63 protein-coding genes (1 of these 63 cut by a window edge) are annotated in these 53953 nt (G+C 60.1%); 47 read left to right on the forward strand and 16 right to left on the reverse strand.

What is annotated here, in order from left to right; all coding sequences use genetic code 11:
• The 33 genes from PY649_RS05485 to PY649_RS05645 all read left to right on the forward strand — a co-directional run.
• The coding region (locus PY649_RS05485) for an EF-Tu C-terminal domain-related protein (RefSeq protein WP_018099700.1) at nt 1-99 on the forward strand (99 nt) is incomplete at its 5' end.
• A 310-nt stretch (nt 100-409) separates the two neighbouring features.
• Complete coding sequence (rpsJ, locus tag PY649_RS05490) at nt 410-718, forward strand: 30S ribosomal protein S10 (RefSeq protein ID WP_003547547.1); 309 nt, start codon at nt 410-412, stop codon at nt 716-718.
• 39 nt (nt 719-757) lie between these two features.
• The gene (gene rplC / locus PY649_RS05495) at nt 758-1399 is read left to right on the forward strand and encodes a 50S ribosomal protein L3 (protein WP_285867205.1); all 642 of its coding nucleotides are present in this window, start codon (nt 758-760) and stop codon (nt 1397-1399) included.
• Nucleotides 1400-1412: 13 nt separating this feature from the next.
• Nucleotides 1413-2033, forward strand: coding sequence for a 50S ribosomal protein L4 (gene rplD / locus PY649_RS05500; RefSeq protein ID WP_285867206.1), 621 nt, complete (start codon nt 1413-1415; stop codon nt 2031-2033).
• Complete coding sequence (locus PY649_RS05505) at nt 2030-2323, forward strand: 50S ribosomal protein L23 (RefSeq protein WP_285867207.1); 294 nt, start codon at nt 2030-2032, stop codon at nt 2321-2323. Before rplD ends, PY649_RS05505 begins: the two co-directional genes overlap by 4 nt.
• An 11-nt stretch (nt 2324-2334) precedes the next feature.
• Nucleotides 2335-3171, forward strand: a complete 837-nt coding sequence (gene rplB, locus PY649_RS05510; RefSeq protein WP_120703920.1) for a 50S ribosomal protein L2 — start codon at nt 2335-2337, stop codon at nt 3169-3171.
• Between the two features lie 15 nt (nt 3172-3186).
• On the forward strand, nt 3187-3465 hold the full coding sequence (gene rpsS / locus PY649_RS05515; protein WP_004118389.1) for a 30S ribosomal protein S19: 279 nt from the start codon (nt 3187-3189) through the stop codon (nt 3463-3465).
• 2 nt (nt 3466-3467) lie between these two features.
• The gene (rplV, locus tag PY649_RS05520) at nt 3468-3857 is read left to right on the forward strand and encodes a 50S ribosomal protein L22 (protein ID WP_004118391.1); all 390 of its coding nucleotides are present in this window, start codon (nt 3468-3470) and stop codon (nt 3855-3857) included.
• Nucleotides 3857-4582, forward strand: a complete 726-nt coding sequence (gene rpsC / locus PY649_RS05525; RefSeq protein WP_104822786.1) for a 30S ribosomal protein S3 — start codon at nt 3857-3859, stop codon at nt 4580-4582. Before rplV ends, rpsC begins: the two co-directional genes overlap by 1 nt.
• A 36-nt stretch (nt 4583-4618) precedes the next feature.
• Nucleotides 4619-5032 (forward strand): 50S ribosomal protein L16, encoded by a 414-nt coding sequence (gene rplP, locus PY649_RS05530; protein ID WP_004118395.1) that lies wholly within the window; start codon nt 4619-4621, stop codon nt 5030-5032.
• Between the two features lie 11 nt (nt 5033-5043).
• Nucleotides 5044-5244 carry a 50S ribosomal protein L29 gene (gene rpmC, locus PY649_RS05535; RefSeq protein ID WP_007690763.1) on the forward strand — a complete coding sequence of 67 codons (201 nt, stop codon included), beginning with the start codon at nt 5044-5046 and terminating at the stop codon, nt 5242-5244.
• 12 nt (nt 5245-5256) lie between these two features.
• Nucleotides 5257-5496: a 30S ribosomal protein S17 gene (gene rpsQ / locus PY649_RS05540; protein ID WP_120703921.1), complete on the forward strand. Its 240-nt coding sequence runs from the start codon at nt 5257-5259 to the stop codon at nt 5494-5496.
• Nucleotides 5497-5721: 225 nt separating this feature from the next.
• The gene (gene rplN, locus PY649_RS05545) at nt 5722-6090 is read left to right on the forward strand and encodes a 50S ribosomal protein L14 (protein ID WP_003573790.1); all 369 of its coding nucleotides are present in this window, start codon (nt 5722-5724) and stop codon (nt 6088-6090) included.
• Between the two features lie 11 nt (nt 6091-6101).
• Nucleotides 6102-6410 carry a 50S ribosomal protein L24 gene (rplX, locus tag PY649_RS05550; RefSeq protein WP_104822787.1) on the forward strand — a complete coding sequence of 103 codons (309 nt, stop codon included), beginning with the start codon at nt 6102-6104 and terminating at the stop codon, nt 6408-6410.
• Nucleotides 6403-6960 (forward strand): 50S ribosomal protein L5, encoded by a 558-nt coding sequence (rplE, locus tag PY649_RS05555; RefSeq protein ID WP_285867208.1) that lies wholly within the window; start codon nt 6403-6405, stop codon nt 6958-6960. Before rplX ends, rplE begins: the two co-directional genes overlap by 8 nt.
• 33 nt (nt 6961-6993) lie before the next feature.
• Complete coding sequence (gene rpsN / locus PY649_RS05560; RefSeq protein WP_285867209.1) at nt 6994-7299, forward strand: 30S ribosomal protein S14; 306 nt, start codon at nt 6994-6996, stop codon at nt 7297-7299.
• A 12-nt stretch (nt 7300-7311) separates the two neighbouring features.
• A complete protein-coding gene (gene rpsH / locus PY649_RS05565; protein ID WP_112572299.1) occupies nt 7312-7710 on the forward strand; it encodes a 30S ribosomal protein S8 in 399 nt (132 codons plus the stop codon).
• A 41-nt stretch (nt 7711-7751) separates the two neighbouring features.
• Complete coding sequence (gene rplF / locus PY649_RS05570) at nt 7752-8285, forward strand: 50S ribosomal protein L6 (RefSeq protein ID WP_285867210.1); 534 nt, start codon at nt 7752-7754, stop codon at nt 8283-8285.
• A gap of 12 nt (nt 8286-8297) precedes the next feature.
• Complete coding sequence (gene rplR / locus PY649_RS05575) at nt 8298-8660, forward strand: 50S ribosomal protein L18 (RefSeq protein WP_028753963.1); 363 nt, start codon at nt 8298-8300, stop codon at nt 8658-8660.
• A gap of 128 nt (nt 8661-8788) precedes the next feature.
• Nucleotides 8789-9358, forward strand: coding sequence for a 30S ribosomal protein S5 (gene rpsE / locus PY649_RS05580; RefSeq protein WP_028753962.1), 570 nt, complete (start codon nt 8789-8791; stop codon nt 9356-9358).
• Between the two features lie 13 nt (nt 9359-9371).
• The gene (rpmD, locus tag PY649_RS05585; protein ID WP_007690786.1) at nt 9372-9584 is read left to right on the forward strand and encodes a 50S ribosomal protein L30; all 213 of its coding nucleotides are present in this window, start codon (nt 9372-9374) and stop codon (nt 9582-9584) included.
• Nucleotides 9585-9600: 16 nt separating this feature from the next.
• Nucleotides 9601-10071: a 50S ribosomal protein L15 gene (gene rplO / locus PY649_RS05590; protein WP_285867212.1), complete on the forward strand. Its 471-nt coding sequence runs from the start codon at nt 9601-9603 to the stop codon at nt 10069-10071.
• Between the two features lie 224 nt (nt 10072-10295).
• Entirely contained in the window at nt 10296-11636 is a 1341-nt protein-coding gene (gene secY / locus PY649_RS05595; RefSeq protein ID WP_285867213.1) for a preprotein translocase subunit SecY, read from the forward strand.
• Nucleotides 11633-12283: an adenylate kinase gene (locus PY649_RS05600; protein ID WP_285867214.1), complete on the forward strand. Its 651-nt coding sequence runs from the start codon at nt 11633-11635 to the stop codon at nt 12281-12283. Before secY ends, PY649_RS05600 begins: the two co-directional genes overlap by 4 nt.
• A 218-nt stretch (nt 12284-12501) precedes the next feature.
• Nucleotides 12502-12870 (forward strand): 30S ribosomal protein S13, encoded by a 369-nt coding sequence (rpsM, locus tag PY649_RS05605; RefSeq protein ID WP_004118424.1) that lies wholly within the window; start codon nt 12502-12504, stop codon nt 12868-12870.
• A gap of 133 nt (nt 12871-13003) precedes the next feature.
• Nucleotides 13004-13393 (forward strand): 30S ribosomal protein S11, encoded by a 390-nt coding sequence (gene rpsK, locus PY649_RS05610; protein ID WP_004118426.1) that lies wholly within the window; start codon nt 13004-13006, stop codon nt 13391-13393.
• Between the two features lie 103 nt (nt 13394-13496).
• Entirely contained in the window at nt 13497-14507 is a 1011-nt protein-coding gene (locus tag PY649_RS05615; protein ID WP_028753958.1) for a DNA-directed RNA polymerase subunit alpha, read from the forward strand.
• Between the two features lie 45 nt (nt 14508-14552).
• A complete protein-coding gene (rplQ, locus tag PY649_RS05620; RefSeq protein ID WP_120703928.1) occupies nt 14553-14975 on the forward strand; it encodes a 50S ribosomal protein L17 in 423 nt (140 codons plus the stop codon).
• 174 nt (nt 14976-15149) lie between these two features.
• The gene (locus PY649_RS05625; protein WP_285867216.1) at nt 15150-15560 is read left to right on the forward strand and encodes a ribosomal maturation YjgA family protein; all 411 of its coding nucleotides are present in this window, start codon (nt 15150-15152) and stop codon (nt 15558-15560) included.
• A gap of 214 nt (nt 15561-15774) precedes the next feature.
• A complete protein-coding gene (locus tag PY649_RS05630; protein WP_285867217.1) occupies nt 15775-16251 on the forward strand; it encodes a MarR family winged helix-turn-helix transcriptional regulator in 477 nt (158 codons plus the stop codon).
• Entirely contained in the window at nt 16248-18320 is a 2073-nt protein-coding gene (locus PY649_RS05635; RefSeq protein ID WP_285867218.1) for an FUSC family protein, read from the forward strand. The genes PY649_RS05630 and PY649_RS05635 overlap by 4 nt, the downstream gene beginning before the upstream one ends.
• 4 nt (nt 18321-18324) lie before the next feature.
• Complete coding sequence (locus PY649_RS05640) at nt 18325-18534, forward strand: DUF1656 domain-containing protein (RefSeq protein ID WP_285867219.1); 210 nt, start codon at nt 18325-18327, stop codon at nt 18532-18534.
• Entirely contained in the window at nt 18531-19421 is an 891-nt protein-coding gene (locus PY649_RS05645; RefSeq protein WP_285867220.1) for an efflux RND transporter periplasmic adaptor subunit, read from the forward strand. The genes PY649_RS05640 and PY649_RS05645 overlap by 4 nt, the downstream gene beginning before the upstream one ends.
• Nucleotides 19422-19452: 31 nt before the next feature.
• Here the strand turns inward: PY649_RS05645 and msrQ are convergent, their stop codons facing one another.
• Entirely contained in the window at nt 19453-20106 is a 654-nt protein-coding gene (msrQ, locus tag PY649_RS05650; protein WP_432761329.1) for a protein-methionine-sulfoxide reductase heme-binding subunit MsrQ, read from the reverse strand.
• On the reverse strand, nt 20106-21053 hold the full coding sequence (msrP, locus tag PY649_RS05655) for a protein-methionine-sulfoxide reductase catalytic subunit MsrP (RefSeq protein WP_285867221.1): 948 nt from the start codon (nt 21051-21053) through the stop codon (nt 20106-20108). Before msrP ends, msrQ begins: the two co-directional genes overlap by 1 nt.
• A gap of 344 nt (nt 21054-21397) precedes the next feature.
• On the opposite strand from msrP, the gene ilvD reads away from it, so the two are divergent.
• Nucleotides 21398-23236: a dihydroxy-acid dehydratase gene (gene ilvD / locus PY649_RS05660; protein ID WP_285867222.1), complete on the forward strand. Its 1839-nt coding sequence runs from the start codon at nt 21398-21400 to the stop codon at nt 23234-23236.
• A 213-nt stretch (nt 23237-23449) separates the two neighbouring features.
• Here the strand turns inward: ilvD and PY649_RS05665 are convergent, their stop codons facing one another.
• On the reverse strand, nt 23450-23812 hold the full coding sequence (locus PY649_RS05665) for a lysozyme inhibitor LprI family protein (protein ID WP_285867223.1): 363 nt from the start codon (nt 23810-23812) through the stop codon (nt 23450-23452).
• A gap of 175 nt (nt 23813-23987) precedes the next feature.
• On the opposite strand from PY649_RS05665, the gene PY649_RS05670 reads away from it, so the two are divergent.
• Both PY649_RS05670 and PY649_RS05675 read left to right on the forward strand, forming a co-directional pair.
• Complete coding sequence (locus PY649_RS05670) at nt 23988-25391, forward strand: DegQ family serine endoprotease (protein WP_285867224.1); 1404 nt, start codon at nt 23988-23990, stop codon at nt 25389-25391.
• Entirely contained in the window at nt 25388-26704 is a 1317-nt protein-coding gene (locus PY649_RS05675) for a replication-associated recombination protein A (RefSeq protein ID WP_285867225.1), read from the forward strand. The genes PY649_RS05670 and PY649_RS05675 overlap by 4 nt, the downstream gene beginning before the upstream one ends.
• Nucleotides 26705-26729: 25 nt before the next feature.
• Here the strand turns inward: PY649_RS05675 and PY649_RS05680 are convergent, their stop codons facing one another.
• From PY649_RS05680 to PY649_RS05705, 6 genes are all read right to left on the reverse strand, one after another.
• Complete coding sequence (locus PY649_RS05680; RefSeq protein WP_285867226.1) at nt 26730-27044, reverse strand: DUF1883 domain-containing protein; 315 nt, start codon at nt 27042-27044, stop codon at nt 26730-26732.
• 109 nt (nt 27045-27153) lie between these two features.
• The gene (locus PY649_RS05685; protein ID WP_285867227.1) at nt 27154-27423 is read right to left on the reverse strand and encodes a hypothetical protein; all 270 of its coding nucleotides are present in this window, start codon (nt 27421-27423) and stop codon (nt 27154-27156) included.
• A gap of 30 nt (nt 27424-27453) precedes the next feature.
• A complete protein-coding gene (locus tag PY649_RS05690; protein ID WP_285867228.1) occupies nt 27454-27651 on the reverse strand; it encodes a hypothetical protein in 198 nt (65 codons plus the stop codon).
• Nucleotides 27652-27790: 139 nt separating this feature from the next.
• Nucleotides 27791-28732, reverse strand: coding sequence for a 4-hydroxy-tetrahydrodipicolinate synthase (dapA, locus tag PY649_RS05695; RefSeq protein ID WP_432761330.1), 942 nt, complete (start codon nt 28730-28732; stop codon nt 27791-27793).
• A gap of 14 nt (nt 28733-28746) precedes the next feature.
• Complete coding sequence (locus PY649_RS05700; protein WP_285867230.1) at nt 28747-28965, reverse strand: hypothetical protein; 219 nt, start codon at nt 28963-28965, stop codon at nt 28747-28749.
• A gap of 239 nt (nt 28966-29204) precedes the next feature.
• The gene (locus tag PY649_RS05705; RefSeq protein WP_285867231.1) at nt 29205-30215 is read right to left on the reverse strand and encodes a ketopantoate reductase family protein; all 1011 of its coding nucleotides are present in this window, start codon (nt 30213-30215) and stop codon (nt 29205-29207) included.
• A gap of 365 nt (nt 30216-30580) precedes the next feature.
• Between PY649_RS05705 and PY649_RS05710 the strand changes: the two genes are divergently transcribed.
• From PY649_RS05710 to PY649_RS05735, 6 genes are all read left to right on the forward strand, one after another.
• Nucleotides 30581-32497, forward strand: a complete 1917-nt coding sequence (locus PY649_RS05710) for a hypothetical protein (RefSeq protein WP_285867232.1) — start codon at nt 30581-30583, stop codon at nt 32495-32497.
• Nucleotides 32498-32539: 42 nt separating this feature from the next.
• A complete protein-coding gene (locus PY649_RS05715; RefSeq protein WP_285867233.1) occupies nt 32540-32758 on the forward strand; it encodes a hypothetical protein in 219 nt (72 codons plus the stop codon).
• 206 nt (nt 32759-32964) lie between these two features.
• Nucleotides 32965-34413, forward strand: coding sequence for a hypothetical protein (locus tag PY649_RS05720; protein ID WP_285867234.1), 1449 nt, complete (start codon nt 32965-32967; stop codon nt 34411-34413).
• Entirely contained in the window at nt 34391-35209 is an 819-nt protein-coding gene (locus PY649_RS05725; RefSeq protein ID WP_285867235.1) for a hypothetical protein, read from the forward strand. The genes PY649_RS05720 and PY649_RS05725 overlap by 23 nt, the downstream gene beginning before the upstream one ends.
• Nucleotides 35209-36246: a hypothetical protein gene (locus PY649_RS05730; protein ID WP_285867236.1), complete on the forward strand. Its 1038-nt coding sequence runs from the start codon at nt 35209-35211 to the stop codon at nt 36244-36246. Before PY649_RS05725 ends, PY649_RS05730 begins: the two co-directional genes overlap by 1 nt.
• Entirely contained in the window at nt 36240-37232 is a 993-nt protein-coding gene (locus PY649_RS05735) for an OmpA family protein (RefSeq protein WP_285867237.1), read from the forward strand. The genes PY649_RS05730 and PY649_RS05735 overlap by 7 nt, the downstream gene beginning before the upstream one ends.
• A 28-nt stretch (nt 37233-37260) precedes the next feature.
• Here PY649_RS05735 and PY649_RS05740 read toward each other — a convergent pair whose 3' ends face one another.
• Entirely contained in the window at nt 37261-38883 is a 1623-nt protein-coding gene (locus tag PY649_RS05740) for an ABC-F family ATP-binding cassette domain-containing protein (RefSeq protein WP_285867238.1), read from the reverse strand.
• 204 nt (nt 38884-39087) lie between these two features.
• Nucleotides 39088-39717, reverse strand: coding sequence for a TetR/AcrR family transcriptional regulator (locus tag PY649_RS05745; protein ID WP_285867239.1), 630 nt, complete (start codon nt 39715-39717; stop codon nt 39088-39090).
• Nucleotides 39718-39803: 86 nt separating this feature from the next.
• On the opposite strand from PY649_RS05745, the gene PY649_RS05750 reads away from it, so the two are divergent.
• Complete coding sequence (locus tag PY649_RS05750; protein WP_285867240.1) at nt 39804-40577, forward strand: SDR family NAD(P)-dependent oxidoreductase; 774 nt, start codon at nt 39804-39806, stop codon at nt 40575-40577.
• A gap of 109 nt (nt 40578-40686) precedes the next feature.
• Here PY649_RS05750 and PY649_RS05755 read toward each other — a convergent pair whose 3' ends face one another.
• Nucleotides 40687-42954 (reverse strand): heavy metal translocating P-type ATPase, encoded by a 2268-nt coding sequence (locus PY649_RS05755; RefSeq protein WP_285867241.1) that lies wholly within the window; start codon nt 42952-42954, stop codon nt 40687-40689.
• A 71-nt stretch (nt 42955-43025) separates the two neighbouring features.
• On the opposite strand from PY649_RS05755, the gene PY649_RS05760 reads away from it, so the two are divergent.
• Complete coding sequence (locus tag PY649_RS05760; RefSeq protein ID WP_285867242.1) at nt 43026-43448, forward strand: MerR family transcriptional regulator; 423 nt, start codon at nt 43026-43028, stop codon at nt 43446-43448.
• Nucleotides 43449-43510: 62 nt separating this feature from the next.
• Here the strand turns inward: PY649_RS05760 and chrA are convergent, their stop codons facing one another.
• Nucleotides 43511-44737, reverse strand: coding sequence for a chromate efflux transporter (gene chrA / locus PY649_RS05765; RefSeq protein WP_285867243.1), 1227 nt, complete (start codon nt 44735-44737; stop codon nt 43511-43513).
• 276 nt (nt 44738-45013) lie between these two features.
• Between chrA and PY649_RS05770 the strand changes: the two genes are divergently transcribed.
• The 3 genes from PY649_RS05770 (at nt 45014) to PY649_RS05780 (ending at nt 48169) form a co-directional block, all read left to right on the forward strand.
• Nucleotides 45014-45385: a hypothetical protein gene (locus tag PY649_RS05770; RefSeq protein ID WP_285867244.1), complete on the forward strand. Its 372-nt coding sequence runs from the start codon at nt 45014-45016 to the stop codon at nt 45383-45385.
• A gap of 272 nt (nt 45386-45657) precedes the next feature.
• Complete coding sequence (locus PY649_RS05775) at nt 45658-46572, forward strand: CheR family methyltransferase (protein ID WP_285867245.1); 915 nt, start codon at nt 45658-45660, stop codon at nt 46570-46572.
• A gap of 82 nt (nt 46573-46654) precedes the next feature.
• The gene (locus PY649_RS05780) at nt 46655-48169 is read left to right on the forward strand and encodes an oligosaccharide flippase family protein (RefSeq protein ID WP_285867247.1); all 1515 of its coding nucleotides are present in this window, start codon (nt 46655-46657) and stop codon (nt 48167-48169) included.
• 163 nt (nt 48170-48332) lie between these two features.
• Here the strand turns inward: PY649_RS05780 and PY649_RS05785 are convergent, their stop codons facing one another.
• The 3 genes from PY649_RS05785 to PY649_RS05795 all read right to left on the reverse strand — a co-directional run.
• Nucleotides 48333-52142, reverse strand: a complete 3810-nt coding sequence (locus PY649_RS05785) for a vitamin B12-dependent ribonucleotide reductase (RefSeq protein WP_285867248.1) — start codon at nt 52140-52142, stop codon at nt 48333-48335.
• Nucleotides 52143-52914: 772 nt separating this feature from the next.
• Nucleotides 52915-53412, reverse strand: coding sequence for a xanthine phosphoribosyltransferase (gpt, locus tag PY649_RS05790; RefSeq protein ID WP_285867249.1), 498 nt, complete (start codon nt 53410-53412; stop codon nt 52915-52917).
• A 293-nt stretch (nt 53413-53705) separates the two neighbouring features.
• Nucleotides 53706-53953 carry the final stretch of a universal stress protein gene (locus tag PY649_RS05795; RefSeq protein WP_285867250.1) on the reverse strand. Its footprint extends 595 nt past the window's final position, so 248 of the gene's 843 nt are visible here — the last part of the coding sequence; its start codon lies beyond the right edge, outside the window; its stop codon occupies nt 53706-53708.

The raw sequence follows: 53953 nt of genomic DNA on the forward strand, positions 1-53953 counted from the left end.
CTGATCGTTCCGATCGCGATGGAAGAAAAGCTGCGCTTCGCTATCCGCGAAGGCGGCCGCACCGTCGGCGCCGGCATCGTCGCCAGCATCGTCGAGTAAGTCGAAACCGGCCACTCCATCCGGGTGGCCGATTCGATGACAATAATATGATGCAAGCGGCGGTAGCCGCTTGCTTATGACGTGGAAATGTTGCAAATGGCGCGCGAGCGCGATTTGCGCCCTGCTTCGGATAGCGAAGCGGCCGATGAGATTAACAATAAGGTGGGCCGAAAGGTCTAAAGAAGTGGATGGGGATGCTGTAGCGGCGTCCCTCTCGATCTTTGAAACCGGTGGTCCGCCTTAGGAAAAAGAACAATCCGTGCCCTTTTTGAGCGGCGCGCGAGATAACAAAACACAAGGATAACGTCGAATGAACGGCCAAAATATCCGCATTCGCCTGAAGGCGTTCGATCACCGGATTCTCGATGCTTCCACGCGCGAGATCGTGTCGACGGCGAAGCGCACCGGTGCAAGCGTCCGGGGCCCCGTTCCGCTTCCGACTCGTATCGAGAAGTTCACGGTAAACCGGTCCCCGCACATCGACAAGAAGAGCCGCGAGCAGTTCGAGATGCGCACGCATAAGCGCCTTCTCGACATCGTAGACCCGACCCCGCAGACGGTAGACGCGCTGATGAAGCTCGATCTCGCCGCCGGTGTCGATGTTGAGATCAAGCTCTGAGACCTCTGGTCCTCGAGCTGAGTGAGAAGGATTGAACCGATGCGTTCAGGTGTGATTGCACAGAAGGTGGGAATGACCCGCGTCTATAACGACGCCGGCGAGCATGTCCCGGTAACCGTATTGCGTTTGGATGGCTGCCAGGTCGTGGCCCAGCGCACAGTAGAAAAGAATGGCTACACCGCAGTTCAGCTCGGTGCCGGCCAGGCGAAAGTCAAGAACACGACGAAGGCCCTGCGCGGCCACTTCGCCGTTGCCAGCGTTGAGCCGAAGGCCAAGCTCGTCGAATTCCGTGTCACGGACGACAACCTGCTTGAAGTCGGCACTGAGCTCAACGCAGGTCACTTCACGGCGGGCCAGCTCGTCGACGTGACCGGCACGACGATCGGTAAGGGCTTTGCCGGCGCCATCAAGCGCCACGGCTTCGGCGGTCTGCGCGCCACGCACGGCGTGTCGGTTTCGCACCGCTCGCACGGTTCGACCGGCTCGCGCCAGGACCCGGGCAAGGTGTTCAAGAACAAGAAGATGGCTGGTCACATGGGCCAGACACGCGTCACGACGCAGAACCTCGAAGTGGTATCGACCGACGAAGATCGCGGTCTGATCCTCGTCAAGGGCGCAGTTCCCGGCTCCAAGGGTGCCTGGATCATCGTGCGCGATGCCGTCAAGTCGGCTGCGAAGTAAGGGAGCCAAACCAATGGAATTGAACGTCAAGACCCTCGAGGGAAAAGACGCTGGGAAGGTTTCCCTTTCTGATGCGATTTTCGGCCTCGAGCCGCGTGAGGACATCCTCGCACGCGTCATTCGCTGGCAGCTCGCCAAGAAGCAGCAGGGCACGCATCAGGCAAAGGGCCGCGCAGACGTAGCGCGTACCGGTGCCAAGATGTACAAGCAGAAGGGTACGGGCCGCGCTCGTCACCATTCGGCTCGCGCTCCGCAGTTCCGCGGCGGTGGTAAGGCTCACGGCCCGGTCGCTCGCAGCCACGAGCACGATCTGCCGAAGAAGGTTCGCGCCCTTGGCCTGCGTCATGCTCTGTCCGCCAAGATCAAGGCCGAAGACGTCATCGTCCTCGACAACCTGGTCGCAGCCGATGCCAAGACCAAGGCTCTCGCCGGCGCTTTCGAGACGCTCGGCCTGACCAACGCGCTCTTCATCGGTGGCGCCGAGCTCGACAGCAACTTCAAGCTCGCAGCCCAGAACATCCCGAATATCGATGTTCTGCCGGTTCAGGGCATCAACGTTTACGACATCCTGCGTCGCGGCAAGCTCGTGCTTTCCAAGGCTGCGGTTGAAGCTCTAGAGGAGCGATTCAAGTGACGGATCTTCGCCATTACGATGTGATCGTTTCTCCTGCGATCACCGAAAAGTCCACGCTGGTTTCGGATAACAACCAGGTTGTTTTCAACGTTGCCAAGACCGCGACGAAGCCTGAAATCAAGGCTGCCGTCGAGGCGCTGTTCGGCGTCAAGGTTACGGCCGTCAACACTCTGCTGCGCAAGGGCAAGGTCAAGCGGTTCCGCGGCCTGGTCGGCAAGCAGAAGGACGTGAAGAAGGCTGTTGTGACGCTCGCCGAAGGCCAGTCGATCGACGTCTCCACCGGTCTCTGAGGAATAAGAAAATGGCATTGAAAACATTCAATCCGACGACCCCGAGCCAGCGTCAGCTGGTCATCGTCGACCGGTCCTCGCTCTACAAGGGCAAGCCGGTCAAGACCCTGACCGAAGGCCTGACCTCCAAGGGTGGCCGCAACAACCTCGGCCGCATCACCGTGCGCTTCCAGGGCGGCGGTCACAAGCGCAGCTACCGTCTGGTCGACTTCAAGCGTCGCAAGTTCGACGTTGAAGCAACCGTCGAGCGCATCGAATACGATCCGAACCGTACCGCTTACATCGCTCTGGTGAAGTACACGGACGGCGAACTGGCCTACATCCTCGCTCCGCAGCGCCTCGCTTCCGGCGACAAGGTTATTGCTTCGGACAAAGCTGTGGACGTGAAGCCTGGCAACACCATGCCGCTTCAGTTCATTCCGGTCGGCTCCATCATCCACAACGTGGAAATGAAGCCGGGCAAGGGCGGTCAGATCGCTCGCTCCGCCGGTTCCTACGCCCAGCTCGTCGGTCGTGACCAGGGCATGGCGATCCTTCGCCTGAACTCCGGCGAACAGCGCCTCGTGCATGGCTCGTGCCTCGCAACGATCGGCGCCGTTTCGAACCCGGACCACGGCAACATCAACGACGGCAAGGCCGGTCGTTCCCGTTGGCGCGGCAAGCGTCCGCATAACCGCGGCGTTGTCATGAACCCGGTCGACCATCCGCACGGCGGTGGTGAAGGCCGCACCTCCGGTGGTCGCCATCCGGTGACCCCCTGGGGCAAGCCGACCAAGGGCAAGCGTACGCGGTCGAACAAGTCGACCGACAAGTTCATTATGCGCTCGCGCCATCAGCGCAAGAAGTAAGAGAGGAAGTCTCAAGTGGCTCGTTCAGTATGGAAAGGTCCGTTTGTTGACGGCTATCTTCTCAAGAAGGCTGAGAAGGTGCGCGAAGGCGGACGCAGCGAAGTGATCAAGATGTGGAGCCGTCGCTCCACCATCATGCCTCAGTTCGTTGGTCTCACCTTCGGTGTCTACAACGGCAGCAAGCACATTCCGGTCAGCGTCAACGAAGACATGGTCGGACACAAGTTCGGCGAGTTCGCCCCGACCCGTACCTATTATGGTCACGGTGCGGACAAGAAGGCGAAGAGGAAGTAACAATGGGCAAGGCAAAAACCGAACGCCGGCTGAAGGACAACGAGGCGCAGGCAGTTGCGCGCACGCTCCGCGTCAGCCCGCAGAAGCTCAACCTGGTCGCGGCTTCGATCCGTGGCAAGAAGGTTGATCGCGCGCTCGCAGAGCTCGAATTCTCGCGCAAGCGCATTGCTGGCGCCGTCAAGAAGACGCTCGAATCTGCGATCGCCAACGCTGAGAACAACCATGATCTCGACGTTGACTCGCTGGTCGTGGCGGAAGCCTACGTCGGCAAGTCGATCGTCATGAAGCGTTTCCACGCCCGTGGCCGTGGCCGCGCATCTCGTATCGAGCGGCCGTTCGCGCACCTGACGATCGTCGTTCGTGAAGTGGAAGCTCAAGGGGAGGCCGCATAATGGGTCAGAAAATCAATCCAATCGGTTTTCGTCTTGGCATCAACCGTACCTGGGATAGCCGCTGGTTTGCGGACAATGCCGAGTATGGCCAGCTCCTCCACGAAGACCTGAAGATGCGCAAGTTCGTCATGAACGAACTGAAGCAGGCCGGTATCTCCAAGGTGGTCATCGAGCGTCCGCACAAGAAGTGCCGCGTCACGATCCACTCGGCTCGTCCGGGCCTGATCATCGGCAAGAAGGGCGCTGACATCGACAAGCTCCGCAAGAAGCTGTCGGACATGACGAATTCCGAAACGCACCTCAACATCGTTGAAGTTCGCAAGCCGGAAATCGACGCGACGCTGGTTGCCCAGTCGATCGCTCAGCAGCTCGAGCGCCGTGTTGCTTTCCGTCGCGCCATGAAGCGCGCCGTTCAGTCCGCGATGCGTCTTGGCGCCGAAGGCATCAAGATCACCTGCGCCGGCCGTCTCGGCGGTGCGGAAATCGCTCGTACTGAATGGTACCGCGAAGGTCGCGTGCCGCTGCATACGCTGCGCGCTGACATCGACTACGGCACGGCTGAAGCAGAAACCGCATTCGGCATCTGCGGCATCAAGGTCTGGATCTTCAAGGGCGAAATCCTTGAGCATGATCCGATGGCCTCCGAACGCCGCGCGCTGGAAGGCGACGCTCAGGGTCCGGCTAGCCGCGATCGCGATAGAGACCGCCGCCGCGAAAACGCTTGATAGCGTTCGTGGCAGATAAGTTCGGAGAATAAGAAAATGTTGCAGCCAAAGCGTACGAAGTACCGCAAGCAATTTAAGGGCCGCATCAAGGGCGTTGCCAAGGGTGGTTCTGACCTCGCATTCGGCGAATTCGGTCTGAAGTCGCAGGAGCCTAACCGCGTCAACGCTCGTGAGATCGAAGCGGCCCGCCGCGCGATCACGCGTTATATGAAGCGCGCCGGCCGTGTATGGATCCGCGTGTTCCCGGATGTTCCGGTAACCGCAAAGCCGACCGAAGTCCGCATGGGTAAAGGTAAGGGCTCTGTCGAATATTGGGCATGCAAGGTCAAGCCCGGCCGTATGATGTTCGAGATCGATGGTGTGAGCGAGGAAATCGCTCGTGAGGCTCTGCGCCTCGGCGCCGCCAAGCTCTCGGTCAAGACGCGCTTCGTGCAGCGCATTGCAGAGTAAGGAAGAAGCTCATGAAAGCCGCAGATGTTCGCGCCCTGAGCGCCGACCAACTCAAGGACGAGCTTGCCAAGCTGAAGAAGGAGCAGTTCAATCTGCGCTTTCAGAAGGCGACCGGCCAGCTTGAGAAGTCCTCGCGCATCAACGAAGTCCGCAAGGACATCGCTCGCGTGAAAACCATTGCCCGCCAGAAGGCGGCAGAAGCAAAGGCCTAAAGGAAGAATAACATGCCGAAGCGCATTCTGCAGGGCGTCGTGGTCAGCGACAAGAACGAGAAGACGGTAGTTGTCCGCGTTGAGCGTCGTTTCGCTCATCCGCTGCTCCAGAAGACCGTTCGTCGTTCCAAGAAATACAAGGCTCACGACGAAAACAATCAATACAAGGTCGGCGACGTCGTTTCCATCGAGGAATGCGCGCCGATCTCCAAGGACAAGACCTGGACGGTCGTTTCCGCCCAGACCAAGTAACAGAATTTCGCTCAGGCCCTTGCGCTTGGGCGAAATATCTGTATGAAGCACGAGCTTGGAAGCAGGACGCTCGAGAACGGGCGTTCTTTTGCTTTATTGATGGCTGGCGAAGGTGACCCAGGTGGTTCCGAGCGCCGGAGAAATCAGACAAGAGACTAGTCCATAAGCCGGGGTAGGGGGCTGTTAAGCCCAACCATTCCGGTAACAACAAGAAGGCGACCTGACATGATTCAGATGCAAACAAACCTCGACGTGGCGGATAATTCCGGCGCACGTCGTGTCATGTGCATCAAGGTGCTGGGCGGCTCGAAGCGCAAGTATGCCTCGATCGGCGACGTCATCGTCGTTTCGATCAAGGAAGCCATTCCGCGCGGCCGTGTGAAGAAGGGTGACGTGATGAAGGCGGTTGTTGTTCGTACCGCCAAGGACATCCGTCGTCCGGATGGCAGCGTCATCCGCTTCGATACCAATGCAGCAGTCCTCATCGACAACAAGAAAGAGCCGATCGGCACCCGTATCTTCGGACCGGTTCCGCGCGAACTTCGCGCCAAGAACCACATGAAGATCATCTCGCTGGCTCCAGAAGTACTTTAAGGAGCGGAGCGATGCAAAAGATCCGTAAAGGCGACAAGGTCGTCGTATTGGCCGGCAAGGACAAGGGCCGCACCGGCGAAGTTATTCAAGTGCTGCCGAAGGAAGACCGTGCGGTCGTCCGTGGCGTCAACGTCATCAAGCGCCACCAGCGCCAGACGCAGACCCAGGAAGCTGGCATCATCAGCAAGGAAGCCCCGCTTCACCTGTCCAACATTGCGATCGTCGACAAGGACGGCAAGCCGACCCGCGTCGGTTTCAAGGTTGTAGATGGCAAGAAGGTCCGTGTGGCCAAGACCTCGGGAGAAGTGATCGATGGCTGAGGCAAAGTACGAGCCGCGGCTCAAGAAGGAATATGTCGCTCGCATTCGCGCAGCGATGCAGGAGAAGTTCGCCTACGCCAACGAGATGCAGATCCCGAAGCTGGACAAGATCGTGATCAACATGGGCGTGGGCGAAGCAACGGCTGATTCGAAGAAGCCGACTGTTGCTGCCGCCGACCTCGCAGCGATCGCCGGCCAGAAGCCGGTCATCACCCGCGCACGCAACTCCATCGCAGGCTTCAAGGTCCGCGAAAACATGCCGATCGGCGCAAAGGTTACGCTGCGCGGCGCCCGCATGTACGAGTTCCTGGACCGTCTGGTCAACATCGCGCTCCCGCGCGTTCGCGACTTCCGCGGCCTGAACCCGAAAAGCTTTGACGGTCGTGGCAACTTCGCCATGGGCATCAAGGAGCACATTGTGTTCCCTGAGATCAACTACGACAAGGTTGATCAGATGTGGGGCATGGACATCATCGTTTGCACGACGGCGACGACCGACGACGAAGCACGGGCTCTTCTGAAAGAGTTCAACTTCCCGTTCCGTCAATAACCGTAACGACGAGCGTAGAAAAGGAACCCTGATATGGCGAAGACAAGCGCAGTCGAAAAGAACAAGCGCCGCCGCAATACGGTTGCCAACCAGTCTGCGAAGCGGGCTGCCCTGAAGGCAATCATCATGAACCAGTCTCTTTCGATCGAAGAGCGGTTCAAGGCCACTCTGAAGTTGGCATCGCTCCCGCGCGATGGATCCAAGACCCGTATTCGCAACCGTTGCGAAGTATCGGGCCGCCCGCGCGCCTATTACCGCAAACTGCGCATGTCGCGTATCGCGCTGCGTGAACTCGGCAACTTCGGCAAAGTGCCGGGCGTCGTCAAGTCGAGCTGGTAAGGAGCAGATTAGATGACTATGACTGATCCTTTGGGCGATATGCTCACCCGTATCCGTAACGGTGCTTCGCGCCGCAAGTCGTCGGTTTCGACGCCTGCGTCCAAGCTTCGTGCGCGTGTTCTCGATGTTCTACAGGCTGAAGGCTACATCCGTGGCTACTCCGTCGTCGATTTCGGCAACGGCAAGTCTGAGCTCAACATCGAGCTCAAGTACTATGAAGGCGCATCGGTGATCCGCGAGATCGGCCGTGTGTCCAAGCCGGGCCGCCGAGTTTATGTCTCGGTCAAGTCCATTCCGCAGGTCGCGAACGGCCTCGGCATCACCATCCTTTCGACCCCGAAGGGTGTGATGGCCGATCACCAGGCTCGCGAACAGAATGTTGGTGGCGAGGTTCTCTGCTCGGTCTTCTAAGATCGAACAGGGATCTCCTTCGAAACAGACAGGTTTGAAAAATGTCTCGTATCGGTAAGAAGCCCGTTCAGGTGCCTGCAGGAATCACGGCCTCGGTTGATGGCCAGAAGGTGACTGCTAAGGGCCCCAAGGGCGAGCTGTTTTTCGTCGCTAACGACGAAATCGGTCTCAAGCTGGAAAACAATGCAATTGTCGTAACGCCGCTCAGCGACTCCAAGGATGCTCGCGCAAAGTGGGGCATGTCCCGCACGATGATCGAGAACATCCTGAAGGGTGTCAAGGACGGCTACGAGCGCAAGCTCGAAATCAACGGCGTCGGCTACCGTGCCGCCATGCAGGGCAAGAACCTGCAGCTCGCGCTCGGCTTCAGCCACGACGTGGTTTATGAGCCGCCGCAGGGCATCACGATCGCTGTGCCGAAGCCGACGGAAATCGTCGTCTCCGGTATCAACAAGCAGCAGGTCGGCCAGGTTGCCGCTGAAATCCGCGAATATCGCGGTCCTGAGCCCTACAAGGGCAAGGGCGTCAAGTATGCCGACGAGCGGATCGTCCGCAAAGAAGGCAAGAAGAAGTAAGGATCACGCGAAATGGCTAGCAGGAAAGAAGCACTTGCACGTCGTGCCAACCGCGTGCGTCGTCAACTCAAGTCGGTGGCCAATGGCCGTCCGCGCCTGTCGGTTCATCGCTCGTCGAAGAACATCTACGCCCAGGTCATCGATGATGTGGCCGGCAAGACGCTTGCGTCTGCCTCCACCCTCGACAAGGATCTGCGTGGTTCTCTGAAGACCGGTGCCGACACCGCCGCCGCAGCCCTCGTAGGCAAGCTCGTTGCCGAGCGCGCCTCCAAGGCCGGCGTCAAGGAAGTCGTGTTTGACCGCGGCGCCTTCATCTACCACGGCCGTATCAAGGCTCTGGCCGATGCAGCCCGCGAAGGCGGCCTGACCTTCTGATTAAGTTTCCGGCCGGTAGCTTTCGAGCGCCGGCCGGATATCACCGGACCGCTGATCTCCGTGAGGAGGTTGATGCGGTCTTCGTTTTGTTTGCCGATTGCACCCGGAAAAGAAAAAGGAAGAGGACAATGGCACAGGAAAAGAGGGCTCCGCGGGAAGACCGCCAGAGCCGTGAAGAGCGCGATAGCGAATTCGTCGACAAGCTGGTCGCGATTAACCGCGTCGCAAAGGTTGTAAAGGGTGGCCGCCGCTTCGGTTTCGCCGCCCTCGTCGTCGTCGGTGACCAGAAGGGCCGCGTCGGCTTCGGTCACGGCAAGGCACGCGAAGTGCCGGAAGCGATCCGCAAGGCAACCGAAAGCGCCAAGCGCGACATGATCTTCGTACCGCTGCGTGACGGCCGTACGCTGCATCACGACGTCCATGGCCGCCATGGCGCCGGCAAGGTTCTGCTGCGCTCGGCCAAGGTCGGTACCGGTATCATCGCCGGCGGCCCGATGCGCGCCGTTTTCGAAACGCTCGGCGTTCACGACGTCGTTGCCAAGTCGACCGGTTCGTCGAACCCGTACAACATGGTTCGCGCTACGTTCGACGCCCTGAAGCACCAGGTTCACCCGAAGGACATCGCAGCTCAGCGCGGCATCAAGTATGCCACCCTGCAGGCTCGCCGTACGTCCTCGGGCAATGCCTCCGAAGAATAAGGGAGTTTGACCTATGGCCAAGACGACCAAGAAGGCTGAAGCCAAGGCGACCGTTACGGTCGAGCAGATTGGCAGCCCCATCCGCCGTCCGGATGTTCAGCAGAAGACGCTGATCGGTCTCGGACTGAACAAGATGCACCGTCGCCGCACGCTGGAAGATACTCCGGCCGTTCGTGGCATGATCCGTGCTGTCCAGCATCTCGTTCGCGTTGTCGACGAGAAGTGAGCCGGAGGTATTCGCTATGAAACTGAATGAGATTAAGGATAACGAAGGCTCGACCCATAGCCGCAAGCGCCTCGGCCGCGGCATCGGCTCCGGCTCCGGCAAGACCGGCGGCCGTGGTGTGAAGGGTCAGAAGTCCCGTTCGGGCGTTGCCATCAACGGCTTCGAAGGCGGTCAGATGCCCATCTACCGTCGTCTGCCGAAGCGCGGCTTCACCAACATCTTCGCTGCCGACTATGTCGTCGTGTCGCTCGCTCGCATCCAGGCTGCCGTCGATGCCGGCAAGCTCGATGCCAAGGCAACCGTCGATGCTGCCGCTCTCAAGGCTGCCGGCGTGATTCGCCGCGTCAAGGACGGCGTTCGCGTTCTTTCGGACGGCGAACTGACGGCGAAGCTTTCGCTGGAAGTCGCAGGTGCCTCCAAGCCGGCGGTCGAAAAGATCGAAAAGGCAGGCGGTTCCATCAAGCTGCTCGCTTCTGTCGCAGAATAATCTTATCAATAAATCGCCCGGGGTGCTTCACACCGGGCGATTTTGCTCCCATATGTGAGCCTCACGAACCTGAATGATGCAGCAGTGTCTTTCCGGGGAATAACGGGAACCAAGGGTGAGGCATCCGATTGCAACGCAATCCGTCCAAAACCCGGCTTTTAAACAATTAAAGACTGATTCCGGACCCGGCCGATAATGCCGGAATTGGTAATGCGGAGATTTGCATGGCTTCTGCAGCGGAACAATTGGCATCCAATCTCAATTTTGCGACCTTTGCCAAAGCCGAGGATCTCAAGAAGCGCCTGTGGTTCACGCTCGGTGCTCTCCTCGTCTACCGTCTGGGTACCCATATCCCGCTTCCGGGGCTCAATCCGGCGGCCTACGCCCAGGCCTTCCAGAATCAGTCCGGCGGCATTCTCGGCCTTTTCAACATGTTTTCCGGCGGCGCCGTGCAGCGCATGGCGATTTTCGCGCTCGGCATCATGCCCTATATCTCCGCTTCGATCATCGTGCAGCTCATGACCTCGGTCGTGCCGGCGCTCGAGAACCTGAAGAAGGAAGGCGAGCAGGGCCGCAAGATCATCAACCAGTACACCCGCTACGGCACGGTGTTGCTCGGCGCTTTGCAGGCCTATGGCATTGCGATCGGCCTTGAGCACGGTAACGGCGTCGTTCTAGATCCAGGCTGGTTCTTCCGTCTTTCGACCGTCGTCACGCTGCTCGGCGGCACGATGTTCCTGATGTGGCTCGGTGAGCAGGTCACCTCGCGCGGAATCGGCAACGGCATTTCGCTGATTATCTTCGCTGGTATCGCAGCCGGTCTGCCGACCGCGCTTGCCGGTACGCTCGAACTTGGCCGCACGGGCGCTCTGTCGACCGGTCTGATTCTCGCCGTGCTCGTGGTGGCTGTCCTGGTCATCGGACTGATCGTCTTCGTCGAGCGTGCCCAGCGCCGCCTGCTGATCCAGTATCCGAAGCGCCAGGTCGGCACCCGCATGTTCCAGGGCGATACCTCGCACCTGCCGCTGAAGCTCAACACATCAGGTGTTATCCCGGCGATCTTCGCATCGTCGTTGCTGCTGCTGCCGGCAACCGTGGCCGGTCTCGGAAACAACACGGCCCTGCCGACTTGGGTCACCTCGATCGTCGCTGCCCTCGGTCACGGCCAGCCCATCTACATGGTGCTCTACGCAGCCCTTATCGCATTCTTCGCGTTCTTCTACACCGCGCTCGTCTTCAATCCGAAAGACACGGCCGACAATTTGAAGAAGCACGGCGGCTTCATTCCGGGCATCCGTCCGGGCGAGCGCACCGCCGAATATATCGACTATGTGCTGACCCGGATCACGGTGATCGGCGCGATCTATCTTGTCTTCGTCTGCATTCTGCCCGAAATTCTCGTGTCCCAGACCGGTATTCCGCTGTCTCTGGGTGGCACTTCGCTTCTGATCGTGGTTAGCGTAACGCTGGATACGGTGGCGCAGATTCAGGGTCACCTGATCGCACAGCAATATGAAGGCCTGATCAAGAAATCGAAGTTGCGTGGAGGAAAGAGGGGGCGATGAGATTGATACTTTTGGGGCCGCCGGGAGCAGGTAAGGGGACCCAGGCCCAGCGTATCGTGGAAAAATACGGCATTCCGCAGCTTTCCACAGGTGATATGCTGAGGGCCGCGGTGGCAGCCGGGACTGAAGTAGGCAAGCGTGCCAAGGCCGTCATGGACGCCGGAAAGCTTGTTTCAGATGAGATTGTCAATGCCATTGTGTCCGAGCGTATCGATCAGCCGGATTGCGCCAAGGGCTTTATTCTTGACGGTTATCCGCGCACGCTGGTTCAGGCCGATGCGACGGAAGCGATGCTTAAGGAGAAAGGTCTCGATCTTTCTGTCGTGATCGAGATCAAGGTGGATGACGGTGTGCTCGCCGATCGCATCTCGGGCCGTTATACCTGCGCCAATTGCGGCGCCGGTTATCACGACGAAAACCTGAAGCCGAAGGTGGAAGGTGTGTGCGACCGTTGCGGTTCCACGCATTTCAAGCGTCGCGCCGACGACAACAGAGAGACAGTCGTCGAGCGTCTGCAGGTCTACTACAAGGAAACGTCGCCGCTCATTGGCTACTACTATGCCAAGGGCAAGCTTCAGTCGGTCGACGGCATGGCCGATATCGAGCATGTGACGGCCAATATCGAGGCCATCCTTTCTAAGCTCTAGATAGCTTAAAATAAACTTGTCGGGGGCGGTTGCTTTTTTGCGCTGATTCCGCTAAACACCGCGCCAACTCGCGACATGCTATGCGATCGGCGCGGATTTCCGTAGGGAGGTCCGAGCACGGTCGTTTTGACATGTTACGGACCCAAATTGAACAAGCAGCTCCAGGGCTGCATAACAAAGCCCTTTGCTTAGGCAAAAGGAATGCAAGGAGAACAGGCGTGGCTCGTATCGCTGGCGTCAACATCCCGACCGCAAAGCGCGTAGTTATTGCGCTTCGTTACATTCACGGGATCGGACCGAAGTTTGCACAGGAAATCTGCGAGAAGGTCGGTATTCCGGCCGAGCGTCGCGTCAATCAGCTGACGGACGCCGAAGTTCTGCAGATCCGCGAAACCATCGACCGTGACTATCAGGTCGAAGGTGATCTTCGTCGCGAAACCGCGATGAACATCAAGCGCCTGATGGACCTCGGCAGCTATCGTGGTCTGCGTCATCGTCGCGGCCTGCCGGTTCGCGGCCAGCGCACCCACACCAATGCCCGCACCCGCAAGGGTCCGGCAAAGGCTATTGCTGGTAAGAAGAAGTAATTTCCGGGAAGCCGGATGTGGGAGGCTGGCGGTCTGCGCCGGCCTCTTTTGAGTTTGGAGCGGGGCCATATAGGCGTCGCTCCGGTGTAGCCGCTGGCATTACGGCGGTGAAGAGATCCAAGAAAGGACTACCATGGCCAAGGAAGCCGTCCGCGTTCGCCGTCGCGAGCGCAAGAATATTACCTCGGGCGTTGCGCACGTCAATTCGACCTTCAACAACACGATGATCACCATCACCGACGCACAGGGCAACGCGATTGCCTGGTCGTCCGCTGGTGCCAAGGGCTTCAAGGGTTCGCGCAAGTCGACCCCGTTCGCTGCTCAGATCGCTGCTGAAGACTGCGCCAAGAAGGCCCAGGAACATGGCATGAAGTCGCTGGAAGTCGAAGTTTGCGGTCCGGGCTCCGGTCGTGAATCCGCTCTGCGCGCGCTCCAGGCTGCAGGTTTCATGATCACGTCCATCCGTGACGTGACCCCGATTCCGCACAATGGTTGCCGTCCGCGCAAGAAGCGCCGCGTCTGATCATCGCCACTCACGACACCAGCCGGCGCATATGTGTCCGGTTCGGTGCTTCTCAAGCTCGGTTGCCACGATTGGATGGTGGCAACGAACGGAAGGCAAGAACATGATTCAGAAAAACTGGCAGGAACTGATCAAGCCGAACAAGGTCGAGTTCTCCTCGAGCGGCCGCACCAAGGCTACGCTCGTAGCTGAACCGCTGGAGCGTGGTTTCGGTCTCACTCTCGGCAACGCGCTGCGTCGCGTTCTGCTGTCCTCTCTGCGCGGCGCCGCTGTGACGGCCGTGCAGATCGACGGCGTGCTGCATGAGTTCTCCTCTATCCCGGGCGTCCGGGAAGACGTGACGGACATCGTGCTGAACATCAAGGAAATCGCCATCAAGATGGATGGCGATGACAGCAAGCGCATGGTGGTTCGCAAGCAGGGCCCCGGCGTGGTAACGGCTGGCGACATCCAGACGGTCGGCGATATCGAAATCCTCAACCCCGAGCATGTCATCTGCACGCTCGACGAGGGCGCCGAAATTCGCATGGAATTCACCGTCAACAACGGCAAGGGCTATGTCCCGGCCGAGCGCAATCGTGCGGAAGATGCTCCGATCGGTCTCATCCCGGTCGACAGCCTTTATTCGCCGGTCAAGAAGGTGTCCTACAAGGTTGAAAACACCCGCGAAGGACAGGTTCTCGACTACGACAAGCTGAGCATGTCGATCGAAACCGATGGCTCGATCACCGGCGAAGATGCCGTCGCTTTCGCGGCTCGCATCCTCCAGGATCAGCTTGGCGTCTTCGTCAACTTCGACGAACCGCAGAAGGAAGCCGAAGAAGAAGCAGTCACCGAACTTGCTTTCAACCCGGCGCTCCTCAAGAAGGTGGACGAACTGGAACTGTCTGTTCGCTCGGCAAACTGCCTGAAGAACGACAACATCGTCTATATCGGCGACCTCATTCAGAAGACCGAAGCAGAAATGCTCCGCACGCCGAATTTTGGTCGCAAGTCGCTGAACGAAATCAAGGAAGTTCTCGCTTCCATGGGCCTGCACCTCGGCATGGAAGTGCCGGCATGGCCGCCCGAGAACATCGAAGATCTCGCCAAGCGCTACGAAGACCAATACTAACGTTTCAAACGGCAGGCGGATGCCTGCAAGTGAAGGAGAATAGCCATGCGCCACGGTAAAGCCGGCCGCAAGCTGAATAGAACCGCTAGCCACCGTAAGGCGATGTTCGCCAACATGGCGGCTTCGCTCATCACCCATGAGCAGATTGTCACCACCCTGCCGAAGGCTAAGGAAATCCGCCCGATCGTCGAGAAGCTGGTTACCCTCGGCAAGCGCGGCGACCTGCACGCTCGTCGTCAGGCCATCTCGCAGATCCGCGACGCCGCTGTCGTTTCGAAGCTCTTCGACGCGATCGCAACGCGTTACGCCACCCGCAACGGCGGCTACCTGCGCATCATGAAGGCCGGCTTCCGCCAGGGCGACAATGCCGCTCTCGCCGTCGTCGAATTCGTCGATCGCGACACCTTCGCCAAGGGCGCAGCCGACAAGGCTCGCGTTGCTGCCGAAGAAGAAGCCGCAGCCGCTTAAGGCCAGCTTCGAATATCTGATCAGGAGGCCGGATGAGCGATCATCCGGCCTTTTTGTTGTTTGCGGTCCGTGAAGACGGGCTTTCATTCTCCGCGATCGCTATGGAATATCGACGCTACATGGCTGAGTCGCACGCCGGCTTATGTGCATTTACCTGTGGGAGCGTCGCTGGGCATGAAGCGAAAACTGACACGAGGAAGATGGCCTCTGTTCCTGGCGCTGCTGCTGACCATAGCGAGCGGCCTCGCGCTCCGGCGATATGGCTATGCGATGCATCTGCCCTTTGTGGTCGTCAAATATGGCGGCTCTTTATTGTGGGGAGCGATGGTCTATTGGCTCCTGGCAACAATATTGGCTTCGGCGAGGCGTTTCAGGATCACCTCGGTGGCGCTGACCGTTGCTGTGCTCGTTGAGCTTTTCAGGCTTTGGCATACGCCAGCGCTGGATGCTTTTCGATTGACCACCGCCGGAGCCCTGTTGCTGGGAAGAGTCTTTTCACTCTGGAATATCATGGCCTATGCCGCCGGTATCGCGGTGGCGCTAGCGCTTGATTGCGCGCTGTCGAGGCCGAAGCGCCTGGTTTAATGCCAGCCGAGTTTCATTCGGATGATCCGCCATATCTAAACAGCGTCGGTCGATAGAACCCTGTTCCGGGTAAACGGAAGCCTACTCGACTGTTCGCATCGGCTGCCGCTTTGCGGGGCCGCCCTCTGAACGCATGGCTGCATTTCACGATTCGAATAACGGTTTTGATGAAAATAATTTGAATACTAATTAGTTTAATGCTAATTAGATTTTCATGAAATCGCTAAACGCCCTTCAACGAATCTTTACCGCCAACTTGCTGACGACTGGCCGCCAATGGCGCCGGGTTGTCGATGTCACGCTGAGTTCCTATGGCCTATCGGAAGCCGCGGCTGCGCCCCTGCTTTGGATCGGCCGTCTAGGGGGAGGCGTCCGGCAGGTGGTTCTCGCGACCCATGTTGGCATCGAAGGCCCGTCTTTGGTCCGGTTGCTCGATCAGCTGGAAGGCATGGAGCTGGTCATCCGCAAGGATGACCCGACCGATCGGCGCGCGAAAGGCTTGTGGCTGACGGCCGAAGGCGAGGTGCTTGCCTCTCGCATGGAGGACGCACTCGACACGCTGCGCGGGAATATCCTCGCCAATGTCGACCAGGCGGATATCGAGGCTGCCATCCGGGTCCTGAAGGCCTTCGAGGAATTCGAGGCGCCAAAGGCGGCTGAGGCAGAGCAGGAGAGGGGGAAGGTCTTATGAGCATCCCATCCTGGCGCGACTGGCTGTTTTCGGTCAAAGCCTTCATTGCTGCTATCATGGCGCTGTTCATTGCGCTGTCCCTAGACCTGCCGCGCCCCTACTGGGCGATGGCCGCCGTCTACGTGGTCGCTAATCCTCTTGCAGGCGCAACCAGCTCCAAGGGGCTCTACCGCGCTCTTGGTACACTCATCGGCGCTTCTGCATCGGTGATTCTCATCCCGCTCTTCGTCAATGCGCCGGAATTGCTTTCCGTCGTCGTCGCGCTCTGGACCGGCACCTTGCTGTTCATCTCGATGCTCGACCGCACCTCGCGCAGCTACGTCTTCATGCTTGCTGGTTATACGCTGCCGCTGATCGCGCTGCCGACCGTCGGTTCGCCTGAGACCATATTCGATGTGGCGCTTGCCCGTTCCGAGGAGATCATCATCGGCATCATCTGTGCAAGCGTCGTTAGCGCCATTGTTTTCCCGAGCAGCGTCGGTACCGTGCTGGGTAGCCGTATCGGCTCGTGGCTGGATGATGCCGGCACCTGGGCGGACGAGATACTGCGTGGCGAGGGCGCCACTCCGGCAACTCCATTGAAGCGGCAGAAGCTGGCTTCCGACGTCACCGGTCTCGATCTCGTTATCAGCCAGCTCAGATATGATGCGGGCAGCCGTGACATTGTCAGGCATTCCCGTGAGCTGCGCGGCCGCCTGTTGATGCTGCTGCCGCTCTTCTCGTCCCTTGCCGATCGGCTGCATGCGCTGAAGACTGGTGGAAAGCCACTGCCGCACGAGCTGGTCGTAGTGCTGAATAATGTGGCCGACTGGATCGGGCAGGGCGGTCGCAGCGCGGCTGACGATACCGCCGACACCCTCTCCGAGAAGATCGAGGAATTGCAGCAGAATGACATTGATCTCGGCTGGGATGATCTTGTCCGGTCGAGTGCACTGGATCGTCTGAAGGAAATCGTCGATCTCTGGCAGGATTGCCTGACACTGCGTGACCAGATCATTTCCGGGCAGCAGGTCGGCATTTGGCGCCCCGCTTTCCGTCACCGTGAGATCGTCGGTCACATTAGGCACTTTGATTATGGCTTGCTTGCCTTCTCGGCCAGTACGGTCGTCGTCGGCATCGCGGTTGCCTGCTTCTTCTGGATTTATTCCGGATGGGAGGATGGCGCAGGCTTCGTCAGCATGGCGGCGGTTGCCTGTTCGTTTTTCGCCGCGCTTGATCGGCCCGCACCTTTCATTACCTCGATGTTCATCTGGTGCGCCATGAGCCTGGTCATCGCCTGCGTCTATATCTTCGGCATATTGCCGTCCATCTCCGGCTTCGAGATGCTGGTGCTTGTCTTTGCGCCGCCCTTCCTGTTGATGGGCCTATTGATCCCGCGCCCGCAGACGAACATGCTCGCCATGCTGCTTGCCGTAAACGGCGCAAGCTTTATCGCGTTGCAGGATCGCTATGCGGCCGATTTTGCCAGCTTCACAAATAGCGCGATCGCAGCTTTGGCGGGCGTGGGCTTCGCCCTGGTCTGGACATTGCTCACCCGTCCGTTCGGCGCCGAATTGGCCGCCTGGCGCCTGGTGCGGGCCGGCTGGACCGACCTTGCCGAAACTGCCGCCGGCATCCGCAACGCCGATCACGAGCGCTTGTCCGGTCGCATTCTGGACCGTCTGGGCCAGCTCGTGCCGCGCCTCGCAGGCATCGAAAACCGCGAACTGAAAAAGGTCGACGGTTTTGCCGACGTCCGTCTCGGTTTCAACGTGCTGATGCTGCAGCAGGAGCGTCGGCAACTGGGCTCCGCGGCCGCCGCCTCCATCAGCGAAGTCCTGATCGGCGTATCGGATTTCTATCGCTCGAGGGTGAAGGCCAAGCGTGCTGTGGAACCTTCCGACGAACTGCGCGTGTCGATCGACCACAGTCTCGAAGCGGTTGCTCAGGAAAAGCGCCGCTCCGGCCGGGCGAGCCTCGATGCGCTCGTTGGCCTTCGCCGGGCGCTCTTCCCTCATGCCGAACCGCCGGCGAGCTGGCGGCCGCCTCTATCGGATACCACTCAACCTCATTCCATTGCCGCCGAGTAAAATCATGCCCGCAGAATTCGATCTCTATGGCGTCTATGTCCCACGCCTTCTCGTTCTCATGCTCGTGACGCTGTTTGCCGTCATCATCCTTCGACGCCTCCTGGCATGGATTGGAGCCTATACTCTGGTCTGGCATCGCGGTCTTTTCGATCTCGCGCTTTACGTCCTGCTTCTCGACGCCGTTTCCTCTGTCTCCCGTTGGTATTTCACATGAACACGTTAAAGCTCATCGGCCGTTTGGCCGTCACTCTCCTCTTCGTCGTTGCTGCCGTCTATGTCGGCCGTCAGCTTTGGCGCCACTATATGGAAGAGCCGTGGACGCGCGATGCCCGTCTGCGCGCCGATGTCGTCGGCATCGCGCCCGATGTTTCGGGCCCGGTCAGCGAAGTCCTGGTAAAGGACAATCAGATCGTCAAGAAGGGCGATGTCTTGTTCCGTGTCGATCGCGATCGTTTCACGATTGCCCTTGCCCAGGCCGATGCTGCGCTCGAAGGTGCCAAAGCGGCGCTCGACCAGGCACACCGCGAAAACGAGCGGCAGCAGCGTCTCGGCGCTGCCGGTTCGGCTCAACAGAAGGAGCAGGCGAAAACCGCGGAAGAACAGGCGCAGGCCGCCCTTGGTCAGGCCACGGCCAACCGCGCTCTCGCACAGCTCAACCTCGACCGCTCCGAGGTGAAGGCGACTGTCAACGGCAGCGTTTCCAACTTCGGTCTTCGTCCGGGCGACTATGTCACCGCGGGCACCGCGAAGGTCGCGCTCATCGATGCCGACTCTCTGCGGGTCGAGGGCTATTTCGAGGAAACCAAGCTGCCACGCATCCAGATCGGCGACGAAGTGTCGATCCATCTGATGGGACAGCCGGAAAAGCTGACGGGCCATGTGGAAAGTATTGCCACCGGCATCGAAGACCGCGAGCGTACCTCAGGCAGCTTGCTCGCCAATATCACCCCGACCTTCAGCTGGGTTCGCCTGGCGCAGCGCGTGCCCGTGCGCATTGCTCTCGACAAGGTGCCCGACGGCACGAAGCTGATCGCGGGCCTGACCGCAACCGTAGAGGTGCAGGAACAGGGCCAGGCCAAGATCGCCAGTGCTGCGGAATGATCATCGTTTGAAAAGATGGAGGCGGCCGAGTTCAGGCCGCCCTGGAGCGTGACACTGCAGCCGGGCTACGCGCCGCCCGGCGTCTTTCCATCATGATCGGCCGGTACGATCGATAGAGGATCATGGCGATCAGCAAGCCGATATAGATATATTGCTCCATCGACAGAACCTTCGTCGACAGCGCGAAATGCAGCGCGCCGCAGGCGGCGATGATATAGACCAGCCGGTGCAGCCAGATCCACTTCTTGCCGAGACGCTTGATCGAAAAGCTGTTGGAGGTCACGGCCAGAGCCAGCAACATGACCAGCCCGGCCATGCCGAACATGATGAAGGGCCGCTTTAATACATCGTCGATGACAGCCTGCACGTCGAGCGCCTGGTCGAGGACCATATAGACCGTCAGATGCATCAGGACGTAGTAGAAACAAAGCAGGCCGAGCGCCCGGCGGTAGCGCAGATAGTTCCAGCCGAAGAGATCGCGCGCCGGCGTAACGGCAAGCGTCAGGAGCAGGAAGCGGATCGCCCAGAGCCCAAGGAAGAGCTCGAAGGTCTTGACCGCATCGGCGCCGAGCTGGTCCGTGGCGCCGAGATAGAACTCCCATGCCGCCGGCACCAGGCCGACGGCATAAAGCGCCCAGACTGAAGCCGGCTGCCAGCGCTTGGGCAGAGCGAGGGAAAGGGCCATCAGAAATTCGCTCTCAGGTCCATGCCGGCATAAAGGCTTGCGACCTGATCGGCATAGCCGTTGAAGGGCAGGGTGGGATGGCGGTTCGCACCGAAGAAGCCGCCTTCACCGATACGGCGTTCCGTCGCCTGGCTCCAGCGCGGATGGTCGACTGCCGGATTGACGTTGGCATAGAAGCCGTATTCCTGGCTATTGGTCGCCTGCCAGGTGTTCAGCGGCTGCTTGTCGGTGAGCGTGATTCGCACGATCGACTTGATGCCCTTGAAGCCGTATTTCCATGGCACGACGAGGCGGACTGGCGCGCCATTCGCGTTCGGCAATGTCTCGCCGTAGAGACCGACAGCCAAAAGCGTCAGCGGGTTGCGTGCCTCATCGAGCCGCAGGCCCTCGACATAGGGCCAATTCAGGGACTGGAAAACGCCTGACTGCCCGGGCATCTCTGCCGGCCGTACCACCGTCTCGAAGGCGACGAATTTGGCGCTGCCAAGCGGCTCGACCTTGTCGAGCAGCGCGGCGAGGGGAAAACCATCCCAGGGGATCACCATTGACCAGGCTTCGACGCAGCGCATGCGATAGACCCGCTCTTCCGGCGGAAATTCCTTGATCAGCGCATCGATATCGAATGTGCCGGGCTTGCCGGCCATGCCGTCGACCTTGACGGTCCACGGCCGCGGCTTGAAATCGCCCGAAAGTTTCGCCGGATCGGCCTTGTCGAGACCGAATTCGTAGAAATTGTTGTAGGTGGTGACATCCTTGATCGGCGTCAGCTTTTCGTTGACCGTATAATTGCTCTTGCTGGCGGTCAGCGTATCGGCAAGGGCGCTCTTGCTGCCGGCGATTGCAATACCGGCGCCAGCCGCAGCCGTCAGGAATTCCCGGCGCCTCAAATAGACCGAGCGTGGCGTGATCTCGGAGGAGGCGATCTTCGGCGGGCGATAGGACGGCATTTCCTGTATTCCTTTCGACTGTTGTAGAGATATAGCGACCTCTACGCAGGGGAAGCACGATTTGTTACTCTCTTACGATGTTATTTCTTTTGGACGGAAACCAATTTTTTGTGTGCGTTCGTGAAGGAATAAGCCGCCTCCCGCATTGTCTATGTCATTTGGCTGATGACTGGCCGCAGACGACGTCTGCCCTTGCTGCGTACCGGATTCGGTCTAGGTGATAGTGACAGTCCCGTGCGATTGGATTACGACAATTCCAAAAAGCAGGAATGCCGGCGCTACCTTGGGCGCAAAGCCCTGGCCGGCCGGCGCCTCACCATTTCCAAGACGACGAGGAAGACACCATGCCAGCTTATCGTTCCAGAACCACGACCCACGGCCGCAATATGGCGGGCGCGCGCGGCCTTTGGCGCGCGACGGGTATGAAGGACAGCGATTTCGGCAAGCCCATTATTGCGGTTGTCAACTCCTTCACCCAGTTTGTGCCGGGTCACGTCCACCTCAAGGATCTCGGCCAGCTCGTGGCGCGCGAAATCGAAGCGGCCGGCGGCGTCGCCAAGGAATTCAACACCATCGCCGTCGATGACGGTATCGCCATGGGCCATGACGGCATGCTCTATTCGCTGCCCTCACGCGAACTGATCGCCGACAGCGTCGAATACATGGTCAACGCCCATTGCGCCGATGCGATGGTCTGCATCTCCAACTGCGACAAGATCACTCCCGGCATGCTGATGGCCTCGCTGCGTCTCAACATCCCGACCGTCTTCGTCTCCGGTGGTCCGATGGAAGCCGGCAAGGTCGTGCTGCATGGCAAGAAGGTCGCTCTCGACCTCGTCGATGCCATGGTGGCCGCCGCCGACGACAAGATCAGCGATGAAGACGTCCAGACGATCGAACGGTCTGCCTGTCCGACCTGCGGCTCATGCTCCGGCATGTTCACCGCCAATTCGATGAACTGCTTGACGGAAGCACTTGGCCTGTCGCTGCCCGGCAACGGCTCGACCCTCGCCACCCACGGCGACCGCAAGCGCCTCTTCGTCGAAGCGGGCCATCTGATCGTCGATCTCGCCCGTCGCTATTACGAGCAGGACGATGCGACGATCCTGCCGCGCAACGTCGCTTCGAAGCAGGCGTTCGAAAATGCCATGTCGCTCGACATCGCCATGGGCGGCTCGACCAATACCGTGCTGCACATTCTCGCCGCCGCGCATGAGGGCGAGATCGATTTCACCATGGCCGACATCGACGCGCTGTCGCGCCGGGTACCCTGCCTGTCGAAGGTCGCGCCCGCAAAGAGCGACGTGCATATGGAAGACGTGCATCGCGCCGGCGGCATCATGTCGATCCTCGGCGAACTGGACAAGGGCGGCCTCATCAACCGCGATTGCCCGACCGTCCACGCCGAAACGCTGGGCGACGCCATCGATCGCTGGGACATCACCCGCACCAACAGCGAGAGCGTGCGCGAATTCTTCCGCGCTGCTCCGGGCGGCATTCCGACCCAGGTTGCTTTCAGCCAGAACGCCCGTTGGGAAGAACTCGACACCGACCGTCAGAACGGCGTCATCCGCAGCGTCGAGCATCCCTTCTCCAAGGATGGCGGTCTTGCTGTTCTCAAGGGCAATTTGGCGCTGGACGGCTGCATCGTGAAGACGGCAGGCGTCGATGAATCGATCCTGAAATTCTCCGGCCCGGCCAAGGTCTTCGAAAGCCAGGATGCTGCTGTCAAGGGCATCCTCAGCAACGAAATCAAGGCCGGCGACGTGGTCGTCATTCGCTATGAAGGCCCGAAGGGCGGCCCCGGCATGCAGGAAATGCTCTATCCGACGAGCTATCTGAAGTCGAAGGGCCTCGGCAAGGCCTGCGCGCTGATCACCGACGGCCGCTTCTCCGGCGGCACCTCGGGCCTCTCCATCGGCCATGTCTCGCCGGAAGCGGCAAACGGCGGCACGATCGGCTTGGTGCGCGAAGGCGACATGATCGATATCGATATCCCGAACCGCATCATCAGCCTGCGCATCGACGACAAGGAGCTAGCTGTGCGCCGCGAAGCCCAGAACGCCAAGGGTTGGCATCCGGCAGAGCAGCGCAAGCGCAACGTCACCACGGCGCTGAAGGCCTATGCTGCCTTTGCGACCAGTGCCGACCGTGGTGCGGTCCGGGACTTGGGCGGGAAATAATCGAGCGCCTTCGCCCCGCAAGGCGGGGAGAAGGTGGGTTGGGGCAATTGAGCTTAGCGAAATTGTCCCAGGTCGGATGAGGGGCCTTCTCGAGATTCATCGCTACGGCAGAATTTGCCGGACCCACGATAGCCCCTCACCCTAGCTCTCTCCCCGCGTGCGGGGAGAGGGGACAACAGAGCAAGAGGTCAGCCCATCTCCATAAACGCGATGCTATAGAGGCCGGTTGATCCGCTTATACGTCTCCTCCAGCGCTTTCAGCCGCTCGTCATAGGCCGCCTTGATGCACGCCGCATCCGCATTGCACGCCTGCCGCTTCTTCAGCCAGACTGTCTGCTGGTCCTGCAATGTGCCGCGTGAGCCCATGGCCAGCAGGCCAGAGAGCAGATCGAAGGTCGTCACCATCTTCACGTCGGCATCATTGAGCGCTCTGTGATCGCAGATCGTCTTCTCGTCCAGCTTGAGGTTCTGCGCATCGCAATCGAAGCTCGCGGCCTGGGATGTGCTGGCCACCGCAAGAGCGGTGAGCGTGAGCGAGGTGAGGAGGAAGGTTGCCGCAAGGCTGTTTGATCGCATGATTTTGCTCCATCTGCCGGTTTCCGAAGCGAAATGCGCGATCACGGGTTTTTGTTCATCTGGCCTGTTTTTCGTGCGCGCCGACGACCATTTACGGTTCATGGTTCCGCCCTCTTTTCTTTCTAGCGTCGAGCGCTACAACGTTGTTTCAAGAGCATTAAAAAAGGAAAATTCCATGCAGGTCCTGCTGAAGCGCACCGCCGTTTCGATGATCGCCCTCATCATGACGATGCCGCTTTCCGCTGAGGCGCAGACCGCGAAGTCGGTGCCGCAGAGCCAGATGCAAATGCAGCTTTCGTTCGCGCCGCTGGTCAAGCAGACGGCCGGCGCCGTGGTCAATGTCTATGCCGAGCGGCAGGTGCAGCAGCGGTCGCCCTTCGCAGGCGATCCCTTCTTCGAGCAGTTCTTTGGCCAACGCATGCCGAATCGCACAGAGAAGCAGGCTTCGCTCGGTTCCGGCGTCATCGTCGAAGCGAACGGCACGGTTGTCACCAACAATCACGTCATCGACGGCGCCGACGACATTAAGATCGCGCTGTCAGACGGTCGCGAGTTCCCCTGCAAGGTCGTGCTGAAGGATGATCGAGTCGATCTCGCTGTCCTGAAGATCCAAACCAAGAATGCAAGTTTTCCCGTGCTACCGATTGGCAATTCCGATGCCGTCGAAGTGGGTGATCTGGTGCTGGCGATCGGCAATCCTTTCGGTGTCGGCCAGACGGTCACAAGCGGCATCGTCTCGGCGCTCGCCCGCAACCAGGTGAAGAACGAGGTCGGCTTCTTCATTCAGACCGATGCCTCGATCAATCCCGGCAATTCCGGCGGCGCTCTGATGAACATGACGGGCGAATTGATCGGCCTCAACACGGCAATCTTTTCCCAGGGCGGTGGCTCGAATGGCATCGGCTTTGCCATCCCCGCCAATCTGGTCAGAGTTTTTCTCGCCGCCGCCGACCGCGGTGACAAAGCCTTCGAGCACCCGTATATCGGCGCCTCCTTTGAGCCGGTGACTTCTGAGGTTGCCGAAGCGCTGGGGCTCGACAAGGTGCGCGGCGCGCTCGTGACCAAAGTGGTCGATGGCGGGCCGGCGGCCAAGGCTGGCCTGAAGGCCGGTGAGGTGGTCACCGCCGTCAACAATATCCCTGTCGAGCATCCGGACGCCCTTGGTTACCGTCTGACGACCGCAGGACTTGGCGCCACTGTGGCCCTGACGGTCCTGGACAACGGCAAAGAACATCAGGACACCCTCACGCTTGCGGCCGCGCCGGAATCCACGCCGCGGGACGAGAAGCTGATCCAGGGCGAAAATCCCTTCTCGGGCGCAACCGTCGCCAACCTCTCGCCGCGCGTCGCCGACGAGCTGCACTTGCCGCCGGATACGAGTGGCGTCGTCGTCGAGAATCTGAAGGCGGATTCGCCGGCCGATCGTCTTGGTTTCGCGGCAAAAGATATCATCATTTCCGTCAACGGCGTCGCCATCACGTCAACGGACGTGCTACAGCAGGCCGTTACCGGCAATCCGAGCTTCTGGCGCGTCGAAATCGAGCGCGACGGTCAGCGCATCCGGCAGTTCTTCCGATGAGTGATGATCTATTTGCACCGCGGATACCGGAGGAGGTCGCCAACAGGCGGCCTCTTGCCGATCGTCTGCGGCCGCAAACCTTGGCCGATGTCACCGGCCAGCCACATCTGACCGGCGAGGACGGCGCACTTCGGCGGATGATTGACTCCGGCTCGCTCGGCTCGATGATCTTCTGGGGCCCGCCCGGCACCGGCAAGACGACGGTGGCGCGGCTGCTGTCGGGCGAGGCAGGGCTGGCCTTCGAACAGATCTCGGCAATCTTCTCCGGCGTCGCCGATCTGAAAAAGGTGTTTGAAGCCGCGCGTCTGCGCCGCATGGACGGCCGCCAAACGCTGCTTTTCGTCGACGAGATCCACCGCTTCAACCGCGCCCAGCAGGACAGCTTTCTGCCTGTTATGGAGGACGGCACCGTCATCCTGGTCGGCGCCACCACCGAGAACCCATCTTTCGAGCTCAACGCCGCTCTTCTGTCCCGCGCGCGCGTCCTGACGTTTCGCTCGCATGATGAGGAAAGCCTGGAGGAGTTGCTGCGCCGCGCCGAAAAGGCAGAAGGCCGGCCGTTGCCGTTGACCGAGGACGCCCGCGCCAGCCTGATTCGCATGGCCGATGGCGATGGCCGTTCCGTGCTGACGCTGGCCGAAGAAGTCTGGCGCGCCGCGCGCAAGGACGAGCTCTTCGATCCGGATGCGCTGATCAAAATCGTGCAGCGCCGCGCGCCGGTCTACGACAAGGCGCAGGACGGCCATTACAATCTGATTTCGGCTCTGCATAAATCGGTGCGCGGCTCTGATCCCGATGCCGCGCTCTACTATCTTGCGCGCATGTTCGATGCCGGCGAAGACCCGCTTTATCTCGGGCGGCGGCTGGTACGCATGGCGGTGGAGGATATCGGGCTTGCCGATCCGCAGGCGCTGGTCATCTGCAACGCCGCCAAGGACGCCTATGATTATCTGGGGTCACCGGAAGGTGAATTGGCTCTGGCCGAGGCCTGCGTCTATCTCGCCACCGCCCCGAAGTCGAACGCCGTCTATACCGCGTTCAAGGCGGCGACGCTGGCAGCCAAGCAGAACGGATCGCTGCTGCCGCCCAAGCATATCCTCAATGCGCCGACGAAGCTGATGCGCACGGAAGGTTACGGCGACGGTTACCACTATGATCACGACGAGCCGGATGCCTTTTCAGGCCAGAATTATTTTCCGGAGAAGATGGACCGCCAGACCTTCTACGATCCGCCGGAGCGCGGCTTCGAGCGTGAAATCCGCAAGCGGCTGGACTGGTGGTCGAAACTGCGCAAGGAGCGCGCCGAGCGATAGGCTGATGTCACCGGTTGGTGGTATTTTACACCGCAGCCTTCTGCATGCGCGGTGGAGACGCCTTGTCGATCATCTTGACGCTGGATTCAGCAACGCCGTTATGGCCTTCCATGTCCACCACAAGATGCCAGTGTCCGGATTCTGGAATGCTCAGCCGGATCGGCGATTTCTTGGCGACACCGCCGACGAACTGGTGCTTCAGGGTTTCCGTAAAGCGTTCGAAATTCGAGCTGTTCATCAAGCGCACATTGGCGATGGCCGATAATGTGATCTCGATCACCGTTCCAGCGCGCTGCTCGCTGAGATCGTAGTGGCTGTAACGGAAGGTAGGCTTCGACATTGCTCTTGGACTCTAATGGCACCCGACCGTTACTTTACCCAAAGGCGGGTTAAAGAAGCGTTGGGCCGGGTGCGTGAGGCGGTCAAAGGGTGTTTCGAATTGCTACGTCTTAATGTAGGTTTGAGGACGGCATCGCGAAGCCGTCGAGGTCGAGCACCGACCCCTCAGGGGCGCGGCATATATCGGCTGGGTTATAGTTGCACTCTTCTGCCGCGAAATGCAGCGCCGCCTCTTCGTTGGCGAACAAGCCGCCGACCAGACCCTGCCGGTCCTGGACGATCCAGGTGCCGCGCCGGTCACGGCCGATTGTGAAGCGGGCGGGTGCCGGCGAAGCTGCAAGATGAGCCGTGCGGCGCTGGATATGCTGTGCGTTTGTCATAATTTTCCCTCGTAGATCGCTTCGATACGCTTAGTTGCCGGCCAGGTGCATCAGCACCTGGATGACACCGGCGGCAAGAACGACGAGCGCCAGGCGCGGCGCGATGGCGAGAAGGCCGTCTTGCAGCGCATGCGAGGAGATCGGCCGCTTAGCCCTTGCAAGGGCCGCAGCCCGAGGACGTTGGAGCGGGTCGGCGGAAACGCCGAAATGCATGTAGCGTGACATCATAGTTCCTTTCCAAGTGTCACTAGCGCTTTCGATTTGAATCGATGTGTGCGCCACGCAGATAAATCTATGAGTGATGCGGTATGTTTTCCATTTGGCAGGAAAGGCTAAAATATAAAAATCTCATAGGGATAGAGAGCTTTTATAATCCCAGTCTGAAAGTCGGAGGCGAGGGCGCGTGGCTATGGCAGTCCAGTTGCAGCGAGGCCGCCGCCGTCTGGATCGCTGCATCCGTCTCGGCGTCGACGCCGGTCAGCGGCAGACGTACTTCGGAACTCATGCCCTTCATCAGAGACAAGGCATGCTTTACCGTTGCCGGTTCGGGCTCACGCGCAAGCGCCTTGAACAGCGACCGCAGCCGGTCGTCGATCAGCCGCGCCGCGGCCAGATGGTCGCATCCGGCCGATAGCTGCATGGAGTGGAGAAGCCGCGGCACTATATTGGCAGCGCTCGAAAACGAACCTCGCCCACCGGCGATGGTGAAGGCAAGTGCGGATGCATCATGCGTCGTATAAAGCCCGATCCATTCCGGCAGCAGGGGGCGCCAGGTGCCGATGCGGGCGATGTCACCACTGCCGTCGGCGATGCCGATGATGGTAGGGATTTCCGACAGTCGCGCGACTGTCGCCGGCGTCAGGTCGATGGCGGTATGGGCAGGCAGATTATGGATGATCAACGGCAGATCGGTGCTGTCGGCTAACTGTTCGAAATGGTGGACCAGGCCTTTCTGGCTTGGCTTCGAATAATAGGGAAGCGTGACGAAGGCAGCGGCGGCGCCGAGTTTCTGGGCCTGCCGCGTCTCCTCGATCGTTGTTGCCGTGTCGTTGGTGCCGGTGGCGACGATAACGGGTACCTGGCCTTCCGCCAACTCGACACAGATGTCGATGATCCGCGCCCGCTCAAGCTCCGTGAGGACCGGTCCTTCACCGGTCAATGAGCAGGCCAGCAACCCGTCGACGCCACTCAGCAACTGCCACTCCACATGTGCCATCAAGTCGACGGTATCGATGGCATCGTCGCGAAACGGCGTGACAAGCGCTGTGATCGCGCCACTGACGCGCTTCTGTAAGGCCGTTCTCATCATGATCTTCGGGCCGCTCAGAGATAGTGCAGCACGATGAAAAGCTCGAGGCCGCCGAGCACCAGCCCAAAGGCGAACATCGCATAGAAGGTGCGTTTTTCGCGGATTTTCCGGTTGCGAAGCCGGCGTTTCCTGTGGGCTCCGCCGGCCGGGGCGGTGCGGTGGTGCCTTTCGTCGCTGTCTCGCACAAGGAAACGGATAGACTCGGTGAGATTGGGGGTATGTGTATCAAGCATGGCATCTACCTCTGCATTCGATTTCCCACGGTAGTGCCGGGCGACATAGGAAATCCATTCGCGGCGGAAGGCGAAGAAATAGGCGGGATATAAAGATGCAGACGTGGATGTGCCCCGCGTCGCTGCGCCGCTTTTACTGGCGTGGGCAGGGACCCGAGTCGGGCTGAGAGATAAGAATGATCATGCCTTCGAAAAATGTTCCGCTAGCAGGGAAGCATCTTTGGAACTAGGTGACGGGCTTATCCCGTCACCCGCAAGTTCTCCCGGTCCAACTGCGTCACCAGCGCCAGGATCGTCGCCGAGGTCGGCGTTGCGACGCCGGCGAGCTTGCCGAGCGAGACGACCATGCCGACCAGCGGTGTGATTTCCAGCGCCTTGCCGGCCAGCAGATCCTGCAGCATCGAGGTGCGCACCGGGCCGATCTGGCGGGAGCGTTCGAGGCGTTCCTCGACCGAAATCGCCATATGCGCGCCGAGACTCTCCGCAACCGCTTTCACCTCGTTCATCACCTGGCCGACCATGGCGGACAGGGCAGGGTTGCCCATGATGTCGGACATCAGTGCCCGGGTCAGCGCGCTGATCGGATTGAAGGCGGCATTGCCCATCAGCTTGCTCCAGATCTCGTCGCGAATGCGCGGCGAGATAGCGACGTTGATACCGGCCTGCTTCAGCAAGGCCGCAATCGCTTCGATGTCGCCGGTCGCCTCGCCGGAGGGCTCGCCGAGGACGAAGTGCCCGTTATTGCTGAGCTTGATCTCACCGGGATTGACGACTTCCGCGCCCTGATAGGCAACGCAGCCGATGACGCGCTCAGGCCCGACCAGCCGCCAGAGATCGCCGTTCGGATCGAGCTCCTCCATCTGGCGTTCGGCATGGCCGCTTTGCTCATCCCGATGAAAATACCACCAGGGTATGCCGTTCAGGACCATCACGACACGCGTGCCGGCGTGCAGGAGCTTGGCGAGACCGGGTACCGCCGCACCGAGCTGGTGGCCCTTGAGTCCCGTTATTATCAGGTCCTGTGGGGGCAGCTCCGCCGCATCGTCAGTTGCGGTCACCCGGGCCACCAGCGGACTGGCTGCTCCGGCCTCCCAAACGCGCATGCCATGCGTGCGAATGCCTTCCAGATGTGCGCCGCGCGCGACGACTGACACGGTTGCCTGCTCCCTTAGCCCCAAGGCCAGTTTCGCCGCAATCGCGCCGCCAAGCGCGCCTGCGCCGTAGATGCAAATAGTTTTGATTGATGCCATGACCTTGATCTCCGGGTCGGTCGTGATCGGAGCAAGTTAGGTCATCTCCATGATTTGGCGAGCAGTTTATTGAGGTAATCGCAAAAATCTGCCGCCGTTCCGATCGGGACGCAGCCAGCAACAAGGCCAAATCAGGCCCCTGCTCGATGTTACATCCAGTGACGAGCTCTCGCTATCTTACCGTGTATCAAAATTGAACGTGGATTGCAGTTCGAGTTGAAATTCGCGCAGCCTTCGTTCACATTGTTGGGGACGACGACTTTCCGCTTATTTCATGATCGAGTCTAACCCCCAATGCGCCTGATCCGGCACTGAAGCCGGTCGAGTTGCCTAAGGACCCCGCCTCTACGGATTTCGTGAACTCGATGACGTTTTCGCTGCGCACATTCGGCGGTTTGAAGCTTCTGGACAGCGACGGTCATGATGTCGCTTTTCCGGAGAAGGGTCTGTTGATCCTCGCCTATCTGCTGGCGGGTTCGATGGAGCGAGAGCTTCGCGGCACGATGTCGCATTTCCTTTGGGGACATGACGATAACGGCAGTGCGCAGGTGAACCTTCGCAAGCTGGTTTCGAGGATAAAGAGCCGCCAGGCCGAATTGGGCGCGCAATTCCTCCGCTTCACAGAAACTGTGATCGAACTTGAACCGTCTTCGCTGGCTTCGGATATGTCGTTCCTGGACGGCGCCGATCCCCCGTCTTCAAAACTGGCGCTGCTGGTGAAGACGCTGGAATCCGAGTTCCTGGCGGGAGCCAATTGCCAAAGCCCGGCTTTCCGCCGCTGGCTCCGGGCGCAGAAAAGCCGGCATACCGGCCTTCTGAAGGAGACTTTGACCGTTGCGGCTGCTCAGGCGGTAGCGAAGGAAGAGATTGCGCTTGTAAAGGAGACTGCTCTGCTGATCTTCAGCGCTGATCCCGAAGATGCGGATATCCACCGGATGCTGTTGAAGATCTTCGATGCGGCGGGGGAGGTGGAGTATTTTCGACAGATATTTGAGGGACGTGGCGAGCTTCTGGCTTCATGGTCGCGGCTGAGAGCCAAATCCTCTCCGGTTCTGGAGCAGGTTCGAGAGTTGGGGCCAGCGCCGGCATTCATGGCGGCGACCGAGATGCCGCCGAAAGTGAAAATACCACGCCTCATCCTGCTCCCACCCAGAAACGACGGCCGCAATGGCGACACGGCGATGATTGCTGCGTCTCTTATCGAGGATATCACCATCGGCTTCTGTGCGATGAACAGCCTGCAGGTGATCGCACCCTATACTGCCGTTCAGATCAGCCAGCAAAAAGACGAGGATCCGTTCGTGACCTTCGAGCGGCATGACATCGCCTATATTCTGGATACGCGGCTAAGCGGACAAGACGGGGAGATATCGCTGTTTTCGCAATTGATAGAATTTGCGAGCAGTGAAATCGTCTGGGCGGAGCGCTTCAGTTTGGAACTGTCGTCCCTCGTACGCCAAAGACGGGATATTTCACGGCGCATCGCGCTTTCCGTAGCAAGCCAGATCGAGCGCCACGAAATGATGCGGTCGCATTTCGAGGAAAAACCAACGGCCTACCATCGCTATCTCATGGGGCGGCGATATCTCAGCCGTCTGACGCTGCCGAACCTGCAGCGGGCGCGCACGGAGCTGAAAGCCTCCCTCGAAGAAAGCGCAAATTTCGCCCTAGCGCTGAGTTCGATCGCCCGAACCTATTCCGAAGAATGGCTGCTGACGGCGCGCGGCGATATCGACCTACTGAAATCGGCCGAAAAATATGCGATGCAAGCGATTGCCGCGCGCCACAATATGGCCGACGGCTATCGCGAGCTTGGTGTCGCAAAGGTGTTGCAAGGGGCGATCGACGAAAGTGTCGAGGCGCTGGAACTGGCCGAAACACTGAGCCCCCACTACGCCGATGTCATCGCCGATCACGCCGATACGCTGACCCATTGGTCGCGTCCGGGCCTTGCCTTGCGCAAGATCGAGCGCGCCATCGAGCTGAACCCCTTGAGCCCGGACTCGTATCTCTGGACCGCCGCGGGCGCCAATTATGCGCTCGGCGAGTTCGACGCCACGCTGAGCTATATCAATAGAATGGCCGACGGCAGCTTGGCAGACAGGCTTTCGGCCGCAAGCTGGGCGATGCTGGGCGAAAAGGAGAAGGCGGGCTTCTTCGTTCAGAGGGCTCGCGAAACCAATCCCGACTTTGATGTCGACAAATGGTTGTCCGTCGTGCCGATCAAGGAGCAATGGCACAAGGACCTATATCGAGAAGGGCTAAAGAAAGCGGGATTTTAGGAAAGAGTTTTCAAGTCAAACCGTAACGAAGGGGATATCGGCATGACAAAGGTTGTTGTTATCGGCATTGCAGGTGAAGAAGGTCTGTGGGTGGTCGATCTCGGTGCGAGGAGCGTTACACCGCTCCATCCACCCAAGGCTGGGACGCTCAAGGCTGTTGCGGACCTTAGGACGAGCGGCGCATCCATCACCAAGGGCGTCGATCTGGCTGTGACGGTCAAAGCGGCGGATTCAGCGTTTTCGGGCCGTTTCGACGGCTGAAGAAGGCGAGGGCAGAAGTGCCCTTCAATAGGCACTTCTGCTCTTTCAGAACGAATATGGTGTTCAAGCCCGGCATCGTGCGCTCGGGCTATTCTTTACCACAATCACATTTTAACCTCAGCGGCGATGCTGGACCATAAACAACCAGTGCGGTATCGGTTTGTGGATGGTCCTTTTAAAGTTGATCATGTCGCTGGGGAAGATCGTTGCGTTTCGAAGCCTTAAACCGCCTCTGGGAGACCGTTCGGGAGACCAGCCATGACTATCGGGCCTCTACCGACGTGTTCCCCGTTGTCGATGTCGAGAAGCTGAGCACGACGCTCGGTCTCAAGGAGAAGGGTGCGACCAACGGTGGGCTCAACCGGCCTGGGCAAAGCGCCCAGTCCTTCGATGAGACCGAGCAGCGCGTCATCGCCTGGGTCGAGGCGGAGAAGAAAGGCTCCTATCAGGTCCTTGAAGACCAGTTCCAGACCTTCGACAGCCGTCTGCGCAACCTCGATTTCGAAGGGCAGTTCGGGCTGATCCGGCAGGCGAATGCGTCCAGCGTTTCGGATTTCAAGGCAGAGGTCGCGAGCGGCGTCGACGAGTTGCATGGTCTGCGCCGCAAATTGAAGACCGCCGAGGACGAGATGGTGGGCTTCAAATCCCGGCACAAGCTGCAGCGCGCGGCGAAGGTCTCCAGCAAAGCTGCCTCGGGTTTCAAGGTCGCGCTGATCGTCTTCCTCATCCTCATCGAGATGGTGATGAACGGCAGCTTTCTTGCCAAGGGGAGCGAGCAGGGGATTGTCGGCGGCGTCACGGAAGCGGCGGCATTTGCCTTCTTGAACATCGGCGCGGCACTGATGTTTTCTTTCTTCTGCGTCCGTTTCCTCGTGCACCGCTCGTTTTTCCTGAAGCTGCTCGGTCTCCTCGGCTTGGTCGCCTACGTCGCGGTGGCGCTCGCGATCAACATCGCACTGGCGCATTACCGCGAAGTGTCGGCAACCATCCTCACCGGCGCCGGTACGGAGGTGATGCAGCGGCTGAGGACTGCGCCGCTGGGCCTGCAGGAGTTGAATTCCTGGATGCTGTTTGCCGTGGGCCTGATGTTCTCGCTCTTTGCTTTCATCGACGGCTGTTACCTGACCGATCCCTATCCGGGGTTCGCCGGCGTGCAGAAGCGGCTTGATGCGGCGAGAAGCAATTATATCGACCGCAAGCTCGACCTGATCGACGATCTCCGGGATATCCGAGACGAACACAATGGCAAGATCGAAGAGATCATCCGCGATCTCAGCATGCGCCGGCAGGAGACCGCCGCCATTATTGCACATCGCGCCCGAACGGCCGGCCTTTTCGCCGAGCATCAAAATCATCTCGAACGCACGGCCAACACGCTTCTGACCATCTATCGAGAGGCGAACAGAAGCGCGCGCACGGAGCCGGAGCCGCCTTACTTCGCATCCCGCTATCAGCTTGAGCGCCTGACGCCGGTTCTGCACACCGACGAGGAATGGGACGACAAGGTGCTCGGCGAGCGCATTCAGAGCGCGCAGGCTGAGTTGACCCAGCAGATCAAGCGGATTGGCGACGAGTTCGAGAGCGCCATCGAGAAATACCACCAGCTCGACAATCTTTTCCCGGAGGGCATCATTGGCACGACGCAAGCGGCGTAGCCGAGGCGGCAGCTCGGCTGGTCTTATTATCGCGACGATCTGCCTCGCCATTCTGTCCCTCGGTATTGTCGGCGCCTTTGGCTGGCTTCGCTACAAAGCCAGCGGCAATGTTGTGATCGATCAGGCCTCCCTCTGCCCCGTGGACGGCCCCAAGGCGGAAACGGCGATCCTGCTCGATGTCACCGATCCGATCTCGGACGCGACGGCGCTCGACCTGCGCAATCAGTTCCAGAAGATCGTCGCCGATGTGCCCGTCGGCGGCGCGATCGACATCTATGCCCTGACGGAGAAGGAAGGCGAGCTTATCCAGACCTTCCACGGCTGTAATCCCGGAAGCGGCGCCAATGTCGATGAATGGACCAGCAATCCGCGCCTGGCGCAGGCGCGCTGGGAAAAAGGCTTCGAAAAGCCGCTCCAGGATATTGCCGGCAAGCTGAGCGTCGGCGAGGCCGGCAAGCTGTCGCCGATCATGGCCGCCATCCAGAAGATCAATTTGGAGGTCTTTGCGAGCGCTGCTGGCGGCATGCCGAAACACCTCTACATCGCCTCCGACATGATCGAGCACACCGAGGCCTTCTCGAATTATCGCGACGGCGCCTCCTACCAGAAATTCCAGCAGAGCCCTGCGCGCAATAAATTCCGGACGTCACTGGATGGTGTCACAATCAAGATCCTCGCCTTTCAAAGGCCGAACATGAAGTTCAGTATGGAGGATCTTGCAAATTTCTGGGCGCAATGGATCAAGAGCAATAATGGCGATTTCGACGGCTTCGTCCGGTTGGAAGGGATACGCTGATGGCCGACATTGAGGCGAGGGTAGCCATACGCGACTACGGGCCGATGGCCCTGTTTGCGCTGGTTACCGTCGGCGGCATGATCTTCATCTGGACGTCCAAGCTTCTGGAGTGGCCGCTGCCGATCGTCACCGGCGTGCCGCTGTTGTTGATGGCGATCTACTTCCTGATCTCGCTGGCCTTCGCCGGTTTTCGCCTGCACAACGAGCAGGCAGGCGACAACCTCTACTACATGGGATTTCTGTTTACCCTGTCGAGTCTCGGCGTCTCCCTCTACCTCTTTGCCGGCGAGACATCGATCGAGACGATCGTCCGCAATTTCGGCATTGCCGTCACCTCCACCATTGCCGGCGTGACGCTGCGCATTCTCTTCAACCAGATGCGGCGCGATCCGATCGACATCGAGCGTAGCGTGCGCCATGAACTGGCCGAGATGACGCGGCGCGTGCGCACCGAACTGGACTCGTCGTCGCGCGAATTCTCACACTACCGGCGTGTCAGCAACCAGATGCTGTCGGAGGGTTTTGAAGAGATCGCGCGTCAGGCGGAACGCAACGGCGAGGAAATTCAAAAGATCTTGGAGGTTCTGGCGAAACAGGCGGTCAAACCGATCAACGAGACGGCAGCGCAACTGTCTGAGACGACAACGCAACTGTCCGAGATCATCGGCAAATTCGGCACAGCCGTCGAAACCGTGGGCAAGAAGCTCGAGGAGATTCGCTCGCCCGAAGACGTCGTCCGTGCCGAGTTGGCGCCGGCTATCGCCGCCATCAAGGAAATGGCCGAGGCGCAGCTGCAGCCCCTGAAGAATATCGAACAGACTCTCAGCCACATGGCGGATTTGCCGGGTCGCTCGTCTTCGTCCGAACCCAAACTGATCGATCCTCTTTGGGTGCCGCAGGCGGAAAATCGATCCGCCGATCCGGTTGCACCCAAGGACAATGAGGTGGCTTCGGAGGCGATTGCAGCTACGTCCGCCAAAAATGACGAACCGCCGACCGATACGGCGCGGGGCAAACGTTGGTGGCGTCCATGGTGATGCGCGTCTCGGACACCACGCCGAAGCTGGAACACAAGGGCTATAATCGTGGCCTCATCCTCGGCCTGACCATGGCCGAGTCCATGCTGTTGCTGGTCTTCTGCCTGCTGCTGGTCGCTGCCGCTATGATTTCCACGGAGAGGAACCGCCGTTATGAGGCCGAGCAACGGCTTGCGCTCCTGGAAAAAAAACAAGCCGAGCAGACGTCGCTCATCGTGCAACTACAATCGAAGCTGATTTCCGGTGACCTCTCGGCGTCGGACCGCGCGACGCTGGAAAAGGAATGGCGCGAATTGGTGCTGGCGCGTCAGACGCTGGACAGCATGGGCGCGGACGGCACGAAACCGGAGGATTTGCAGGAGCTTGCCAAGGTCGCGGAAGTGCTGAAACAGCATGGCGTCGATCTCGCCAAGGCGCCCGATGAGGTGGCCAAGCTTCTGACCGGGGAGGGTGGTGGTAAGGGCGCCCATGATTGGCCGCCGATCATCAATCTCGACGACGCCAAGAAGAATTATTTTCAGTCGGGCAGCGCCGAATTGACCAAGACCTTTGAACACATGCTCGACACCACGATCTCGAATGAGATCGCCAGCAATCTCAGCCTCTATGACGCGGACATTGTCGAGGTGATCGGCCATACGGACGAGCAACGCGTATCGCGGGAAAGCTCGAACCTCGACGATACACTGATCGGGGCAATGGATGGCAAGGTACCGATATCGGCCGTCGAGCCTGCGGATAACGCCGGGCTGGGTCTGGCGCGCGCGATCGCCGTCGCCAATGTTCTCAAAGCCAATCCGAAGCTGAAGAACGTCACCATCCTGCCGATGTCGGCCGCCCAACTGATCCTGCCCGGCGATAGGGTGACGACAGGGCAGGCGGGCTCAGTGGAAGCCCGGCGACGCATCGAAATCCGGGTCCGCGGCAGGACAGCGCCCGTTGCCGTGATCAATGATGCAACGGCGCTTCCCGTCAGCGTGCGCTAGTCTAGCTGCCTTTCCGAGCCAGATGCGCTTAACTTCGTAGACCCGGAGCCTCATGGCCCGTGCGTGCCACATATTCGGTATAGCCGCCGCCATATTGGTGAATGCCCTCTGGCGTCAATTCCAACACGCGGTTGGACAACGCGGCCAGGAAATGCCGGTCGTGCGAAACGAACAGCATGGTGCCTTCATATTGCGACAGGGCCTGGATCAGCATTTCCTTCGTGTCGAGGTCCAGATGGTTCGTCGGCTCGTCCAGCACCAGGAGGTTCGGCGGATCGAAAAGCATCATCGCCATGACCAACCGCGCCTTCTCGCCACCCGATAGCACCCGGCACTTCTTCTCGACATCATCGCCGGAGAAACCGAAGCATCCGGCCAGCGCACGCAGTGACCCCTGTCCCGCCTGGGGGAACTCGTGTTCGAGCTGCTGGAAGACGGTGCGCTCGCCGTCCAGCAAGTCCATGGCATGCTGGGCGAAATATCCCATCTTCACGCTTGCACCGAGGTTGACACTGCCTTCGTCCGGCTGCGTCGAGCCGGCGACCAGCTTCAGCAGGGTGGACTTGCCGGCGCCGTTGATGCCCATGATGCACCAGCGTTCCCTGCGCCGCACCATGAAGTCCAGTCCTTCATAGATGACGCGACTGCCGTACTTCTTGTGAACGCTCTTCAGGCTGACCACGTCTTCGCCCGAGCGTGGCGCCGGCTGGAATTCGAAGGCGACCGTCTGGCGGCGTTTCGGCGGTTCCACCCGGTCGATCTTTTCCAACTTCTTCACGCGGCTCTGCACCTGCGAGGCATGCGATGCGCGCGCCTTGAAGCGTTCGATAAATTTGATTTCCTTGGCCAGCATCGCCTGCTGCCGCTCGAACTGGGCCTGCTGCTGCTTCTCGTTCTGCGCCCGCTGCTGCTCGTAGAATGCATAGTCGCCCGAATAGCTGCTCAATGAGCCGCCGTCGATCTCGATGATCTTGGTCACGATGCGGTTCATGAATTCGCGGTCGTGCGAGGTCATCAGCAATGCGCCCTCGTAACCCCTGAGGAATTCTTCCAGCCAGATTAGGCTTTCCAGGTCCAGATGGTTGCTCGGCTCGTCGAGCAGCATGACGTCGGGGCGCATGAGGAGAATGCGGGCGAGCGCCACGCGCATTTTCCAGCCGCCCGACAGCGCGCCGACGTCGCCGTCCATCATCTCCGGGCTGAAGCTTAGGCCTGCCAGGACCTCGCGGGCGCGACCTTCGAGAGCGTAGCCGTCCAGCTCCTCGTAGCGCGCCTGCACTTCGCCGTAGCGCTCAATGATCTTGTCCATGTCGTCGGCCTGGTCGGGATCGACCATGGCCGCTTCGAGCTCCCGCAATTCAGCGGCAACGACGCTCACCGGCCCCGCGCCCTCCATGACTTCGGAGACGGCGCTACGACCCTCCATCTCGCCGACATCCTGGTTGAAGTAGCCGATGGTGACGCCTTTATCGACGGACACTTGTCCTTCATCGGGCTGCTCCTGTCCCGTGATCATCCGGAAAAGCGTTGTCTTGCCGGCTCCGTTTGGACCGACGAGCCCGACGCTCTCGCCTCTGTTGAGCGCCGCGGACGCCTCAATGAAGAGGATACGATGGCTGTTCTGCTTGCTGATATTTTCAATACGAATCATGTTTATTACGCGAGGCCCGAAAAAGTTTCGGCGCCCTTATGCCACGTGTCGCAAGCGCTGTCGCAGCTTTTTAGCCTGATGATCCGTTGAAAATCATCGTCGATACCGACCTCCAGTCTTATGCGGCAAATGCCACCAATGACGGCTTTCGGCGGCCCAAAGGAGACATTCGCCTTAGACGTTCAGGCCTGATTCACAACGATCTCACCTAGCCTTGCGACCGGGACGGTCTCCAGGCCAAGCCCGCAAAGCGAGATCGACCAGGCGCTTCAGTAACTCCGTACATGCTCCATCACAGGCCTGTGCGGACATGCCTTGAACGACAGCCGAATAGAAGCGAGCAAGACTATCGGTGTCGGTTTCCGTCGAAAGCTCGCCTTCGACGACCGCGCGATCGAAGCGCGCCTTCATGCACTGGATCGAAGCCTCTCGCCGTGCCGCTACTTCTTGGGCGACAGCCTCGTTTTCCTCGGCATGCTGAAGGACAGCAGTTGAGACTATGCAGCCTCGCGGCTTACCGGGATTAGAGATGCCTTCGGCGACGTCGTAGAGGTAGAACTCAAGTGCGTCAAAAGCCGACATCGGCCCCTGCAGCGCCTCGGCGCGGCGCTTGGTTTCATGCTCGGTATTGTAGTCCAGTGCCTGCCGATAGAGTTCTTCCTTTGACCCGAATGCGGCGTACAACGAGGGCGGAGTGACACCCATAGCTTGAGTCAGATCGGCTATCGAGGTTCCCTCGTAACCACGCTCCCAGAAAAGCCGCGCCGCGACGCCGAGCCCGACGTCACGATCCAACGCTCTCGGTCTGCCACGTTTCCGACGTGGTTCATCCATTTTTATATCGATCCCTATAAATTTATTGACAGGCGGATTTCTCATTTATTATATGAATCGCTATAAAAATAGCAACGGAGAGACTCATGTCTGGAAAATTGTCGACCAAAGTAGCACTCGTGACTGGCAGTTCGAGTGGCATCGGCCGTGCCGCGGTACTTGCTTTTGCAAGGGAGCGCGCAGCGTTCGTGGCCGTTCATTACGGAAGAAACGCGGAGGCGGCTCAAGCTGTTGTCCGGGAGATAGAGGCGCTTGGCACTAAAGCCGTTGCCATCCACGCGGACCTTGCCAAAGGCAAGGACGCGGCCGACAGTCTTTGGGAACAGTTCAAGGCTGCCGCAATTGCCGCCACAGGCGAGCCTTCCCTGGATATACTTGTCAACAATGCAGGCATTGCGCCCGGGGTCTCGTTGATGGAAACAAGTGAAGCTGTCTTCGATGAGATCATGGCCGTCAACGTAAAAGCCCCCTTCTTTCTCATTCAGGCGGCTGCCGATCATATTCGCGACAACGGACGTATCATCAACGTCTCAACGGGCTTCACGCGCGTCGCGGCTCCGACCCATCCAGCCTATGCCGCGTCGAAGGGTGCGGTCGAAACTCTGACCTTGGCGCTGGCACCTGAATTTGGCCGCCGCGGCATCACGGTGAACACTGTCATGCCCGGCGTTACAGATACCCCTATGAACGCATCGTGGCTCACAATCCCGGAAGCGCGGGCTCAAGCGGAAGCTATGTCGGTGTTCTCGCGCGTCGGCCAGCCCAATGACGTTGCCGACGTCATAGCCTTCCTGGCCTCTAATGAGGCGCGCTGGACGACGGGACACGTGATCGACGCAACCGGAGGAGCTCGACTGTAGTTTGGGCCAGCGGTAGTGACGTGCCTGCGAGAGCGAGCGCGTCACTCGCTTGTTACGAACCAGTCAGGCGGCGTTCGCGGCGAAAGGCGTTACCCCGTCCGGCTACCACTTATCGTGCGCCGGACACGCCTTTCCACCTCAGCAGTCGAATCGCATTGGCGGTGACCAGCACCGTCGCGCCGGTATCGGCGAGAATCGCCGGCCAGAGACCGGTAATGCCGGCGATCGTAGTCACCAGGAATACCGCTTTCAGGCCAAGCGCCATGCTAATGTTCTGGCGGATGTTGTTCATCGTCGTTCGGGACAGCACGACCATGTTGGCGACGTCGGTCACGCGGCCGTGAAAAGCCGCCGCATCCGCCGTCTCCAACGCCACGTCGGTGCCGCCGCCCATGGCGATGCCGACATCCGCGGCCGCCAGCGCGGGCGCGTCGTTGATGCCGTCGCCGACCTTGGCGACGATCTGATTTTGCGCCTGCAGCTCGCGCACGATGCGCTGCTTGTCCTCCGGCAGGAGCTGCGCGCGAGGCTCGATGCCGAGACCCTTCGCAATTGCACCAGCGGTGCGGGCGTTATCACCGGTCAGCATGAGAGCATCGATTCCCACTGTTTGAAGGGCTTCGATGCCGGCGCGGGCATCAGTGCGGGGCTCGTCGCGCATGGCGATGAGGCCGGCGAGCTTGCCTTGGACCACAAGCACGGAGACACTCTTGCCCTCATCGTTCATCGCCTCGATCCGGGCGGCCTGTTCGGCGGATAACGGCTCGATTTCCCGCGCCGCCTGCGGCGAGAGAAGCGACATGGTCTCGCCACCGACACGACCGCTGACGCCCTTGCCCGGCAAGGCCCTGGCTTCGGCCGCTGGCGGCATCGGGACACGATCGGCCTTAGCCCGTTCCAGGATTGCGACGGCAAGCGGATGGCTCGACCCGTTTTCGAGCGCGGCCGCCCGTGACAGCAGCTGGGCCTCGGTGTAGCTGAAGCCGACGATATCCGTCACCTTCGGCTTACCTTCGGTCAATGTGCCCGTTTTGTCGAACGCGACCGTCGTCACCTTGCCCATGGTCTCCAGGACCGCGCCGCCCTTCAACAGCAGGCCGCTGCGGGCACCGGCGGACAGCGCCGCGGCGATCGCCGCGGGGGTCGATATCACCAGGGCGCACGGGCAGCCGATGAGCAGGATGGCCAGACCCTTGTATATCCATTCCAGCCAACTTGCCCCCGCCGTCAGCGGCGGCGTCACCGCCACCAGGGTCGCGACGGCGACTACGCCGGGCGTGTAGTAGCGCGAGAAGCGGTCGATGAACCGCTCCGTCGGGGCTTTGGATTCCTGCGCCTCCTCGACAAGCTTCACCACGCGGGCAATCGTGTTGTCGGCCGCGGCAGCAGTGACTTTGACCCACAGCACGGCGTCTGTGTTGATGGTGCCTGCAAAGACCTTGGCATCCACGCCCTTGCGCACGGGTGTGCTCTCGCCGGTGACCGGTGCTTCGTCGATGGCGCTCTCGCCGTCGACGATCACGCCGTCGGCGGCAATGCGGTCGCCGGGACGCACGAGAATGACTGCACCCACCGCAAGGCTGTCAGCCTGAACTTCGCGGGTCTGGCCGTTTTCATCGACCAGCGCGGTCTTCGGAACCAGGGTCGTCAGCGACTGGATGCTCGCCCGCGCCTTTCCGGCCGCGACGCCTTCCAGTAGCTCGCCGACGAGGAAGAGGAAGACCACTGTCGCCGCCTCTTCGCCGGCATTGATGATGACCGCGCCGACAGCGGCGATCGTCATCAGCATCTCGATGGAGAACGGCGTGCCCGCCAACGCCGCCATGACCGCGCGCCGCGCGATCGGCACGAGGCCGACCAGCATGGCGACGATGAAGGCATAGGGTGCGATCGAGGGCACGAGATGGCCGACGGCATAGGCAGCGACCAGCGCCGCGCCGGACATGATCGTCAGCCGGCCCTTTTTGCTGGCCCACCAGGGGCCGTTCGCGAGCGTATGGTCATGACCGTGCAGCCCCTCGATTTCTTCTTCGGCATGGCGGTGATGATCATGATCGGCGTGATCGTGCGTCGAATGATTATGGCCGTCATGATCGTGATGGTGCTCATGACGATGATCATCGTGCCGATGTTCGGAGGGTTTGGGCTCTGTCTTGCCGGCCAGCGGGGCTACGGAGTAGCCGAGCCCCATCACCTTCTTTTCAATCGCCGTAAGGTTGCTGGTCTCGTCATGGTGCACGGTCATTGTTCCGGCAGTTACCGAAACGGAGACATCTTCGACGCCGGGCATCCGCCTGACGGCCGTATCGATCTTGGCCGCGCATGATGCGCAATCCATGCCGCCAACTCGGTATCGCGTCTGTGTCGCCGCTGCCATGATCCGCTTCCTTGTCAAATCCTGGCATCTTTCCTACATCCTCTAGTGACTAGAGGTGCAAGAGGAAAATCATGAAAAAGATCACGATCGGCGAAGCAGCCCGGCAAAGTGGCGTCAAGGTGCCGACGATCCGCTATTATGAGAGCATCGGCCTTCTGGCTGAACCGGAGCGCAGCGAGGGCAATCAGCGTTCCTATGAGCCGTCGCATCTCCACAGGCTGGCTTTCATCCGCCACGCCCGCGAGCTGGGTTTCGAAGTCGATGCGATCCGCACACTTTTGGCCTTGCAGGATGATCCCAATCAATCCTGCGCCTCCGCCGACGCCATCGCCAAGGCACGCCTGATCGAAGTCGAGCAGCGAATTCGCAGCCTGACGGCACTGAAGGCCGAGCTGGAGATGATGGTCGAAGGTTGCGGCCACGGCCGCGTCGACCAATGCCGGGTGATCGAAGTGCTTGCCGATCACGGCCAGTGCATGCATCCGCATCATTGATCCATCGGCCCCCGCGGCGCTGAACTGGTAGCCGGATGTTCTCGCCGACTCCGGACCCGAACTCACATGAGGTGAAGCAGAGTACCGCTGGCCGCCAGCAGCGCGACGACCACCCAGGGCGGTGCCTTCCAGACGACGAGGAGGATGAAGCCGATCAGCGCCAGCGCGAAATCGTAAGGATTGAGGATCGCGCTCGTCCAGACCGGGCTATAAAGCGCGGCCCCGAGAATGCCAACGACTGCCGCATTCGCGCCGCGCATCGCCGCCTGCGCGAGAGGACGTTTGCGGAAGCCGTCCCAGAAGGGCAGGGCGCCGATGAGCAGCAGGAAACCAGGCAGGAAGATGCCGACAAGGCAGATGGCGGCGCCAAGGATGCCGTTCGGAGCAGGCCCCATGACGGCACCGAGATAGGCGGCGAAGGTGAAGAGCGGTCCGGGAACCGCCTGGGCCGCGCCGTAACCGGCAAGGAAGGCGTCGTTCGTCACCCAGCCGGGCTTGACGACCTCCGCCTGAAGCAACGGCAGCACGACGTGTCCGCCCCCGAAGACGAGAGAGCCGGAGCGGTAAAAGGCGTCGAACATTGACAGACCCTGGGACGCCGTCGCCGTCGCAATGATGGGCAGAAGGCCAAGCAACAGGAAGAAGGCGGCAAGGCTCGTTATGCCGACGCCGCGCGAAACGCGGAAAGCAAAGTGGGTGGAGGTCGTGACGGAGCCGCTGCGACACAGGATGAAGCCACCGAGCGCGCCGAATGCGATGGCGGCGACCTGCCCGACCGATCCCGGAGCAAAGACGACGATTAGCACCCCTGCGAGCGCTATGCTGGCACGTTCCCGATCCGGCGTCAGGTTCCTCGCCATGCCCCATACCGCCTGCGCGACCACGGCGACGGCAACGATCTTCAGCCCATGCAGCAGGCCTGCACCGATGGGGCCGTCGAACGCTGTTGCCGCCATCGCGAAGACCACCAGCAGCAGGGCAGACGGAAGGGTAAAGGCCGTCCACGCGGCGAGCGCACCAAGCGGCCCGCCGCGTAGAAGTCCAAGCGCGAAGCCGAGCTGGCTTGATGCCGGGCCGGGAAGGAACTGGCAGAGTGCGACAAGGTCGGCAAAGCCGTCCTCGTCAAGCCATTTGCGGCGTGCGACCAGTTCGTCCCGGAAATAGCCAAGATGGGCGATCGGCCCTCCGAAGGATGTTAGGCCGAGCTTGAGGAAGGCGAAGAAGACCTCGCCGGGCCTTCCATTGTGATATGCTGCCGCTTCTTCATGAACTGCTTCCGACGACTTCACGAAGCAGCTCCCCGGCCTTCTGATATTTCATTCACACCCATCAAAAGCGACTCTCTCGAAAATCGATATCGGTACCGAGACTATAGGCCAAGGGTATAGGCTGCAATCGTCCAAGGGCTGGGGGCCGAACGAAGCACAAGTCGTGCCGCCGTCTTTGGTAGGCAATTACTCCCTTTGGTCCGTGGAACCGACCTTGTTTGTCGAATTGAGCGGAAGGGTGGTGGGGCTTAATATTCAGATATGAAGACGCTCCGGATCACCCTGGCTCAGAAGCTGATGATGCTGGCCGCATTTCTGGCGGTCATGGCGCTTGCCGTGCGTGTCCCGGACGTTCCATCCGGAGCCGGATATCATGAACTGTATGCGATAACCGCATCAGCGGCCTTGCCGGACGATGCAGACGTTTGCGTCCAGATTGATCAGGCCGCCGGCACCAAACCGACGCAACTGCTGACGGACAGTCACAAACACACTCACAAACACCATCACAGATGTTGTCGCGCCGGCTGTTCTGTCTTCGGCGCCATTGGTTCGCCGATCGTCATTCCGGCGCCACGCATCGCTCGGATATTCTCCGTGCCACAGTGGCCAACACTTTCTCCCTCCGACCCGCAAGACCTTCAGCGTCCGCCAAAACGCCTTGCTTGAGATCGCCAGGCATTTCGGCCGTCGACAGGCGTTTCGGCAGGACCACCTGTTCCTCCGATCGCAACGGAAACACGAAACCGGTGCTCACGCGCACGACCTCCGCAGCGGGATTTAACCTAGCTCCGCGAGGCTGGTTTGCACAGGTTTTCAGCGTGCCGTCGACTGCAGGACAAACCAGCCTGGCTGTTTGCGAGTTCTCGTCCCCAATCCAGTCAAGCTCGTTGCCAGCCTGATCTCTAGGGGAATCGGCGGCACGTTTGAAGGAGTTTTCGATGTCCACTGCCATAATTGCTTTCAACACTCTTCGCCAGGCGCCCCGTCGCTTTTGCCGAGCGTTCTGGGCGACTATCCCGAGCCGCGTACGGCGAACACCACTGATGTTCCGCACCGGAAGATACATCTATCGCAGGTTCAGCCGGAACGCCGAGCGGGTTCAAACTCACTACACGCATTTCATGCGGAATCCGCCACTGCTGGCGGTCATTGGAGCACTCGCGTCGGAATGTCCTGGCGATGGCAGCATCAAGATTGCATCGATCGGATGCAGCACCGGGGCTGAACTGTATTCGGCTCTCTATGCCATTAAAAAAGTCAGAAGCGATCTGAACCTCATAGCGTATGGCGCGGACATATCGAGCGCGGTCGTCGAGGTAGCAAAGCGAGGTATCTACCGCCCGGATATTCCGTCGGCCGAGGGCAGTTTCTACGCGGCCGGAAGGCCAGAAGTCGCAAGTCCCGATATGCCGTCGCTCATGGAAATCCTGGAGCCTCTTCCGGACGGATCGCTCCGGGTAAGGGACCAGCTCAGGCAAGGCATCACCTGGCTCACGGCTGACGCCACGGACGGCAAGCTGCCGGACCTGATCGGGCGGCAGGATTTTCTGCTCGCGAACAATTTTATGGGGCCGATGGAGGATCCGTTGGCTGAACGGTGTCTCCGCAACATGACGAAGCTGGTTGCTCCGGGTGGGTATCTGATCGTCGACGGGATTGATCTGGACATCAAGACCAAGGTCTTGAAGGCATCGGGCTTCCGGCCCGTGCTGGCAAGCCAGGACGAGATATGGGCGTGGGAGGCGTCGAAGAATGGTTGGCCGTGGCTGCGTTGGGCACGGGAGCCACTGAATCGCAGCGAGCCCGATTGGACTTTTCGATATTGCGTCATCTTCCGCCGCGGAGATCAATAGCCATCAAAGATCGGGTCCGGCCGCGGAAAACTGCCCGTCAGGCAGATAGCGGCCGACGACCTGCCAACATGGATCGTGGACGATGCTGTCACCTGTCGAAGACATGGATGCCGAAGTTGGTCGAGACCGGCCGCAATCCATCGCGGCTGAAAGTGTCCGTTTCATACCGGCGATGATGACCGACGGGATCTGGGTCGTCATCGCGAAGGTCGTTTCGCAGATTTCCCAAATCGCGACGTTCTTCCTCGCGGCGCGAGTGCTGAGCCCGGCGGAGTTCGGGCTTTTTGCCTTCGTTTCCGCCATTGCCGTCCTGCTGGTGGTAGTAGCGGAAGGGGGATGGGCGGAATTCATAATGAAGAATGGCGACGACGAGGAAAGCTTCAGTCAGGTCGCCACCATATCCCTTCTTAGCGGCTGTCTCTTCACCGCAGCCGGTGTGATCGCAGCCTTTGCCTTCTACGCTCTCACAGGCAATGGAGCGCAAAGCGCGCTGCTTGCGCTGTTCAGTTGCTGGATGCTACCCGCCGCTCTGACAGTGACTTTCGATGGCGTGCTAGTCGTTCGAGGCCGCCTGCGTCAGCGGGCGATCGTCAGAATCCTCGGGGAGTTAGTGGGGCTGGGCGCGGCGATAGCACTGCTCAAACTTCATGGAGATGCTTCGGCACTGGCGACGAGCAAGATTGCTTGCCAAATCGTGCTGCTCGTTGGCTCGATCCTTGTCGCGATGCGGTGGCCGCGCTTGCGTTTGACAAAGTCCATGCTGGCCGAAGTCATGGCGTTCTCCTGGCAGATCGTCGGCAATCGGCTGGTCGTTTTTGTCGGCTCCTATTCGGGCACGCTTGTCGTCGGAAGCTTCCTTGGAATTGCGGATGCCGGTTTCTACCGTGCGGCTGAGCGTATCGTCGCCGCTGTTTCCGAACTCCTGGGAGAGCCGGCGCGGTCGTTGAGCTGGGTGGTTTTCCGGAAGGCTCATCGGCGACCTGCCGCGTCGGGGCCATCGGCTGGCGGTGCCGGTGTCCGTTTCCTGCTCGCCCTTCTTGCCGTTGCAGCGCCCATGTACCTCGGGCTTGCGCAGATATCCGACGTAGCCGTACGGCTGGTGCTTGGCGACATATGGATGCCCGCAGCTTCGATAATACCCTTCCTGTGTCTGCGGCAGCTATTGCTCTCGCCGGGCTATATCAACGAGGCGTCGCTATCCATCGTTGGACACATCGGACGTCGGCTTCCCATTACGCTATTGAACGTCGCCATTTCGCTCGCGGTCACCATCGCGGTTGCCCGGTTTGGACTGTGGCAGCTGGCTGTCGCTCAGTGTTTCACGGCAGCCTTCGCGCTGGCAACCTCCATCAGATTGCAGTCGAAGTTCGCCGGCGTGGATTGGTTGGAGATCGGAAAAGGCGTGATCCTGCTGATCGTGCCTCCGAACCTGCTGATGGCGGTGACGGTGTTTTTCACGCGGCAATATCTTGCCGGAGAATTACCGTGGCAAGCGGTGCTCGTCCTCCAGATCTGCGCCGGCGTGCTGGTCTACGCTGCGGCCCTGCTGGTCGCGGTTCGACTGATCAAACGTCTGCGTTGGCTGCCGTTGGAATAGGCGGTACATTGAACGCGATCGCGGGTTGCGGGCCCGAAATATCGATACCCCAAAATTGCGATATGGTCGCCTCCGGGGAAGCGGCCATATCGTATACTGCATCATTTCAGTGGCTGTGCGTCATAATCAATGGCTGACTGGACGCACACACCTCCCGCATCGATCAAGAGCACCCGCTCGTCGCACCGCAAGTGTCGCACTTCTCGCAAGTCCCGTTACGGACCATCGTGAAGTTCTGGCATTCGGTGCACATGTTGCCGGTGTAGCCCTGCATGATGGAGCGGGCGCGGCGTTCCGATTCCAGTTTCTTGGCTTCCGCCTTGGCCGTTGCCGCGTCGTCTGCCGCCTTGTCGGAGAAGAGGGCGGTGGAGGCGTCGGCGGTTTCGGTTGCCAGTTCCTCGGCGATCTCTTCGGCCAGTTCCTTGGCGCGTTCCTCATAGTCGCGTTTGAAGGCGACGACTTCCGAGGTTGAGATGGCGCTGGCCGGCTCGACCTTGCGCGCAGCATTGCCGGCGAAGGCGGTGATCGTCGCGCCTGAGGAAGCGCGGGCAGGGGCTGCCGTGGCCGAACCCTTGACGTCGGCTGCCTGGCGTTCGCCCGATGTCGGCACCAGCGTCGGCTTGTAGCCGCGGGTCAGGCCCTTGGAGACGACATCCGCCTTGCCTTCCGATACGCCGCGTCCAAGCGCTGTATTGCTGAAGTCCGAGGTATCGACATGGGCGAGATCATGGCGGCCGAGATAGGAGATCGCCAGCTCGCGGAACACGTAGTCGAGGATCGACGTGGCGTTCTTGATCGCGTCGTTGCCGGTGACGATGCCGGCCGGCTCGAACTTGGTGAAGGTGAAGGCGTCGACATACTCCTCGAGCGGCACGCCGTATTGCAGGCCGAGCGAGACGGAGATTGCGAAATTGTTGATGAAGGCGCGCAGCGCCGAACCTTCCTTGTTCATGTCGAGGAAGATTTCGCCGAGACGACCGTCGTCATATTCCCCGGTGCGCAGGAAGATGGTGTGTCCGCCGATCTTGGCCTTCTGGGTGTAACCCTTGCGGCGACCGGGGAGTTTTTCCTGGCTGCGGACGACCTTTTCGATGACACGTTCGATGATCTTTTCGGTGACGGTGACTGCCTGGGCGGCAGCCGGGGCCTGCAGCAGTTCTTCCACTGCATCGTCGTCACCCTCGTCGTCGATCAGCGAGGCGTTCAGCGGCTGGCTAAGCTTGGAGCCGTCGCGATAAAGCGCATTCGCCTTCAAGCCGAGCTTCCAGGAGAGCATGTAGGCGTTCTTGCAATCCTCGACGGTCGCTTCGTTGGCCATGTTGATCGTCTTGGAAATGGCGCCCGAGATGAAGGGTTGGGCGGCAGCCATCATGCGGATATGGCTTTCGACAGAGAGATAGCGCTTGCCGATCTTGCCGCAGGGATTGGCGCAATCGAAGACCGCCAGGTGCTCGTTCTTGAGGAACGGCGCGCCTTCCAGCGTCATCGCACCGCAGACATGGATGTTGGCGGCCTCGATCTCCTTCTTGGAGAAACCGAGATGGTCGAGCAGGTTGAAGCTGATATCGGTCAGCTGCTCGTCGGAAACCTTCAGCGTGCCCTTCAGGAAGTCGGCGCCAAGCGTCCACTGGTTGAAGACGAACTTGATATCGAAGGCGCTCTTCAGCGCGGCATTGACGGCCTCGACCTTCTCGTCGGTGAAGCCCTTGGCCTTCAGCGTCGAAGGATTGATGGCCGGCGCCTGGTTCAGGTTGCCGTGGCCGACGGCGTAGGCCTCGATCTCGGCGATCTGGCTTTCGCTATAGCCGAGCGCGCGCAGCGCTTCCGGAACGGCGCGGTTGATGATCTTGAAGTAGCCGCCGCCGGCAAGCTTCTTGAATTTCACCAGCGCGAAGTCCGGCTCGATACCGGTGGTGTCGCAATCCATGACGAGGCCGATCGTACCCGTCGGCGCGATGACGGTGGCCTGGGCGTTGCGGTAGCCGTGCTGTTCGCCAAGGCTCAAGGCCTTGTCCCAGGCAGCCTTGGCATGGGCGACGAGATCCTGGTCCGAATTGTGGCCGTGGATCAGCGCCACCGGATTGACCGACAGGCCTTCATAGCCCGAGGTCTCGCCATAGGCGGCGCGGCGGTGGTTGCGGATGACGCGCAGCATATGCTCGCGGTTCGGCTTGAACATCGGGAAGGTCCCGAGTTCGGAGGCCATTTCGGCCGAGGTCGCATAGGCGATGCCGGTCATGATCGCGGTCAGCGAACCGGCGATAGCGCGGGCTTCGTCGCTGTCATAGGGGATGCCGGAGGACATCAGCAGGCCGCCGATATTGGCATAGCCGAGGCCGAGCGTGCGGTATTCGTAAGAGAGTTCGGCAATGCGGCGCGACGGGAACTGCGCCATCATGACCGAGATTTCGAGGACGACGGTCCACAGGCGAACTGCATGCTCGTAGTCGCCGATATTGATGCGCTTGGTCGCTGCGTCCTTGAAGGTCATCAGGTTCAGCGACGCAAGGTTGCAGGCCGTATCGTCGAGGAACATATATTCCGAGCACGGATTGGACGCACGGATCGGGCCGGCGGCCGGGCTGGTGTGCCAGTCGTTCATCGTCGTGTTGAAGTGCAGGCCTGGATCGGCCGATGCCCAGGCGGCGTAGGAGATCGATTCCCAAAGGTCGCGCGCCTTCAGCGTCTTGACGACCTTGCCGTCCTTGCGGGCGGTCAGGTGCCAGTCGGCGTCGTTTTCGACGGCGCGCAGGAAGTCGTCCTTGATCGAGACGGAATTGTTGGAATTCTGGCCGGAAACGGTCAGATAGGCTTCCGAATCCCAGTCGGTGTCATAGGTCTTGAACTCGAGGTCCTTGTAGCCCTGGCGAGCGAACTGGATGACGCGCTGGACGTAATTTTCCGGAACCTGGTCCTTCTTGGCGGCGCGGATTTCACGCTTCAGGGCAGGGTTCTTGGCCGAGTCGAAGCAATCGTCATTGTCGCCTTCGCAATTGACGGCAGCCTTCATGATCGCCTTCAGGTGCTTGGCGACGATCTTGGAGCCGGTGACGAGGGCGGCGACCTTCTGCTCTTCCTTCACCTTCCAGTTGATATATTCCTCGATATCCGGATGGTCGATGTCGACGACCACCATCTTGGCGGCGCGGCGCGTCGTGCCGCCCGACTTGATGGCGCCGGCAGCACGGTCGCCGATCTTCAGGAAGCTCATCAGGCCGGAGGAACGGCCGCCGCCAGAGAGCTTTTCGCCTTCGCCGCGCAGCAGCGAGAAGTTGGAGCCGGTGCCGGAACCATATTTGAAGAGACGCGCTTCACGAACCCAGAGGTCCATGATGCCGCCCTCGTTGACGAGATCGTCCTCGACCGACTGGATGAAGCAGGCATGCGGCTGCGGATGTTCATAGGCCGACTTGGACTTGGTGATTTTGCCGGTGAAGGGGTCGACATAGAAATGGCCCTGGCCGGGGCCGTCAATGCCGTAGGCCCAGTGCATGCCGGTGTTGAACCACTGCGGCGAGTTCGGCGCGACGCGCTGGGTGGCGAGCATATAGGCAAGCTCGTCGCGGAAGGCGGAGGCGTCTTCTTCGGAAGAGAAATAGCCGCCCTTCCAGCCCCAATAGGTCCAGGTGCCGGCGAGACGGTCGAAGACCTGGCGCGCATCGGTTTCGGAGCCGGTCTGGCTTTCCTTCGGCAGATCCTTCAGGGCCACGTCATCGGGCACGGAGCGCCACAGGAAGGAAGGAACGTCGTTTTCCTCGACCTTCTTCAGCTTGGCGGGTACGCCCGCTTTGCGGAAATACTTCTGTGCCAGGATGTCGGCAGCAACCTGCGAAAACTGCGCCGGCACGTCGATGTTTTCGAGGCGGAACACGATCGAACCGTCAGGGTTCTTGATCTCGCTGGTCGCCTTGCGGAACTCGATCTCCGCATAGGGTGACTGGCCTGCCTTCGTAAAACGACGTTCGATGCGCATGATCCCATAACCTCATTCGTTGACGCGCGCCTGCCTCGTAACAGGGCGCAAAAATCTTTGTCCGGCCTCGCGATTTCAAACGCGCAGCCAGTGTTCACTCTGTCTTCTGACAGGAGGTGCCATCCGGAGATGTCTTTCCTGTATCTTGTGGTGATGGTGGCTGCAAACACTAAATATAGTATTAACAGCTTATTGCCGCCAGTCCCCGCATGTCTTTTTTTGGCAGCATCGATATCGGCAAAAAAACCCTCACGGCGCCACCAGTCATGGTGCATCGCCCTGAATACAAATCCGATTTCGAGTTAAGGACCAGCCCCCAATAATTCGTCCGGTCCAGTCGCCGCCGCAACGTCAGCCATTAACTTTGAAAGACACGATTCCGTCAAGGGGTGGTCTGCGACGGATTTTTAACCACAATATCTTGTGGGCATGCCTGTGGAAATTGGGGAAACGCCAGGAGTCCCAAAGATTCAATCGCTTGGCGGAAATTGTTCGCTCTTCGCGCGACCGCTTGTGAGCTGAATGCCACCGACGACGGAAATAAAAACGACAATATTGTGACCGTGACCCCGAAGCCATTGGCAGAGGCGCAAAAGCATGCAGCAACCCCTCATGATTCGCGCGGAAGGCCTTGAATCCCACGCAATCCTGGTATCTCGGCAACCACTAAATATAGTGGGCGCCAAAGCGCCCACCTCTATTGCTGATGTCTGCGTCCGGTTTTGGCACATCAAATCGAATCACGACTGATTCGCGGGAGTCCCTATAAGCCTCAGCCGCGATGACCCTTGGCGATTGGCTCCTGATAGGTGAAGCCCATGTCCCAGGGGAAGTAGATCCAGGTGTCCTGGCTGACCTCGGTGATGAAGGTGTCGATGGTCGGCACGCCCTTCGGCTTGGCGTAGACGCAGGCAAAATGCGCCTTCGGCAACATGTTGCGCACTTCGACCGCCGTTTTGCCGGTGTCGGTCAGGTCGTCGACGACCAAGACGCCTTCGCCGCCATTGGTGGCGAGTTCCGGCGCGATGCCCTTGAGCAGGTTCATTTCGCCCTGGCTCGAATAATCGTGGTAGGAGGCGATACAGACGGTCTCGATCAGACGGATATTCAGTTCGCGCGAGATGATGGCGGCGGGGACCAAGCCGCCACGGGTGATGCAGACGATCGCCTTGAACTCGCGATTGAGGCCGGCGAGCCGCCAGGCAAGTGCGCGGGCATCGCGATGGAACTGATCCCAGGATACGGGAAAGGCTTTATCGGGTAGGGACATGGCTCAGAGGCTCCGGGAAGCAGTGGATGACGACGCGCCGGCGCTGCCGGCGACCCTGAGCAGACCCCGCGACGGGCGCGGACCATGGACCAAATCCTGAAACGCAATTCGCAGGCTTTCTGACCGGACATGATCTTGTCCAAAAATCGTTTGGACTTTAGCGATCACGCTCCATGGACCACGCGAATGGGTTCCCTGGCGGGAATTCTCTCATCGGTCGCTGCTTTCTGCTGGATTTGCGGTCAAAAGGCAAGAGCCGCCGCCGCTCCACTCATCCAGCAGGGTTACGCGGGTCAGCGTGCCAGCAGCGTCATGGCCGTCATCGACTGCAACAATGTCCGCGTCGTCCCACCGAAGATCAACTGCCAGAGCCAGGAATGTGTATAGGCACCCATGACGAGGAGATCGATGCTGTCGTCGGCAAGGCGATTTTCGATGACCTGCGACGGCGTCCTGCCGCCGCACATCGCCGTCTCCTGTCTGGCGCGAATACCATGACGCACGAGCGTCGCGGTAATCTCCGCGCCGGTCTCCGACGGCG

The organism is Rhizobium mayense, assembly GCF_030272705.1.
Lineage (GTDB): Bacteria > Pseudomonadota > Alphaproteobacteria > Rhizobiales > Rhizobiaceae > Rhizobium > Rhizobium mayense.

What these genes read in the sequence shown, in the direction of transcription:
- rplE (WP_285867208.1), top strand. Translation starts at nt 6,403, where the DNA reads ATGGCTGAGGCAAAGTACGAGCCGCGGCTCAAGAAGGAATATGTCGCT.
- PY649_RS05625 (WP_285867216.1), top strand. Translation starts at nt 15,150, where the DNA reads ATGAAGCGAAAACTGACACGAGGAAGATGGCCTCTGTTCCTGGCGCTG.
- PY649_RS05700 (WP_285867230.1), bottom strand. Translation starts at nt 28,965, where the DNA reads ATGCTTGATACACATACCCCCAATCTCACCGAGTCTATCCGTTTCCTT.
- PY649_RS05675 (WP_285867225.1), top strand. Translation starts at nt 25,388, where the DNA reads ATGAGTGATGATCTATTTGCACCGCGGATACCGGAGGAGGTCGCCAAC.
- msrP (WP_285867221.1), bottom strand. Translation starts at nt 21,053, where the DNA reads ATGCCGTCCTATCGCCCGCCGAAGATCGCCTCCTCCGAGATCACGCCA.
- rpsJ (WP_003547547.1), top strand. Translation starts at nt 410, where the DNA reads ATGAACGGCCAAAATATCCGCATTCGCCTGAAGGCGTTCGATCACCGG.
- PY649_RS05730 (WP_285867236.1), top strand. Translation starts at nt 35,209, where the DNA reads ATGGCCGACATTGAGGCGAGGGTAGCCATACGCGACTACGGGCCGATG.
- PY649_RS05785 (WP_285867248.1), bottom strand. Translation starts at nt 52,142, where the DNA reads ATGCGCATCGAACGTCGTTTTACGAAGGCAGGCCAGTCACCCTATGCG.
- PY649_RS05690 (WP_285867228.1), bottom strand. Translation starts at nt 27,651, where the DNA reads ATGATGTCACGCTACATGCATTTCGGCGTTTCCGCCGACCCGCTCCAA.
- rplQ (WP_120703928.1), top strand. Translation starts at nt 14,553, where the DNA reads ATGCGCCACGGTAAAGCCGGCCGCAAGCTGAATAGAACCGCTAGCCAC.
- rpsE (WP_028753962.1), top strand. Translation starts at nt 8,789, where the DNA reads ATGGCACAGGAAAAGAGGGCTCCGCGGGAAGACCGCCAGAGCCGTGAA.
- PY649_RS05670 (WP_285867224.1), top strand. Translation starts at nt 23,988, where the DNA reads ATGCAGGTCCTGCTGAAGCGCACCGCCGTTTCGATGATCGCCCTCATC.
- rpsK (WP_004118426.1), top strand. Translation starts at nt 13,004, where the DNA reads ATGGCCAAGGAAGCCGTCCGCGTTCGCCGTCGCGAGCGCAAGAATATT.
- rpsQ (WP_120703921.1), top strand. Translation starts at nt 5,257, where the DNA reads ATGCCGAAGCGCATTCTGCAGGGCGTCGTGGTCAGCGACAAGAACGAG.
- PY649_RS05740 (WP_285867238.1), bottom strand. Translation starts at nt 38,883, where the DNA reads ATGATTCGTATTGAAAATATCAGCAAGCAGAACAGCCATCGTATCCTC.
- PY649_RS05770 (WP_285867244.1), top strand. Translation starts at nt 45,014, where the DNA reads ATGATGCTGGCCGCATTTCTGGCGGTCATGGCGCTTGCCGTGCGTGTC.
- PY649_RS05635 (WP_285867218.1), top strand. Translation starts at nt 16,248, where the DNA reads ATGAGCATCCCATCCTGGCGCGACTGGCTGTTTTCGGTCAAAGCCTTC.
- rplO (WP_285867212.1), top strand. Translation starts at nt 9,601, where the DNA reads ATGAAACTGAATGAGATTAAGGATAACGAAGGCTCGACCCATAGCCGC.
- msrQ (WP_432761329.1), bottom strand. Translation starts at nt 20,106, where the DNA reads ATGGCCCTTTCCCTCGCTCTGCCCAAGCGCTGGCAGCCGGCTTCAGTC.
- PY649_RS05745 (WP_285867239.1), bottom strand. Translation starts at nt 39,717, where the DNA reads ATGGATGAACCACGTCGGAAACGTGGCAGACCGAGAGCGTTGGATCGT.
- rplR (WP_028753963.1), top strand. Translation starts at nt 8,298, where the DNA reads ATGGCTAGCAGGAAAGAAGCACTTGCACGTCGTGCCAACCGCGTGCGT.
- rplD (WP_285867206.1), top strand. Translation starts at nt 1,413, where the DNA reads ATGGAATTGAACGTCAAGACCCTCGAGGGAAAAGACGCTGGGAAGGTT.
- PY649_RS05780 (WP_285867247.1), top strand. Translation starts at nt 46,655, where the DNA reads ATGCTGTCACCTGTCGAAGACATGGATGCCGAAGTTGGTCGAGACCGG.
- rplN (WP_003573790.1), top strand. Translation starts at nt 5,722, where the DNA reads ATGATTCAGATGCAAACAAACCTCGACGTGGCGGATAATTCCGGCGCA.
- rplF (WP_285867210.1), top strand. Translation starts at nt 7,752, where the DNA reads ATGTCTCGTATCGGTAAGAAGCCCGTTCAGGTGCCTGCAGGAATCACG.
- rpsH (WP_112572299.1), top strand. Translation starts at nt 7,312, where the DNA reads ATGACTATGACTGATCCTTTGGGCGATATGCTCACCCGTATCCGTAAC.
- ilvD (WP_285867222.1), top strand. Translation starts at nt 21,398, where the DNA reads ATGCCAGCTTATCGTTCCAGAACCACGACCCACGGCCGCAATATGGCG.
- secY (WP_285867213.1), top strand. Translation starts at nt 10,296, where the DNA reads ATGGCTTCTGCAGCGGAACAATTGGCATCCAATCTCAATTTTGCGACC.
- PY649_RS05600 (WP_285867214.1), top strand. Translation starts at nt 11,633, where the DNA reads ATGAGATTGATACTTTTGGGGCCGCCGGGAGCAGGTAAGGGGACCCAG.
- rplV (WP_004118391.1), top strand. Translation starts at nt 3,468, where the DNA reads ATGGGCAAGGCAAAAACCGAACGCCGGCTGAAGGACAACGAGGCGCAG.
- rpmC (WP_007690763.1), top strand. Translation starts at nt 5,044, where the DNA reads ATGAAAGCCGCAGATGTTCGCGCCCTGAGCGCCGACCAACTCAAGGAC.
- rpsN (WP_285867209.1), top strand. Translation starts at nt 6,994, where the DNA reads ATGGCGAAGACAAGCGCAGTCGAAAAGAACAAGCGCCGCCGCAATACG.
- PY649_RS05750 (WP_285867240.1), top strand. Translation starts at nt 39,804, where the DNA reads ATGTCTGGAAAATTGTCGACCAAAGTAGCACTCGTGACTGGCAGTTCG.
- dapA (WP_432761330.1), bottom strand. Translation starts at nt 28,732, where the DNA reads ATGATGAGAACGGCCTTACAGAAGCGCGTCAGTGGCGCGATCACAGCG.
- gpt (WP_285867249.1), bottom strand. Translation starts at nt 53,412, where the DNA reads ATGTCCCTACCCGATAAAGCCTTTCCCGTATCCTGGGATCAGTTCCAT.
- rplB (WP_120703920.1), top strand. Translation starts at nt 2,335, where the DNA reads ATGGCATTGAAAACATTCAATCCGACGACCCCGAGCCAGCGTCAGCTG.
- PY649_RS05630 (WP_285867217.1), top strand. Translation starts at nt 15,775, where the DNA reads ATGAAATCGCTAAACGCCCTTCAACGAATCTTTACCGCCAACTTGCTG.
- PY649_RS05705 (WP_285867231.1), bottom strand. Translation starts at nt 30,215, where the DNA reads ATGGCATCAATCAAAACTATTTGCATCTACGGCGCAGGCGCGCTTGGC.
- PY649_RS05680 (WP_285867226.1), bottom strand. Translation starts at nt 27,044, where the DNA reads ATGTCGAAGCCTACCTTCCGTTACAGCCACTACGATCTCAGCGAGCAG.
- PY649_RS05755 (WP_285867241.1), bottom strand. Translation starts at nt 42,954, where the DNA reads ATGGCAGCGGCGACACAGACGCGATACCGAGTTGGCGGCATGGATTGC.
- rpsC (WP_104822786.1), top strand. Translation starts at nt 3,857, where the DNA reads ATGGGTCAGAAAATCAATCCAATCGGTTTTCGTCTTGGCATCAACCGT.
- PY649_RS05615 (WP_028753958.1), top strand. Translation starts at nt 13,497, where the DNA reads ATGATTCAGAAAAACTGGCAGGAACTGATCAAGCCGAACAAGGTCGAG.
- PY649_RS05760 (WP_285867242.1), top strand. Translation starts at nt 43,026, where the DNA reads ATGAAAAAGATCACGATCGGCGAAGCAGCCCGGCAAAGTGGCGTCAAG.
- PY649_RS05715 (WP_285867233.1), top strand. Translation starts at nt 32,540, where the DNA reads ATGACAAAGGTTGTTGTTATCGGCATTGCAGGTGAAGAAGGTCTGTGG.
- PY649_RS05665 (WP_285867223.1), bottom strand. Translation starts at nt 23,812, where the DNA reads ATGCGATCAAACAGCCTTGCGGCAACCTTCCTCCTCACCTCGCTCACG.
- rplX (WP_104822787.1), top strand. Translation starts at nt 6,102, where the DNA reads ATGCAAAAGATCCGTAAAGGCGACAAGGTCGTCGTATTGGCCGGCAAG.
- PY649_RS05645 (WP_285867220.1), top strand. Translation starts at nt 18,531, where the DNA reads ATGAACACGTTAAAGCTCATCGGCCGTTTGGCCGTCACTCTCCTCTTC.
- PY649_RS05640 (WP_285867219.1), top strand. Translation starts at nt 18,325, where the DNA reads ATGCCCGCAGAATTCGATCTCTATGGCGTCTATGTCCCACGCCTTCTC.
- PY649_RS05735 (WP_285867237.1), top strand. Translation starts at nt 36,240, where the DNA reads ATGGTGATGCGCGTCTCGGACACCACGCCGAAGCTGGAACACAAGGGC.
- rplP (WP_004118395.1), top strand. Translation starts at nt 4,619, where the DNA reads ATGTTGCAGCCAAAGCGTACGAAGTACCGCAAGCAATTTAAGGGCCGC.
- rplC (WP_285867205.1), top strand. Translation starts at nt 758, where the DNA reads ATGCGTTCAGGTGTGATTGCACAGAAGGTGGGAATGACCCGCGTCTAT.
- rpmD (WP_007690786.1), top strand. Translation starts at nt 9,372, where the DNA reads ATGGCCAAGACGACCAAGAAGGCTGAAGCCAAGGCGACCGTTACGGTC.
- PY649_RS05685 (WP_285867227.1), bottom strand. Translation starts at nt 27,423, where the DNA reads ATGACAAACGCACAGCATATCCAGCGCCGCACGGCTCATCTTGCAGCT.
- PY649_RS05710 (WP_285867232.1), top strand. Translation starts at nt 30,581, where the DNA reads ATGACGTTTTCGCTGCGCACATTCGGCGGTTTGAAGCTTCTGGACAGC.
- PY649_RS05775 (WP_285867245.1), top strand. Translation starts at nt 45,658, where the DNA reads ATGTCCACTGCCATAATTGCTTTCAACACTCTTCGCCAGGCGCCCCGT.